Origin of the sequence: Rhodococcus sp. NPDC058505, from assembly GCF_042720095.1 — a bacterium.
Taxonomy (GTDB): domain Bacteria; phylum Actinomycetota; class Actinomycetes; order Mycobacteriales; family Mycobacteriaceae; genus Rhodococcus_G.
Map to the genome: position 1 here is coordinate 1 of NZ_JBHXNB010000025.1, position 56,243 is coordinate 56,243.

Below are 56,243 nucleotides of genomic sequence, written 5' to 3' on the forward strand. Positions count from 1 at the left end.
GACACGGGCTCGATGCTGATTGTGTGGCTTGTCGCCTCAGGCCTGGCCGAAGGCCTCGTTCGCGGCGTCGGCCGAGCCGGCGAAGAAGCTGACGGCGCCGGCGAGGTCGCTGACCGCGCTCGCGAGGTCGGCAACGAAGTCGAGGCCGGGGATGATCTCAGCGGAACCCATGAGTACTCCTAAAGTCTGGATGTAACGGTCGTACAACGCTCGGCCCCCCTCTAGGAGCCGACTCATTCGTACCGCAGGGCAATTTGTGATTGCAATGTGATCTACATCCGGAAACGTGGAGTTTCCCTGTGTGTTACATAGGGCCGCTCGGAAGGGGCGAGGTAACCGATGCGTGAACCGCAACAGGACCGCAGCAGGCTGACGCGGCAGCGGTTGCTCGAAGCAGCGATCGACTGCCTCGCAGAACAGGGCTGGGCCGCAACCACCGTCGGCGTGGTCGCCGCGCGAGCCGGCGTCTCGCGCGGGGCCGCACAGCATCACTTCCCGACCCGTGAGGACCTCATCACCGGCGCGCTGGAGTTCATGTTCGATTCCCGGATGCAGCAGGCGCGCGACGAGGCGGTGGACCTGCCCGTCGGTGCGGGACGGACCGCCGCGGTGGTCGGCCGCCTGGTCGACTACTACACCGGCACCCTCTTCAAGGCGGCGCTGCAGGTGTGGACGGCGGCGTCGTCGGACCCGGCCCTGCGCGAGCGGGTGCTGCCGCTGGAGGAACGGTTCGGCCGCACCGCGCACCGGGTCGCGGTCGACCAGCTCGGCGTCGACGGCTCCGACCCACGCGTCCGGTCGCTGGTGCAGGCGACCCTTGACCTCGCGCGCGGGCTCGGGCTCGCCGACATCCTGACCGACGATTCGGGTCGCAGGCGGGACATCGTCCGCAGCTGGTCCGAGCAACTCGACGCCGCGCTGGCGGATGCGTCCACGACGCGCACCCCGCGCCCGAGCTGACCGCGGCACGTCGACCCGCGCGATCGGCCCGAGCCCCATAGGATGTCCATTTCGAGGGGTTCGCGTGTGTGTGCGCCGCACCGGCGCCGGCGAGGCGGAGGACACGGACCGATGGACCAGCTGACTCCCACCGATGCGACGCACATCCTGGTCGAGACGGGTGCGCACGTCTCACGGATCGTCGACGCGTACATCTTCGACCCCGACGGGCTGCCCGCGGATCTCGATCTCGACGCGGTGCTGGCGTGGGTCGGGCCCCGGATCCGTCACTCGCCGATGTTTCGCAGCCGGATCCGGCGCTACCCGGCCGACGTCGACCTCCCCTACTGGCAGCCGGATCCCAACTTCGATCTGCGTGCCCACGTCGCGGTCGAGGCGGCCCCCGGTCCCGGCTGGCCCGCGGTGCGGGACCGGATCGCCGAACTCTGCCGGACCCGGGTTCCACTGGAGCGTCCGCCGTGGTCACTGCTGGTGATCACCGGCGTCACCGGGGTCGATGGCGTGCCCGACGGTGCCTGCGTCGTGGTGTTCAAGGTCCACCACGCGGTGGGCGACGGGGTGGAGGTCGTCGCGCTGGCCCGCGACCTGTTCGCCCCCGAGCCGCCCGCGCCGGGCGCGTTGCCCGCGGCGGTGTCGCCCGGGGGCGCCGCCGCGCGGGCGGTGCTGCGGCTGCCGGTGGTCGTGTTCCGGTTCGCCCGCGGCGGCGTGCGGGCCCAGATCCTGACGCGGGCTGCCCAGCGGGCGGCGGCGCGCGGCGAGGTGAGCGCGCCGCGCTGGCGGTGGCCGTCGACCCGATTTAACCGCAGGCCCGGTCCGGGATTCGCGTTCGACGCGGTCAGCGTCGACCTCGACGAGATCGACCGGATCCGCTCCCGACTGCCCGGCGTCACCGTCACCGAGGTCGTGTCCGAGGTGATCGGGGACGCGATGGTCACCTATCTGCGCGAGCACGGCGAGCAGCCGCCCGCGTCCCTCGGCGGCAAGGTGGCGTTGTCGATGCGGGGGACGCTCGCGAGCCGGTCCCGCAACAACTTCGTGGTGCTGTCGGTGGACCTGCACACCGACCTCGCGGACCGCGTCCGGAGGGTGGCCGCGACCCACGAGTCGATGACGGCGGAGAAGGTCAGGTTCCGGCATCCGGCGATCGCGGAACTGTCCGCGGTGCTCGACTCCGCTCCCGCGCCCTACGTGCGCAGGCTGCAGGCGGTGGGGTCCCGACTGCCGATCGGGGAGGGGGACACCGTCGCGCTCGGCAACACGATGATCTCCAACGTCCCGCGCCGGGCGGAGGGGGTGCGGTTCTTCGGGAGTCGGGTGATCGGCGGGTTCGGGATCCTCGGGATCGGCGCAGGCTCGTGCCTGAACCACTACATCGTGTCCACCGGTCGGACGCTGACGGTGACCTTCGCCGTCGACCCGGACCGGATGCCCGACATCGACCGGTACGCGGCGCTGCTGCGCGGCTCGTTCCGGGAACTGGCCGACGCGGCCGCCCGCGTGGAGACCCACCCGGTCGAGCCGCCGCTTTGACCTGTCGCGGCGGCGGCGGGTATCGTTGTGGGTCGTGCCTGGACGTATCGGGCCGATTTGTGTGCCTAGCGAGGCAATGCCGCGCGCGTAGCCGTGTCTCCCGAGACCGAGTTGCGAGCATCCGGCTGCCTGCGTGGGGGTATGCGACACGCCCGACCTCGTGGTCGAGGAACGGGTGAGGAGCAGCGTTTTCTTGCTCCAACTGCTGGATCCCTGAATACACAAACGCCAGGTTGCCTCCGGGTAAACGGCGAAGAAGAAGAAAGCCGGTATATGCCAACCATCAACCAGCTGGTCCGCAAGGGGCGGCGCGACAAGCCGTCGAAGCAGAAGACCGCTGCACTGAAGGGCAGCCCGCAGCGTCGTGGCGTGTGCACCCGCGTGTACACCACGACCCCGAAGAAGCCGAACTCCGCGCTGCGTAAGGTCGCCCGCGTGCGCCTGACCAGCTCCGTCGAGGTCACCGCGTACATCCCCGGTGAGGGTCACAACCTGCAGGAGCACTCGATGGTGCTCGTCCGCGGCGGTCGTGTGAAGGACCTCCCGGGTGTTCGCTACAAGATCATCCGCGGCTCGCTTGACACCCAGGGTGTCAAGAACCGCAAGCAGGCTCGTAGCCGCTACGGCGCGAAGAAGGAGAAGGGCTGATGCCTCGTAAGGGTCCCGCTCCCAAGCGGCCGCTCGTCGCGGATCCGGTCTACGGTTCGCCGCTGGTCACCCAGCTCGTCAACAAGATCCTGCTGGACGGCAAGAAGTCCACTGCGGAGCGCATCGTCTACGGTGCCCTCGAGCAGGCTCGGGAGAAGACCGGCACCGATCCGGTCGTCACCCTCAAGCGCGCGCTGGACAACGTCAAGCCCGCCCTCGAGGTCCGCAGCCGCCGCGTCGGTGGCGCCACCTACCAGGTGCCGGTCGAGGTTCGTCCGGGTCGGTCCACCACGCTGGCGCTGCGCTGGCTGGTGACCTTCTCCCGCGCGCGTCGCGAGAAGACGATGGTCGATCGCCTCGCCAACGAGCTCCTGGATGCCAGCAATGGCCTGGGTGCTGCCGTGAAGCGTCGCGAGGACACGCACAAGATGGCTGAAGCCAACAAGGCGTTCGCGCACTACCGCTGGTGATTCGACACCGGGCGGCACCTCAACGGGTGCCGCCCGGGCGTCGTCACTGCAGTGTCGGGTCCGATCAGGGCCGGCTGCGAATACAAGAAAACGTGGTCCGGTAGGGCCGACACGAGCTACGAGCGGGGAAGAATCCTGTGGCACAGGAAGTGCTGACCGACCTGAACAAGGTCCGCAACATCGGCATCATGGCGCACATCGACGCCGGCAAGACCACCACGACCGAGCGCATCCTCTTCTACACCGGTGTGAACTACAAGATCGGTGAGACCCACGACGGTGCGTCGACGACGGACTGGATGGAGCAGGAGAAGGAGCGTGGTATCACCATCACCTCCGCCGCCGTCACCTGCTTCTGGAACAAGAACCAGATCAACATCATCGACACCCCCGGCCACGTCGACTTCACGGTCGAGGTCGAGCGGTCGCTGCGCGTCCTCGACGGCGCCGTCGCGGTGTTCGACGGCAAGGAGGGCGTCGAGCCCCAGTCCGAGCAGGTCTGGCGCCAGGCTGCCAAGTACGACGTTCCGCGCATCTGCTTCGTCAACAAGATGGACAAGATGGGCGCGGACTTCTACTTCACCGTGCAGACCATCATCGACCGTCTCGGCGCGAAGCCGCTGGTCCTGCAGCTGCCGATCGGCGCCGAGGACGACTTCGACGGCGTCGTCGACCTCGTCGAGATGAAGGCCATCACCTGGCGCGGCGTTGTGCCGACCGGTACCGAGCCGACCATCGAGGAGATCCCCGCGGACCTGGCCGACAAGGCCGCCGAGTACCGCGAGAAGCTACTCGAGACGGTCGCCGAGTCCGACGAAGCGCTCATGGAGAAGTACTTCGGCGGCGAGGAGCTCACCGTCGAGGAGATCAAGGGCGCCATCCGCAAGATGACGGTCAACTCCGAGCTGTACCCGGTGCTGTGTGGTTCCGCGTTCAAGAACAAGGGCGTTCAGCCCATGCTCGACGCGGTCATCGACTACCTGCCGAACCCCCTCGACATCGGCGAGGTGCACGGGCACGCGCTGAACAACGAGGAGGAGGAGCTCACCCGCAAGCCGAGCAAGGAGGAGCCGTTCTCGGCTCTCGCCTTCAAGATTGCGGCGCACCCGTTCTTCGGCAAGCTGACCTTCGTTCGCGTCTACTCCGGCCGGATCGATCCGGGCGCCCAGGTGCTCAACGCCACCAAGGGCAAGAAGGAGCGCATCGGCAAGCTCTTCCAGATGCACGCCAACAAGGAGAACCCGGTCGACGAGGCCGTCGCGGGCCACATCTACGCGATGATCGGCCTGAAGGACACCACCACCGGTGACACCCTGTGCGATCAGGCCAACCCGATCGTGCTCGAGTCGATGAGCTTCCCGGACCCGGTCATCCAGGTCTCCATCGAGCCGAAGACCAAGTCCGATCAGGAGAAGCTGGGCACCGCGATCCAGAAGCTCGCCGAAGAGGATCCGACGTTCTCCGTCGAACTCGACGAGGAGACCGGCCAGACCGTCATTGGCGGCATGGGTGAGCTGCACCTCGACATCCTCGTCGACCGCATGCGTCGCGAGTTCAAGGTCGAGGCCAACGTCGGCAAGCCGCAGGTCGCGTACCGCGAGACCATCACCAAGACGGTCGAGAAGCACGAGTTCACCCACAAGAAGCAGACCGGTGGTTCCGGTCAGTTCGCGAAGGTGATCATCGCGCTCGAGCCGTACCTCGGCGAGGAGGGCGAGTCCTACGCCTTCGAGAACAAGGTCTCCGGTGGCCGCGTTCCGCGTGAGTACATCCCCTCCGTCGACCACGGTGCGCAGGACGCGATGCAGTACGGCGTGCTCGCCGGCTACCCGCTGGTGAACCTGAAGCTGACGCTGCTCGACGGCGCGTACCACGACGTCGACTCCTCGGAAATGGCCTTCAAGGTTGCCGGTTCGCAGGCGCTGAAGGAAGCCGCCCGCAAGGCAGGCCCGGTCATTCTCGAACCCATCATGGCTGTCGAGGTCACCACGCCCGAGGATTACATGGGCGACGTGATCGGCGACCTCAACTCCCGCCGTGGCCAGATCCAGGCCATGGAGGAACGCAGTGGTGCCCGTGTCGTCAAGGCGCTGGTTCCGCTCTCGGAGATGTTCGGCTACATCGGCGACCTGCGGTCGAAGACCCAGGGTCGCGCGAACTTCTCCATGGTGTTCGATTCCTACGCAGAGGTTCCCGCGAACGTCTCGAAGGAAATCATCGCCAAGGCGACCGGCGAGTAACCTCGGTCTCGTCGACCGCAGTACGACCAAAGTAATAACAACCGCACTGCTGCATACCGCAAGCACAATCAGTCCAGGAGGACACCAGTGGCGAAGGCGAAGTTCGAGCGGACCAAGCCGCACGTGAACATCGGCACCATCGGTCACGTCGACCACGGCAAGACCACCACCACGGCTGCGATCACCAAGGTGCTGGCCGACAAGTACCCGGACCTGAACGAGAGCTTCGCTTTCGATCAGATCGACAAGGCGCCTGAGGAGAAGGCTCGTGGTATCACGATCAACATCTCCCACGTCGAGTACCAGACGGAGAAGCGCCACTACGCTCACGTCGACGCTCCGGGTCACGCCGACTACATCAAGAACATGATCACCGGCGCTGCCCAGATGGACGGCGCGATCCTGGTCGTGGCCGCCACCGACGGCCCGATGCCGCAGACCCGCGAGCACGTGCTGCTCGCCCGCCAGGTCGGCGTGCCCTACATCCTCGTCGCCCTGAACAAGGCCGACATGGTCGACGACGAGGAAATCCTCGAGCTCGTCGAGATGGAGGTCCGCGAGCTGCTGGCAGGCCAGGAGTTCGACGAGAACGCTCCGGTCATCCCGATCTCGGCGCTCAAGGCGCTCGAGGGCGACGCCAAGTGGGTCAAGTCCATCGAGGACCTGATGGCTGCCGTCGACGAGTCCATCCCGGACCCGGTTCGTGAGACCGACAAGCCGTTCCTGATGCCGGTCGAGGACGTCTTCACGATCACCGGTCGTGGCACCGTCGTCACCGGCCGCATCGAGCGTGGCGTCGTCAACGTGAACGAGGAAGTCGAGATCGTCGGCATCCGCCCGGAGACCACCAAGACCACGGTCACCGGCATCGAGATGTTCCGCAAGCTGCTCGACCAGGGCCAGGCGGGCGACAACGTCGGCCTGCTCGTCCGTGGCATCAAGCGCGAGGACGTGGAGCGCGGCCAGGTCGTCATCAAGCCGGGCACCACCACCCCGCACACGGAGTTCGAGGGCCAGGCGTACATCCTGTCGAAGGACGAGGGCGGCCGCCACACCCCGTTCTTCAACAACTACCGCCCGCAGTTCTACTTCCGTACCACGGACGTGACGGGCGTCGTGACCCTGCCCGAGGGCACCGAGATGGTCATGCCCGGTGACAACACCGAGATGTCCGTCGTGCTGATCCAGCCGGTCGCCATGGACGAGGGCCTGCGCTTCGCGATCCGCGAGGGTGGCCGTACCGTCGGCGCCGGTCGCGTCACGAAGATTGTCAAGTAGGCACTGCCTACGGGATCGTCAAGTGATTTCACCCTTCACGGTGAACGCTTGCTGATCTGAGCAAGTACACGCCGAACGGCGTCCACCCCTCGGGGTGGGCGCCGTTCGGCGTTTCCGGGTATCGCGGCGCCGGGGTATCGCGGTCGTGGCGGGGGTCGCGATGGGGACCCTCCCCTCGATCCTCCCGAGTGAACGGAAGCGTTCAGTCGATGAGATCGAATGAATGTTCCGTTCGCTCGAGGGGGGACCGGGTCAGCGGTCGGTGGGGTCGAGGTGGAGCAGCACCTGCGTCGCGACCGGCGCGCCAGGCAGGGCGGCGGCCATCGACCGGGCCATCGCCTCCGCGCTGCGGGTGAAGTCGACGACGTCGACGGTCGGGTCGGCGACGACCGTCACCCGGAGCGTCGCGAGTCCGCGGTCGTCGACCGCGGTCGACCGGACGGTGCGCACCCCGTCGAGGGCGGCCAACTCGTCCGCCAACCCGACCGCGAGCGGGCCCAGGTCCACGGACAGGTCGGCTTCGGCCACCCCGCCGGGGAACACCGGCATCGTCTCCGGACGGCCCCGACGCAGGTTGACCACCAGCAGGACCAGCCCGCCGAGCAGCGCGATGACGGCGGTCGTGGCGAGCATGGTTGGCCACCACGACTCGTCCGGCACGGCCGCGAGTCGCGCCCGGTCGACGCGCCGCACCGCCGCGCGAGCCCAGTCGACATCGAATGCCCAGGCCAGGGTCAGCCCGCTGGCGGCGAGCAGCACACAGCCCGCGGCGAGCGCCACCAGTCTGTCGAGGACCGAGGTCCGGCGCCTCACGATCTCACCCGCCCGATCCGGACCCGCAGTTCACGCGGCGACGCGACCGCGTCGAGCGACGGTCCGACGGACTCCCGCACACACAGGTCAAGTTCGACGTCCGGCACCGCACCGTCCGGGGCGACGTGCACGGTGACCCGGCGACGGTCCACGATGGTCCGCACCGCGGCGACGCCGGCGACGGTCCCGGCGCGAGCGCTGCACATGCGCGCCACGTCCGTCGGGCGCAGCCACACCGTTCCACCCGCGCCCAGCGGAAGATGGGTCCGGGTCCGGGGCGTGAGCGACACGAAGACGAGCAGCGCCCCGAGGACGACGCCCAGCGCCGCCGCGGCGGCCATCCACGCCTGCCAGTGCAGATCCGCGACCCAGGACACCGAATTGCGCAGCCATGCGGCCGGGGCGATCACCTCCTTCGCGATGAGGAACTCCCGCCCGGCAACCACCGCCACCCCGATCAGCAGGACCGCGGCGATCACCGCAACGACCGCGGCGTCCGGGCGGGCCAACGGCTCCCTGGACGGCACCGGGGCGAGGAGGCCCGCGTGGTCGTCGGCCAGTTGGCGCGCGTCCACCCCGGTGTCGCGGTCGTCCGCGCCCCGCGGCACCGCCTCGGCGACCACGATGTGCAGGCGGTCGAGCATCAGCCCGGTCAGGGTCTCGACCCGCTCGGTGACCGCGTAGTGCACCTCCCGCGACAGCATCGCGACCGGACTCGGCCACGCCACCGCCAGGTACAGCGTCACCGCGACCGAGTCGCCCTCGGCGGTGACCTCGGCGCGGGGGAGGTCCCGCCCCGGCAACGTGAGCAGGCCGCCGGACCGGCGCACCACACCCGGCACCGACAGCGCGGCCGCGGCGGCGATCTTGGAGATCGCCCGGTCCTTGACGGTCAGTCGGCCCCGGACGCCACGTTCGAGTTCGAGGTCGGTCGGTGCCCGATCCGGCGTCGCCGGGGGACCGCCGTCAGCCACGACCGCGGCTCCGCAGCAACGCACCGAGATCGAAGTGGCCGTCGCGGTGCGCGCCGACCGCCATCCCCAGTGCGCCGAGCATCACCGCGAACACGAATCCGGCGAAACCGCCGAGGATTCCGGCGAGGGCGAGCAGCAGCCCCGCGATCAGGCCGACGACCGTGCTGTTCATCGCGAGGTCCCTTCCGTGGTGGCGGACGCGGTGTCGTCGGCGACGTCGGCGACGGTGACCGTGACCGGGACGCCGACCAGCGGCCCGACCGTCCGGTGCACGGCGGCCGCGACATCGACGACGTTGTGCGGGTAGGCGACGACGACGTGCACCTCGCACCCGGTGTCGGTGATCCGCACCCCCAGCAGTCGCCTGCCGGGCAGGTAGGTGGCGATCTCACCGAACCGGCCGCCGTGCAGTGCCGCCACGCCGGGAACCGTACACACCTGGGCGGCAACGAATTCCGCGTCGTCGACGTCGTTCACTGCACCCTCGGGCGACTGTCGGTGTCGCCGGTCGCATCCTCGTCGAACAGCACCACGTCGTAGACGGTGATGTTGACCTCGGTGACCTCCAGTCCGGTCATCTGCTCGACCGCGGCGATCACATTGCGCCGGATCCCGGCCGCCAGTTCGTGCAGCGCGACGCCGTACTCGGCGACGATGCCGATGTCGATCGCGGCCTGCTTCTCACCGACCTCCACCGCGACGCCCTGCCCGTGATTGACCCGGGCGCCGGGGATCCGGTCGCGCAGCGCGCCGACGACCCGCGCGGTGCCACCGCCAACATCGAACACGCCGCTGATTTCCCTGGTCGCGATTCCCGCGATCTTCGCGACCACCGCGTCCGCGATGATCGTGCGCCCCTGGGACCCGACCAGCTCGGTCGAGGCCGCGGTAGCAAAGCGCGGCTCGGCCCGCGGCGCGTGGGCAGGGGGATCGGTGCGCCCGGATTCGCTCATCACACGTCAACACTAGGACGTGCAGGCCGGATCTGTCCGCAGGCGATCCGGCTCGGATGGGCGCCCACCGCGCTGTGAGTCCGATCACCTACGGTGGAGCGCACTGCCCAGGGCAGGCGACATGGACGGAGGACGGGGTAGATGGGGGACACACGGGCGGCGGGCCCGGGCAGGCAACGGCGTCGGCGTGGCGGTGTCACGGCGCTGACGATGCTGACGGTGCTGTGCCTGGCACTGGCGATCGCCTGCGGCGCTCTGGTGTGGCAGCATCGCGGCGTCGCCGCGGACGAGACGGCGCGACGGCAGGCGATGGCGGCGGCGGAGCGGACCGCGATGAACCTTGCCACCGTCGATCACACCCATGCCCGCAGCGATGTCGACCGGGTGCTGGCCGGGGCCACCGGCGACTTCCGCGACCAGTTCGCCGAGAGTGCGGACTCGTTCGTGTCGGTCGTCGAGGACACCGAGGTCACCACCGTCGCGGACCGCGCCGATGCGGCCGTCGAGTCCTGGCAGGGTGATCACGGCACGGTGCTCGTGCAGGTCGCCTCGACGGTGACGAACCGGGCCGCACCGGAGCCGCAGTCCCGGGTGTGGCGGCTGCGGATGACGATGGACCGGGTCGGTGAGGGATACAAGACCGCACACCTGGAGTACGTCGCGTGAGGGGGCGGATGACCCGCGGGGTGTGGCTGCTCGCCGTCCTCGCCGTGATCCTCGCCGTGGCGGCGGTGGCCCTGTACGTCCGCCTCTACCGGGCGGATCAGCGGACCGGGGACGCGGTGCGGGCCGAGGTCGCGCAGGTTGCCGCCGACGGGGCGGCGGCGTTGCTGAGTTACACGCCCGAGACTGTCGCGGCCGACATGTACGCGGCGACGCAGCGACTGACCGGTGACTTCCGCGAGTACTACAGCCGCCTCACCGACGCCACGATCGTTCCCACCGCGCGGGCGGAGAAGATCACCACCACCGCGACCGCGGTCGATTCCGGGATCGGGTCGCTCAGCGCCGACCGGGCCGACGCGCTCGTGTTCCTGAAACAGGTCACCAGCACCGAGGCGACACCGGATCCCGTGACCGCGACGGTGGGTGCGCGGGTCAGCCTGACCAGCGTCGATGGGGAGTGGCTGATCTCGGGGCTGGAGATCTCCTGAGGACCTGGCACTACTGGAACGTGTTTCTGTTTGGTATGACTATGGGGACCGATGACGGTCGTGGAGAACGTGTCGAAGGGTGAGGACGCACCATGGGTGTCGGACGGATCGTGATCGTGGGGGCAGGACTGGCGGGTCTGCGGACCGCGGAGGAGCTGCGCCGGGCCGGCCACGAGGGGGCAATCACCCTGCTCGGTGAGGAGTCGCACCTGCCGTACGACCGCCCGCCGCTGTCCAAGGATGTGGTGCGCGGGGAGAACGACGACGTCACCCTCAAGCCGGCCGAGTACTACGACGAACTGGGCGTCGAGCTGCGGCTCGGGGCCCGCGCGGTGTCGGTCGACCCGTCCGCAAGGACGGTGACCCTCGAGGACGGCACCGGCGTCGACTACGACCGGTTGGTGATCGCGACCGGCCTGACCCCCCGGCGGATCCCCGGCCTTCCCGACCTGCAGGGCGTGCATGTGCTGCGGACCCTCGACGATTCCCTGGCGTTGCGCGCGGACCTGACCGCAGGCCGCACCGGTCTCGTCGTCGGTGCCGGATTCATTGGCTGCGAGGTCGCAGCCAGCATGCGCGCCCGCGGCCTGGACGTGGTGCTCGTCGAGCCGCAGCCGTCCCCCCTGGCATCCGTGCTCGGTGAGCAGGTCGGCGCGCTGGTGGCCCGGCTGCACACCGGTGAGGGCGTCGACGTTCGCACCGGGGTCGGGCTGGACTCGCTGCGCGGCGACACCCGGGTGACCGGCGCCGTGCTCGGGGACGGCACCGAGATCGCCGCCGACGTGGTCGTCGTCGGGATCGGTTCGCATCCGGTCACCGGCTGGCTGGAGGGGTCCGGGATCGACCTCGCCGACCGCACCGCCGGTGGCGGCGTCCTCGCCGACGAGGCTGGGCGCACCAGCGACCCGAACGTGTGGGTGGTCGGCGACGTCGCAGCGTGGCGGCACCCCGAGGGCGATCAGCGGCGCGTCGAGCACTGGAGCAATGTCGGCGAGCAGGCGAAGGTCCTCGCGCACACCCTCGTCACCGGCGCGGCCCCGGACGTCGCCGCCCAGGTGCCCTACTTCTGGAGCGACCAGTACGACGTCAAGATCCAGGCGCTCGGCGAGCCGTCCGGCACCGACACCGTGCACCTCGTCCGTGACGACGGCCGCAAGTTCCTCGCGTACTACGAACGGGACGGGCGGCTGGTCGCGGTGGTCGGCGGCGGGCTCGCGGGCGCCGTGATGAAGATGCGCGCGAAGGTCGCGGGCCGGGTCGCGATCGAGGACGTGCTCGCCGCGGCAACGGTCTGAGGATTTCGCAGCCGCCGCCCGCGCGGGCGGCTACCGTGAACTCATGGTGCACGGTCGACGTGCCCTCCCCGAGCTGACGGAGCTGACCGCGACGCACTGGACATCGGGTGCGTCCGGACGCCTGTCCGTGCAGCGCTGCCTGCGCTGCCTGCGCTGGTCGTTCCCGCCCGCTCCGTGCTGCCGCGGGTGCTGGGGCACCGACCTGGCATTCGAGCCGGTCTCGGGCAAGGGTGCGCTGCTGACCTGGGCGGTGGTCGTCGAGCCGGTCCGGGCCGTGCCCGCGCCGCCGTACCTGGTCGGTGTCGTCGACCTGGTGGAGGGGGTGCGCATCACCCTCGGCCTGCTCGGCGGCGGCCCGGACACCCCGCGGGTCGGCGCCCCGATGCGCCTGGTCTTTGAGCAGCTCGATGAGCGAATCTGGTTGCCACTGGCGGAGTTCGAGGACTCCGATGCGTTCGAGGACCGCATCGAGGCGGTGTCGTGAACGGGGCGATGCGGTGCGCGACATCCTGGTGACCGGGGCCGGCCGCGTCCGGGTCGGCGCAGGCGGGGTGGCCGGCGCGGCGGTCACCGCGGCCCTCGCCGCGCTCACCGATGCGGGTATGCCGCGCACCGAGGTCACGGGACTGCTTGCGATCGGCTGCGACGCGGTGGACGTCGCCGATGCGCTTGGGCTTGAATTGTTGTGGCGGGCACAGGAAAACGACACTTCCGTGGTCGGTGCCGGGTTGGTGCAGGCGGTGGACGCGGTGGCGGCTGGCCGGACCGGGACCGTGGTGTGCGTTGAGGCGCTCGCTCCGGACCCGGCGCGAGCGCGTGCCGTCGACCGGTTCGGACCAGCGGCGGCCGTCGCTGGCCGTGCGGGCTGGCACGCGCCGTACGGGGCGGACGGCGCACTCGTCGGGGTCGCACTCGCCGCCCGCGCCTACATCGAGCGCTACGGACTCACCCGCACCGAGTTGGCGCAGGTGGCGATGGTGGCCTCCGCGAACGTCGGTGGCGGGCTGCGCCTGCGTGACTACCTCGCCGCGCCGATGCTGGTGGACCCGCTGTGCCTGCACGACCGGGCCCGCCCGGCGGGGGGCGCGGCGGCGATCGTGTTGTCGACCCGCACCAGTGACGCATCGCCGCGGATCCGGGTCGACGGCGTCGGCGCCGCGTACGCGGCGGGCCCGCTACCGGAACAGGACGCCACCGACGGCGTCGCGGAGCGCGCGGCCGCGGCGATGTGGGCGGACCTGTCGGGCGCCCCCACCGACCCCGACGTCGCGCTGATCGGGGACGAATTCTCCGTGGCGGTGCTCTGGTGGCTGGAGGCCCTCGGCCGGTGCGACGCCGGTGCCGCCGGACGATTCGTCGCGACCGGCGCCGCGATCTCCCGGGGCGGCGTGCTGCCGGTGAACCCGCACGGCGGGCACCTCGGGACCGGTCGGCGACCCGACCTGGACCTGGTCGTCGAGGCCGTCGCGCAGCTGCGGGGCACCGCGGGCCGCGCCCAGGTGCGGGGCGGGCCCACGACCGCCGTCGTCGGGCTCGGTGGCCGCGCCGCGGCCGGGTGCCTGCTGCTGCGCAGGTGAGGGGGACCGGGATGACGCATCGGCGGGTGCGCGGACTACGTTGGTTCGGTGACCGTCGCGCTGATCGACTCCGGGCTCGGGCTGCTGCCCACCTCGGCCTGGCTGCGTCGGCTGCGCCCGGACCTCGACCTGCTGCTCTCCCTCGATCCCGACGGTGCGCCGTGGGGGCCGAAGCCCGCGCCGTGGGTGATCGACCGGGTGCTCGCCGCCGCCGACCAGGCCGTCGACCTCGGCGCACAGGTCGTGGTCCTGCCGTGCAACACGGCGAGCGTCACCGCGCTCGACGAGGTTCGCGCCCACCTCGGTGCCGCGGTCCCGGTGATCGGGACCGTCCCGGCGATCAAACCGGCCGCGGCCGCGTCCAGCTCGGTCGCGATCTGGGCGACCGCCGCGACGACGGCGAGCCGGTACCAGGCCGACCTGATCGCGCGGTTCGCGAACGGCAGCGACGTGGTCGGGGTCGCCTGCCACGGATTGGCCGATGCGATCGACGCAGGCGACCGGGACCGGATCCTCGCGGCCATCGACAGTGCCGCCGCCGCGACCCCGGTGGCCTGCGACGCCGTCGTCCTCGGCTGCACCCACTATCCGCTGGTCGCCGACGAGATCGCCGCGCGCCTGCCGTCGGGGGTGACGCTGTTCGACAGTGCGCAGGCCGTCGCCGCGCAGACGCTGCGCCGCATCGACGCCCTCGGCCGCGACCTCGGCGGCAGCGGCTCGGTGTCGGTGCTGCTCAGCGGTCGTCCCGGCGAGCTGCCCGCCGGCGCCCGCAGCTACGCCGCTGCCGCCCCACTCCTTCACCCGCACCCACACCCACACCCCGCCCCAACCCCCACCGACTGAACGGAAGCGTTCACTCGATCAGGTCGAATGAATGTGCCGTTCGCTCGGCTTGCGACGGGGCGCTCACCTCGCGACACCGCGCTCACGGGTGTGACAGCGCACCGAGCCCCGCCGTGACCACCCGGGCCACCGCCCGCAGGTCGTCGGCGCGTTCGTCGCGTTCCCGGAACCGGTCGAGGTGGGTCGCGGAGAACATCGCGGCGACCCACGCCGTCGCGCACGAGTCGAGCACCCGTGCGGGGGCGGTGAGGGGCGAGCTGAGCCGCAGGACCTCCACCGTCACGTCGTGCAGGTAGGTGCGCAACGCCCGCAGCTGCTCACGCACCAGCGGATGAGTGTCGGCCTCCCGCCAGACGATCTCGCGGATCGTGCGCCGACCCGTCAGGTCGAGCGCGGCGTCGAGGTTGACCAGCGCGACCTCGGGTTCACCGGTGACGGCGAGCCCGTCGATGTCGCCGATCGGGTCGGTGGGGAGGCGCTCGGCGATCAGCGTGGTGAGAATCGACTCCTTGGTGGGGAAGTAGTAGAAGATCAGGCCCTTGGGGACGCCGGCGCTGGTCGCGATCGCGGCGGTGGATGTGGCGTCGAATCCGCGCGCGGCGATGAGTTCTTCGGCGGCGTCGAGGATCCGCCGCCGAGTGTCACCGCCCGTGCCGGGGATGCGTCCCTGGCGCGGTACAGGCAAGTCGACCACCTCCGTCGCCGGGTCGGGGGATCCGGCCCGGCACGGTTGTCACGGTGTGTGGATTTTCGGACGGGTGGTCAGTGGTGCGGAGCGAGTCCGCCGCCGTGACCGGCATGCATCCGGGACCCTTCGGGAAGCGCTGCCAGCGCGGTCAGCACGGTGAGGACACCACCGACCCAGGATGTCCAGGCCGCGCCCGCCATGCCGGAGTAGCCGGTGACCCATGGTGCGATGAACATCAGGACACCGAGCACGCCCATCGCCCACACGACCATCTCGTTGGTGGGGGCCATCATGTTGGCGACGCCGGCGACGGCGACGAGCACACCGAGCACGATCATCGACCATCGGGCGGCGCTGTTCGTGTCGACCCAGATCGGTGAGAGTGCCACGACGACGCCGATCACCACGGCGGCCCAGTCCTGCCACCGCCTCATTGCTGCGTTCATGTCCAGCCTCCTCTGCCGGAGTTGTCGCGTATGCCGGGATTACCGGCATGCTTCCGGTATAGACCTGATCGACCGACCGATCAAGGGCCTCCCGGCCGCCGACGGCCGTAAGGTCGGCGGGGTGCACGAGGATGTGACGAGGGCGCTGGGCGCGATCGCCGACGCCGACGCCGCGGCGCAGCTGCGACGGTTCTTCAAGACCGGCCCCGGCGACTACGGGGAGGGGGACGTCTTCATCGGCGTCCGGGTCCCCGCGGTCCGCGCGGTCGTCAAGACCTTCGCGGACCTGCCATTGGCGGAGGTCGACGCGCTGCTCGACAGCCAGGTTCACGAGCACCGATTGGCGGGGCTGCTGATCGCGACCGGACGGTTCGAGCGGGCGAGCGCCGCCCGGACCAGGGACGACGACGAGCGGCAGCGGGTCGCCGAGCACTACCTCGCCGCGGTGCTGCGCGGCCGGGTGAACAACTGGGACCTCGTCGACGCGTCGGCGGAGCGGATCCTCGGTGGCTGGTTGTTCGACCGGCCCCGGGATCTGGTGTTCGAGCTCGGCGCGGACGAGGATCTGTGGCGGCGGCGGGTTGCGCTGCTGACCACCTTCGGCTTCATCCGGCGCGGTGACGCGTCGACGACCCTCGACCTGACCGCCCGGCTGCTCGGCGACCGCCGCGACCTCACCCAGAAGGCGCTGGGCTGGATGCTGCGCGAGGTCGGTGCGCGGGTGGACCGGCGGTTGCTGACCGACTTCCTCGACCGGCACGCCCCGGCGATGGGGGCGACGGCGCTGTCGTACGCCATCGAACACCTCGACGCCGACACCCGCGGGCACTACCGGCGGATGCGCCGCGGCGGGGCGGGCACGGATCCGTAGATCACCGTGCCCGCCCCGCCGCGGGAGGTGCTAGAACTCGATCTCGAGCCGGTCGGTGACCGGGCGGGCCTGGCAGCCGAGGATGTATCCGGCGGCGATGTCCTCGGGGTCGAGGATCTCGCTGTTCTCCATCTCCACCTCGCCCTTGAGGACGGTGCATGCGCAGGAGCCGCACTCGCCCTCCTGGCAGGAGTAGGGGACGTCCAGGCCCTTCGCGAGCATGATGTCGACCAGGGTCTGCTTGCGGGGCCAGCTCATCTCGTGGGTCTCGCCGTCGAGGGTGACCGCCACGGTCGCGGCGTCGGCGGCCTCCTCGGCGGTGACCTCCTCGACCTCGACGTCCTTGAAGGGGTCGCCCGCGAGGGAGTTGAACACCTCGGCGTGCACCTGGGTCCGCGGCACGCCCGCCTCGGCGAGCGCCTTGTGCACGGTGTCCATGAACGGGCCCGGCCCGCACATGAACGACTCGAAACCGGTGAACGGGGCCGCGAGGGTGGCGAACTGGTCGGGCGTCGGCAGGCCCTGCAGCGACTCGAGCCAGTGCACGACGGTCAGCCGGGTCGGGTACTGGGCGGCGAGGGCGCGCAGCTCGTCCCGGAAGATCACCGAGTTCTCGTCGCGGTTCGCGTAGATCAGGACGACCTTGCCGCTGCCCTGGCTCAGCGCCGACTTGAGGATCGAGATCACCGGGGTGATGCCGCTGCCCGCGCCCCAGAGCAGGAAGTCGTGGTCGAGGGACTTCGGGCTGAACACGCCGGACGGGGGCAGCACCTCGATGGTGTCGCCGACCGCGATGTTGTCGCACAGCCAGTTCGAGCCATAGCCGTCGAGGGTGCGCTTGACCGTGACCTTCGGGTCGCCGTCGGTGAACGGCGAGCTGGCCAGCGAGTAGCAGCGGGCGACCGAGCCGGTGCGATCGCTCGGGATGCGCAGGGTGAGGAACTGGCCCGGCTTGTACTCGAAGCGGCTGCGCTGCTCGTCCGGGACGGTGAACACCAGCGAACGTGCGTCTGCGGTTTCCTCGACGACGCCCGACACGGTGAGCACAACCGACCTGGAGCTGTGCGGCATGTCAACTGTGGTCATCGTGGTCGATCCTCTCGGGGCTCTGCGGATGCAGGGACGGCGGGGTGTGCGACTGGGCACATTCTGGAACGTGTTCTAGTTTTTAGCCTAGCAGACACCATCGAAGCAGCTGGATCGTAATTTGTGCCGCCCCATTCCCGATAATCGGGACCCGCTCAGGACGACGGCGAGTGTCCCTGCCGCTCCAGCTGCGCCTGCAGGCCGGAGATGATGGTCGCGACCCCGAACCGGTAGACGTCGCGGCCATGGATCTCGTCGAGGCGCCGGGTGGCGCGGGCGATCACCTCGGGCAGCCCCGTCCGGTCCGGGACCGGGGGATCCTGCGTGGAGACGCCGCTGCGGCCGAACAGGTAGGTGTGGATCGTCGCATACGCGCAGTAGACGCTGCGCTCGTCGAATCCGGCGTCGAACAGGATCTCCATGACCAGCGCGACCAGGTGACGCTGGGATCGCAGCATCCGCTCGAGCAGCACCTCCCCGAGCCCGGGATAGGTCGACAGGCGCTCGTCGATCTGGTCGATGAGGGTGCGCAGGCGTTCCGCCCAGTCCGGACCCGGTGGCGGGGCGGCGACGCCGTCGAGCGCGGCGGTCGCGACCAGCTCAAGCAATTCGTCCTTGTCGGAGACGTAGTAATAGGGCGCCATCGCGGACACGCCGAGCTCGCGGGACAGGCGCCGCATCGAGAGCTTGTCCAGCCCGTCCTGGTGGATCACGCGCAGGGCCGCCTCCACGATCTCCTGCTCGGACAGGTTGCCGTGTGTGGAGCCGGGTGTCCGTGAATCGGCGCCGGCGTTGCGACCGGACGGCCGACCCAAGATCACGGACTTCTCCGTCATCGTGTGCCTCATGACGATCGGTGGGACGGCTGGTGTCCATCCCGCGTCCAAGTTTAGGGCGTATCGGCGGTGCGGGGACCGGGTCGAGCGAAAAGGAGGTATCCGCGCGGTGCCCCCGATCAGACGACGGGCACCGCCGCCAGCCCTGCGCCCAGCGTTGCGCTGCCCGCGCGCAGCAGGTCGGGCAGCTCGAGGGACTCGTCGGTGAGCCACTGCTCGTACGCCGCGAGGGCGACCCCGAGGACGGTCCACCCGACGGTGCGCGGCAGGTGATCGGTCGCCTCCAGGCCGGTCCGTGCGGCGACATATTCCGCGATCACCGCGCGCCAGCCCGTGTACATGACCATCGAGTAGGCCTGCAGTGCGGGCACGTTGAGGATCACCTCCATGCGTTGGCGGTGAATCGGCGCCACGTCCGCTGGGAAGTCGTTGAACTCGAGCAACGCCCGGGTCAGGCCGTCGGCGAGGGGGACATCGCGCGGCAGGTTCGCCAGGTGGTCGCGCATCTCGGCCAGGTGGGTGTCGAAGTTGCCCCAGGGCACCGCGTTCTTGGAGGGGAAGTACCGGAAGAGGGTGCGCCGCGCGATCCCGGCCGCCTCCGCGATCTGGTCGACGCTGGTCTCGTCGAAGCCGTGCTCGGCGAACAAACCGATCGCGATGTTGCTGATCAGATCGGGGGTGGTGGACGGCCGACGGCCGATGCGTCCGGTCCCTGACCTGCGGGTACGCGTCAACTTCTACTCCCGCCTTTCTTTCTGCACTCGATGCCATTAATGTGGTGAGCCGAGTCACAGCGCTCCAGCTGCGACCGGAACAACCCTGACACAGGAGGCATGTCGATGTCCGACGCTCGCGAGTCCGCAGTCAACGAAACCGAGCTCGTCCAGGAGTCCCTGGTGGAAGAGGTGTCGATCGACGGCATGTGCGGCGTGTACTGATCGTGAATCTCGACACCGGGTGGCAGCTGCACCCGCAGGTGGCGCTTCGCCCCGAACCTTTCGGGGCGTTGCTCTACCACTTCGGGACCAGGAAGCTGTCCTTTCTCAAGAACGTGACCATCGTCGGCATCGTGAAGTCCCTGGCCGACCATCCCGACGCGCGCAGCGCGATCCGCGCCGCAGGCATCGAGGACGCCCGCATCGACATGTACGCCCGCGCCCTGGCAACCCTCGCGGAGTCGAAGATGATCGTCCCCGCTGCCGCGGCCCCCGCCGCCTGAACCGCCGCGCGTGAGCAGCCCCTCACGCCGCCGCCCCATCACTTCGTCTGACGAGGACCCGCGCCCATGACCTCTGTTTTGGAACCACCCGCACCCGCCCCGGTCGGCAGGCTGGTCGACCAGTTCGAACTCGGCCTCGATGCTCCGATCTGCCTGACCTGGGAGCTGACCTACGCGTGCAACCTGTCGTGCGTGCACTGCCTGTCCTCGTCCGGCCGCCGCGACCCGCGGGAGCTGTCCACCGAGCAGTGCAAGTCGATCATCGACGAGCTGCAGCGGATGCAGGTCTTCTACGTGAACATCGGCGGCGGTGAGCCAACCGTCCGCTCCGACTTCTGGGAACTGGTCGACTACGCGACCGCACACCAGGTCGGCGTGAAGTTCTCCACCAACGGCGTGAAGATCGACAAGAAGGTCGCGGCCCGCCTTGCCGCGTCCGACTATGTCGACGTGCAGATCTCCCTCGACGGCGCCACCGCGGAGGTCAACGACGCGGTCCGCGGTCCCGGCTCGTTCGCGATGGCGGTGCGGGCGCTGGAGAACCTGGCCGAGGCGGGGTTCAAGGACGCGAAGATCTCGGTGGTCGTCACCCGCCAGAATGTGAGCCAGCTCGACGAGTTCAAGGCACTCGCCGACACGTACGGTGCGACGCTGCGGATCACCCGCCTGCGCCCGTCCGGCCGCGGCGCGGACGTCTGGGACGAGCTGCACCCGACCCAGGCGCAGCAGCGTGAACTCTACGACTGGCTCGTCGCCAATGGCGAGGGCGTGCTGACCGGTGATTCGTTCTTCCACCTGTCCGCCTACGGTGACGCGCTGCCCGGACTGAACCTGTGCGGCGCGGGCCGGGTGGTGTGCCTGATCGACCCGATCGGTGACGTGTACGCCTGCCCGTTCGCGATCCACGACCAGTTCCTCGCCGGAAACATCGTGTCCGACGGCGGTTTCCAGCAGGTGTGGCAGCACTCCGAACTGTTCCAGGACCTCCGGTCACCGCAGACCGGCGGCGCCTGCTCGAAGTGCTCGCACTACGACGCCTGCCGCGGCGGTTGCATGGCGGCCAAGTTCTTCACCGGCCTGCCGATGGACGGCCCGGACCCCGAATGCGTTCAGGGATACGGTGAATCGGCCCTTGCTGCGGACCGTAGCGTCCCGAAGTCCAGCCAGGATCACTCCAGGACCGGGAAGCGCGCCGAGCGCCGCATCCCGCAGGCGCCGGTCCCGCTGACCCTGCTCACCACCCGGCCCCCGGCCAAGATCTGTGACGAAAACCCGCTCGCGGGAATGAAATAGAGGAATATTGATGGCAAAGAATGCCTGGTTCGAGACCGTTGCCGAGGCGCAGCGGCGGGCGAAGAAGCAGCTCCCGAAGCCGGTGTACATGGCGCTGGTCGCCGGTTCCGAGAAGGGCCTGACCACCAGCGACAACATCGACGCCTTCGGCGAGCTCGGGTTCGCTCCGCATGTCGCCGGCCTGTCGGACAAGCGCGAACTGTCCACCAGCGTGATGGGACAGCCGCTGTCGTTCCCGGTCATGATCTCCCCGACCGGTGTGCAGGCCGTGCACCCCGACGGTGAGGTCGCCGTTGCCAGGGCGGCCGCCGCGCGGGGCATCGCGATGGGCCTGTCCTCGTTCGCCAGCAAGTCCGTCGAGGAGGTGACGGCGGCGAACCCGCAGACCTTCTTCCAGATGTACTGGGTCGGCACCAGGGACGAACTGCTGCACCGGATGGAGCGCGCCAAGAAGGCGGGTGCCACCGGCCTGATCATGACGCTGGACTGGTCGTTCTCGATGGGCCGCGACTGGGGTTCCCCGTCGATCCCGGAGAAGATGGACTTCGCCGCGATGAAGGCGAACGCCCTGCAGGGCCTGCTGCACCCGAAGTGGCTGTCGCAGTTCGTCCGTTCCGGCGCCATCCCGGACCTGACCACCCCGAACCTCGCCCCGGCGGACGGCGGCCCCGCGCCGACGTTCTTCGGTGCCTACGGGGAGTGGATGGGGACCCCGCTGCCCACCTGGGAGGACGTCGCCTGGCTGCGTGAGCAGTGGGACGGTCCGTTCATGCTCAAGGGCGTCATGCGGGTCGACGACGCCAAGCGCGCCGTCGACGCGGGCTGCACCGCGATCTCCGTCTCGAACCACGGCGGCAACAACCTGGACGGCACCCCCGCCCCGATTCGGGCGCTGCCCGCGATCGCGGAGGCCGTCGGCGAGCAGCTCGAGGTGGTCCTCGACGGCGGCATCCGCCGCGGTTCCGACGTCGTCAAGGCCCTCGCCCTCGGCGCCCGGGCCGTGATGATCGGCCGCGCCTACCTGTGGGGCCTCGCCGCGAACGGGCAGGCCGGTGTCGAGAACGTTCTCGACATCCTGCGCGGTGGTGTCGACTCCGCCGTCCTCGGGCTCGGGCACTCCAGTGTCGCGGACCTGTCCCCAACGGACCTGGTCGTCCCCGACGGCTTCCGCCGCGACCTCGGGCTCTGACCTGACGGGCCCTGACCTGCCAACCGGATCAGGCCTGCTGACCTCGACGACCACCCTGGCCGGGCGCACCGCGTCCTCCAGGGTGGTCTTCGGTCCTCATGAGACGAACCTCGGTGTCGGGAGGGCGTTCTCGTCCCGGCACACGAACTACTACGAGGCGAGGGCGCGCGGCGGGTGCGGCCTGATCGTCACCGAGGTGGCGTCGGTGCGTGCCGACGACCACCCGTATGAGCGGGCACCACTGGCCGCGGAGTCCGAATCCGGCTGGCGTGACATCGTTACCGCCTGCCGCCCGCACGGAACCCTGGTCCTCGCCGGGCTCGGCCACGCCGGTCTGCAGGGGACGAGCGCATACTCGCAGTCGGTGCTGTGGGGTCCCTCCCCGGTCGCGGACGTGGTGACCCGGGAGCTGCCCGCCGAGATGGGAGACCGGGAGATCGGCGAGGTGATCACCGGTTTCGCGGCCGCCGCGGCGCGGGCGGTCGCGGCGGACGTGGACGGTGTCGAGCTGGACGCGGGTCCGGCGGCCCTGCTGCGCCAGTTCCTCTCGCCGCTCACCAACCTCAGGGGGGACGGCTACGGTGAGGATCGCGCGCGCCTGCTGCACGAGGTGATCGCGGCGGTCCGGTCCGTGCTCGGCGCTGGCCGGATCCTCGCCCTCCGGCTGAGCTGCGATGAACTGACGTCATGGGGCGGGATCACCCTCGACGACGCGGTCGACCAGGTGGGCGCGCTCGGTGAGTCGATCGACCTGCTCACCGTGGTGCGCGGCGGTCCGACCACCGCGACCCGGTACCGGCCGGACGCGCACACCCCGCCGATGTTCACCGTGGAACCGACCCGCCGCATCCGGGCGGCCACCACCGTTCCGATCGTCCTGCAGGGCAGCGTCATCGACGCCGCGGCCGCGGAGAGCGCGCTCGGCGACGGGGTCGCCGACCTGGTCGAGATGACCCGCGCGCAGATCGCCGACCCCGACCTGGTCGCTGCCGTCCGCGGCGGCCGGGCCCCTCGTCCGTGCGTGCTGTGCAACCAGACTTGCCTGGTGCGCGACCCCCGCAACCCGATCGTCACCTGCATCGGCAACCCCACCACCCCGGGTGAAGGGCACCCTCACGCCGTTGGACCGGGCGAGGGGCACCGTCACCCCGGGACGCGGGAGGTGCTGGTCGTCGGTGGTGGTCCGGCAGGCCTGGAGGCGGCTCGGGTGCTCGCCGCGGCCGGGAATCGGGTCCGGCTGGTCGAGCGCCGAGATCGGCTCGGCGGCATGGTTGCCCGCGCCGCGACCGGAAACCTGACGCGGCTGGCCACGGTCACCGACTGGCTCGCCCGCGAGTGCCACCGCCTCGGGGTCCGCATCGAACTGGGCCGCGAGATCACCGAATCCGATGTCACGGACGCCGATGCGACGGTGCTCGCCACCGGCAGTGTCGCCGCGCCGTGGCCGGTGCCGGGGGACGGCAGCGTGCCGGTGCGCACCGCACCGGACGTCCTGGACGCCGCGCACGCCGTCACCGGGGCGGTGCTGGTGTGGGATCCGATCGGTGGCCCGGTGGGGGTCGCGGTGGCCGAGCATCTCGCGGCAGGCGGCCACCCGGTCGCGATCGCGACCCCGGATCCGGTGATCGGCACCGGCCTCGGGCGCACCGGCGACCTCGCCGACGCCAACGGCAGGCTGCAGCGGTCCGCGGTGACCCGCCACCTGCGGAGCAGGATCGTCGATATCGTCGGTGGCGCAGTTGAACTCGAACAGGTGCACACGGGGGAGCGGAGCACGGTCCGGGCGGCGGTCATTGTCGACTGTGGGCACCGGGTCCCCGACGAGGCACTGGGCAGGCACCTCGAGCGGCGCGGCGCACAGTCGTGCGGCGACCGCGTCGCACCGCGCACCATCGCCGAGGCGGTCCGGGAGGGCCGCGGCGCCGCCGCGCGCCTGATGTCCGGGTGGGCGCGGTGAGCTTCCCGAGGCTGCTGGCGCCGCTGACCCTCGGCCCCCGGACGGTGCGCAACCGGGTGGTGTTCACCGCACACCTGACCAACGCCGCCGTCGATGGCCTGCCCACCGGGCAGCACGCCGACTACTACGCAGCCCGGGCGCGGGGCGGTGCCGGGCTGATCATCACCGAGGAGCAGTGCGTCCATCCGACCGACTGGCCGTACGAGAAGGTGATCCACGGTCACCGCCCTGAGGTGATCGCCGGATACCGCCGGATCACCGATGCCGTCCACGAGCACGGGGCGGTGATTCTCGCGCAGCTCAACCACAACGGTGGCCAGGGGTCGGGAATGTACTCCGGCCTTCCGCTGTTGGCGCCGAGCCCCGTCCCCGATCCACTGTTCCGCGAGGTCCCCCGACAGGTGGACGCCGCCGACCTCGCCGACCTCGTCGACGGCTATGCGCGTGTCGCAACCCACTGTCGTGCTGGCGGATTCGACGGCGTCGAGATTCAAGCGTCGCAGTCCTCGATCCTGCGCGCGTTCCTGTCCCCGCAGACGAACCTGCGTTCCGACGGCTACGGCGGGCCGCTCGCGCATCGGGCCCGACTGCTGCTCGAGGTGATCGCCGCGGTCCGGGCGGCGTTGGGACCGGACCTGGTCCTCGGCGTGCGACTGACCGGGGAGGAGTCGATCGCGAACGGCATCCATCTCGACGAGGCGGTCGCGGTGGCGACGATGATCGAGGCGACCGGCGCGGTGAACTATCTGAACACATCCATCGGGATGGCCACCGAGACGCTGCACCTGATCGAGGGGTCGATGGCGGTGCCGAACGGCTACGCCCTCTTCATTCCCAACGCGATTCGCCGCGCCGTGTCCCTCCCCGTCGTGGGGGTCGGGCGGTTCACCGGTCCCGCCCAGGCCGAGCAGGCCCTGACCGAGGGGCAGTGCGACCTGGTCGGTGTGGTGCGCGGCCAGATCGCGGACCCCGACTTCGCCGTGAAGGCGGCGACCGGGCACCCCGAGGACATTCGGGCGTGCCTGGGATGCAATCAGGAGTGCATCGGCAGGGTCGGGTTGAACCGGTGGCTCGGCTGCATCGAAAACCCGGCGGCGGGACGGGAATCGGTGCCGCTGCCGATGCCGCGGCGCCGCGGCCGCGCGGTGGTCGTGGTCGGGGGCGGACCCGCCGGGCTGCAGGCCGCCGCCACCGCCGCCCAGCGCGGCCATGCCGTCACCCTGTACGAACGCGCGCCCCGTCTCGGTGGGCAGGTGCGTACCGCAGCGGCGGCCGCGGGTCGAGCCGAGTTCGGGGAGTTGACAGCGAATCTGGAACGCGAGTGCCTGCGATCCGGCGTCACGATGCGCACCGGCGTTGCCGTCGACGCCGCGCTGGTGCTGGCGCTGGCCCCGGAGGTGGTGATCGTCGCGACGGGGGCCCGGCCGTCGCGTCCGGCGTGGTCGGGCGGCAGCGACCGGGTCGTCGACGTGCGGGACGTTCTCGATGGCGGCGTCCACCCGGCAGGCCGGGTCCTGGTGTTCGACGAGTTGGGATTCCATCAGGGCACGTCGGTCGCCGAGACACTCGCCGCTCGCGGTGCCGGGGTCACGATCGCGACTCCGGGGATGATTGTCGGACAGGACCTCGGACTGACCCTGGACATGGAGGGCTGGCAGCGCCGCGCGCACGCGGCGGGCGTCGTCGAACGAACCGACACCGTCCCGACCGGGATCGCCGACACCGGGACGGGGATCCGCGTGCACCTGCTCCATCACCCCACCGGTGTGGTGGAGCAGATCGAGTTTGACGCGGTCGTGTGCGCGGTGCACCAGCGTCCGGTGGACGAGTTGTGGAAAGAACTGTCCGGCAGCGGATTCGAGGTGTATCGGATCGGGGATGCGCTGTCGCCCCGTCGTGCCGACGCCGCGGTCCGGGAGGGGTATCGGGTTGCTCTCTCCCTCTGACCCGGCCGCCAGCACGCGGCGGTGTGCCGGGGGTGGAGGCGGCGGCAGGACGCGGCCTACCCTGGCAGGCATGCCCACCTCCCTGGCCGACGCCACCTGGCCCGAGATCGCGGACGGCAGGCCCGCGCTGGCGGTCCCGGTCGGGTCGCTCGAACAGCACGGCCCGCACCTTCCCCTCGACACCGACACCAGGATCGCGTCGGCGGTTGCCGGGGCATTGCCGGGCCTGCGGCTCGCACCCGCGATCGCGTACGGCGCCAGTGGCGAGCACGAGGGGTTCGCCGGGACCGTGTCGCTGGGTGCCGAGGTGCTGCGCACTCTGATCGTCGAATACGGACGGTCGGCGTGTCGCTGGTCGCCGCGCGTGTTGTTCGTCAACGGGCACGGCGGCAACGCACCCGCGCTCGCGGAGGCGGTGACGCTGCTCCGGTACGAGGGCCGCGACGCGGCCTGGCTGCCGTGCGCGGTACCGGGCGCCGACGCCCACGCAGGGCGAACCGAAACCGCACTGTTGCTGCATCTTTCGCCGGACGAGGTGCGGATGGACCGGGTCGAGGCGGGTGATCCACGGCCGATCGCGGAGCTGATGCCGCGGCTGCGGGCCGGCGGTGTCGCCGCCGTCAGCGCGAACGGGATTCTCGGCGATCCGACGGGTGCCGATGCCGTCGAGGGGGCACTGCTGTTCGATCAGATGTGCGGCCGCGCGGTCGCGGCGGCCGGGCGGTGGCAGCCGGATGAGCACGGGATGTTGCGGTGAGAGCAGATCCGAATACGATCGCCTGATGCGCCAAGCTCGACTACCCGATGGATTCGGTGTGCGACTCGATCCGACGGTGCGCACGTTCTCCGATGGACGGGTGCTGATTGGGGGGTCCCCCACCCGGATGCTCAAACTGGCTCCCACCGCGGCCGCGATGATCGGCGACGGCTACCTGAAGGTCGTCGATCCCCAGTCGGCGGAGGTCGCGCGGCACCTGCTCGACTCCGGGGTCGCGAACCCGCGGCCGATGAGCTCACCGCCCAACCACGACGTCACCGTCGTCGTCCCGGTCCGGGACAACATTGCCGGGCTCAACCGGCTCCTCCCCGCCCTGCGTGGGCTGAACGTCGTCGTCGTCGACGACGGATCCGCGGAGCCGGTGATCTCCCCCCCGGTGCAGGGCGGGCGCGGGGAGATCACTGTGGTGCGGCATTCCGAGGCGCGCGGACCGGCCGCCGCGCGGAACACCGGGATGGCCCTGGCCACAACGGGGTTCGTTGCGTTCCTGGACTCCGACGTGGTGCCCCGGACCGGCTGGCTCGAGGCGATGCTCGGCCACTTCAGCGACCCCGCGGTCGCGATGGTCGCGCCGCGGATCGTGGCACTCGAACCGGCGGGGGGAGCGTTGGCGCGCTACGAGCACGCACGCTCCTCGCTCGACCTTGGGCGCAAGGAGGGGCCGGTCCGGGCGGGGAGCGCGGTGTCGTACGTGCCGAGCGCGGCGATGCTGGTGCGCCGACGCGCGCTGGACGAGTGCGGTGGTTTCGACGAGTCGATGCGCGTCGCCGAGGATGTTGACCTCTGCTGGCGCCTGCACGACGCGGGCTGGCGGTTGCGGTACGAGCCGATCTCCCACGTCGCGCACGACCACCGGGTGTCGTTCCGGAAATGGTTCGGGCGCAAGATGTTCTACGGGACGGGTGCGGCACCGTTGGCGGCCCGTCATCATGGGCTGGTGCCGCCACTGGCGATGTCGTGGTGGACCCTCGTCGCCTGGGTGTTCGCGGCGACCGGAACCCGGTTCGGGGTGGTCGCCGCCGCGGTCACCCAGGCGGCGACGGTGGTCCGGCTGCGCCGGACCTTCGGGGAACTCGACAGGCCGACGCGGATCGCGACGGTGCTCGCGATCCAGGGGATGGCCGGCGGGGCGTGGCAGCTCGCGTCCGCGGTGTGCAGGCATTACTGGCCGGTCACGGTGCTCGCCGCCGTCTGTTCCCGGCGGGTCCGCCGGGCGGTGGTGGCCGTCGCGGTGGCGGAGGGGGCCGCCGACTGGTGGACGCACCGCGAACCGGAAGGGCTCGGTCCGGTTCGGCACATTGCCTACAAGCGTCTCGACGACCTTGCCTACGGGGCGGGGCTGTGGCGCGGTGCCGTCACCCACCGCAGCCTCGCCGCACTGAAGCCACGCCTGACCCGGTGACGAGCGGCGCATCCGGTGCCCGGAACTGTGCGTGATCTTCACCCCGATGGGGGTGAAAATCACGCACGGGCGGCGGAGCCGCTGGCGGCGGACGTGATCGTGGTTGGCGCCGGATCGGCGGGGTGCGTCGTTGCCGCGCGGCTCAGCGAGAATCCCGAGCGCACGGTGATCCTGATCGAGGCGGGACCGGGCGTCGTCGGGCCGGGCCCGCTCGGGGTGTTGCCGGTCGGGGCGCACAGCGACGTGGTCGGGAAATACCCGGCGCGGCTGCGGGACGGCGCGCCGGAGACGGTGCTGGCGAGGGGCCGGATGCTCGGCGGGTCCGGCGCCGTCAACGGCGGCTACTTCCTTCGCGGCACCGCAGCGGACTTCGAGCGGTGGCCGCCGTCGTGGTCGTACGCGTCGGTGTTGCCGTACTTTCGCCGGCTCGAGACCGATCCGTTCGGGGACCGGCGCTGGCACGGTGACACGGGTCCGGTTCCCGTCACCAGAACCGCTCCGGCCGAGCGGCACCCGATCAGTACGGCCTTCCTCGACGCCGCCGACCGGGCGGGCTTCGGCTACCGGGCGGACCTGAACGAACCCGACGCCGACGGCGCAGGCCCGGTGCCGCTCAACGCGCGCGCCGGTCTGCGGATCGGCACCGCGACCGCCTACCTGGCCCCGCACACCGGCCGACCGAACCTGCGGGTGCTCACCGACACCGCCGCCCGGCGGGTGGAGATGTCCGGGCACCGGGCCACCGGCGTCGAGGTCGAGTCGGGTGGCGTTCGCCGGGTGCTGCTGGCGTCGACGGTGGTGCTGTGCGCGGGTGCCGTCGGAACGCCGCACCTGCTAATGCATTCCGGAGTCGGCTCCGCACAACAACTTTCGGCGCACGACATCCCGGTGCGCGTCGATCTCCCCGGCGTCGGTCGGACGTTCGAGGACCACCCCGAGGTCACCGTCGGCTACCGCAGGACCGCCGCACTGCCGCACCGTGCGGACCGGGCGATCCTTGAGGTGGTCCTCGAGGCCGAGCTCGACGGGGAGCCGGTCGAGGTGCGGCCCTACACCGCCACGTTCGGCGAGGCGATCCCCGGCGTGGACGACCCGCTTGCCCGGATCGGGGTGGCGTTGATGCGCCCGCGCAGCCGCGGTGAGATCGTGCTGACGGCCGCCGACCCCGCCGCCCCGCCGCTGGTGCGGTACCGATACGTGGAGGCGGCCGCGGACCGGGCGGCGCTGCGCGCGGGAGTCTCGCTCGCCGAGGATCTGCTCCGCGGTCCGGCGTTCACCGGGCTGCTCGACCCACGAAGCCTGACCGATGCGTCCGCGACCTTCGGCACCTCGATGCACCTGTCGGGCAGCTGCTCGATCGGTCCGCCCGACGATCCGGACGCCGTCGTCGACGACCGCTGCCGGGTGCACGGCGTCGACGGGCTGTGGATCGCGGACGGCTCGGTGATGCCGTCCCTCCCGTCCCGCGGCCCGCACGCGACGACGGTGATGATCGGGGAACGGGTCGCGGAGTTCATCGCGCTGCTGGACGTCTGACCAGCAGATCCGGTGTCGGAGCGACGGCCGTGCCGGTGTGACTGGCATTACAGTAGTGGGACGACGCCGAGAGGAATCTCCTTGACCACTACCGCACGGGCCGGTGCCCGCGGCAACCCCTGGGTGGCCGTTCGGCCGGGTGACGATGTCGCTGAACTCGCCCGCACGGTCTCCGCCGCGCACCGCTCGTTCGTCGAGGGTGCCGACACCCGGACCGGTGGCCCCGGCGCCGGGGCGTCGGTCCGGCCGGTGGTGTTCGACTCGTGGGTGCGCAGCCGGGACCGGGGCGTGAACCCGCGGTCCGTCGGCGACGGAGACCCGCTGGGCGGGGTGGAACTCGGCGGCTACCGCGCCGCCCACCCGATGGCGTTGGTGCGGCCGGTGGTCCGCAGGCTGCTGGTCGAGGACGTCGCGGACACCGGGCTGCTGGTCGCGATCAGCGATGCCGCCGGGCGGCTGCTGTGGGTCGAGGGGGATTCCGGGGCGAAGGACCGCGCGGTCGCGATGCACTTCGTCGAGGGCGCGGACTGGAGCGAGGATCGCGTCGGCACCAACGCGCCGGGCACCGCCCTCGCGGTCGACCAGTGCGTGCAGATCTTCGGGGCCGAGCACTTCAGCGCCGCCGTCCACGACTGGAGCTGTTCGGCGGCCCCGGTGCACGACCCGACGAGTGGGCGGATCCTCGGCGCCATCGACATCACCGGCGGCCCCGAGGTGGCGCAGCCGCAGGTGCTTGCGTTGGTTCGGGCGACGGTCGCGGCGGCGGAGGCCGAGCTGCGGCTGCGCCTGCTGAACTCGCCACGGCTGCTCGGGGCGCAAGCGCCCGGCCTCGCGACGCCGGGTTCGGCAGCACCCCGGCTGGCGGTCCTCGGTTCCGGTCGACCGACACTGATCCGCGGCGGCGATCGTATTCCGTTGTCGCGCAGGCACGCGGAGATCCTGCTGCTCCTCGCGCAGCACGCCGAGGGGCTGTCCGGTGACCAGTTGTCGGTCCTGCTCGACGAGGCCGAACTCGACGCCGTCACGATCCGCGCCGAGATGTCGCGGCTGCGGAAGGTCTTCGGGGCCGACGGGCTCGGGTCCCGCCCGTATCGGTTGCTCGTCGATCTCGACACCGATGTCGACGAGGTACGCCGCGCCCTCGAGGCCGGTGATGCGGCCGCGGCGCTCGCCGCGTACCGCGGCCCGGTGCTGCCCGGGTCGGACGCGCCGGGCGTCGAGGAGATCCGCGAACAGGTCCGGGCCCGCATGCAGGCGGCGCTGTTGCGGTCCGGCGAGCAACCCCTGCTCGCGCGGTGGACGGCAACCCCGGACGGGCGCGGGGACTCGGCGGCCTGGGCGGCGTACCTGTCCTCGATCGATCCGCGGTCACCGATGTACGACCAGGTCAGGGCCAGGATCGCGATCCTCGACGAACAGCTGGGCGGGTGACGGCTCCCGACCGCAACCCCGTTGCAACCCCCCGGCTCATAGTGTTCCGCTCGTAGTGTTCCGGATCACACCGCGGGACCGACCGCAGCAGAGGAGTTCGACGATGACCGTGTACGCCCGCCCGGGTTCGCCCGACGCGCTCATGTCCTTCCAATCCCGCTACGAGAACTACATCGGCGGGCAGTGGGTGGCCCCCGTCAAGGGCCAGTACTTCGAGAACACCACCCCGATCACCGGTCAGCCGTTCTGTGAGATCGCCCGCGGCACCGCCGAGGACGTCGACCTGGCGCTCGACGCCGCCCACGCCGCCGCTCCCGCCTGGGGCAAGACCCCCGTCGCCGAGCGGGCCGTGATCCTGAACCGGATCGCCGACCGCATCGAGGAGAATCTCGAGTCGATCGCGCTCGCCGAATCCTGGGACAACGGCAAGCCGATCCGCGAGACGCTGAACGCCGACATTCCGCTCGCCGTCGACCACTTCCGCTACTTCGCTGGCGCCATCCGCGCGCAGGAGGGGTCGCTGTCGGAGATCAACGGTGACACGGTTGCCTACCACTTCCACGAGCCGCTCGGCGTGGTCGGGCAGATCATCCCGTGGAACTTCCCGATCCTGATGGCGACCTGGAAGTTGGCGCCCGCGCTGGCCGCGGGCAACGCCGTGGTGCTCAAGCCGGCCGAGCAGACCCCCGCGTCGATCCTCTACCTGTTCTCCCTCATCGGGGACCTGCTGCCGCCCGGTGTGGTCAACATCGTCAACGGGTTCGGCACCGAGGCGGGCAAGCCGCTCGCGTCCAGCCCGCGGATCAAGAAGATCGCCTTCACCGGCGAGACCACCACCGGCAGGCTGATCATGCAGTACGCCTCGCAGAACCTGATCCCGGTCACCCTCGAACTCGGCGGCAAGAGCCCGAACATCTTCTTTTCCGACGTGCTCGCCGCGAACGACGACTACCAGGACAAGGCCCTGGAGGGGTTCACGATGTTCGCCCTGAACCAGGGCGAGGTGTGCACCTGCCCGTCCCGGTCACTGATCCAGGAGGACATCTTCGACGAGTTCCTGGCGATGGCCGCGATCCGCACCAAGGCCGTCCGGCAGGGCGACCCGCTCGACACCGACACGATGATCGGCGCGCAGGCGTCCAACGACCAGTTCGAGAAGATCCTCTCGTACATCGAGATCGGGAAGTCCGAGGGGGCGAAGCTGATCACCGGCGGTGAGCGGGCCGAGCTCGGCGGCGACCTGTCCGGTGGCTACTACATCCAGCCGACCGTCTTCACCGGCAACAACAGGATGCGGATCTTCCAGGAGGAGATCTTCGGCCCGGTGGTGTCGGTGACCTCGTTCAAGGACTACGACGAGGCCATCTCGATCGCCAACGACACCCTGTACGGGCTCGGGGCCGGGGTGTGGTCCCGGGACGGTGGCGTCGCCTACCGCGCCGGTCGCGACATCCAGGCCGGTCGGGTGTGGACGAACACGTACCACCAGTACCCCGCGCACGCGGCGTTCGGCGGATACAAGCAGTCCGGCATCGGACGCGAGAACCACCACATGATGCTCGACCACTACCAGCAGACCAAGAACCTGTTGGTGAGCTACGCACCCAAGGCGCAGGGCTTCTTCTGATGCCCCGCTTCCTCCGGCTCCCTCGGCCGGCGGAATGACGCGGCGCCCGCCGATACCCCCTCGTCGGCGGGCGCCGACCCTCCGTTTCCGCACGGGCACAGCAGAAGTCCGCTCCCGGGACCCACCACACGAACGGACGGAACGCACCATGGTCGATACGACGAAGGCAGCGGCCGACCCGCCGCCGAGGATCGTCGCCACCGAGGCGGCCGCGGACCTGCTGCGCCTGCTGGTCGCCGCGCACGGCGGGGTGATGATGCACCAGTCCGGCGGGTGCTGCGACGGTTCCGCACCGATGTGCTATCCGGTCGGGGAGTTCATCGTGGGGGACCGGGACATTCTCGTCGGGCTGCTCGACCTTCGGCTGCGGGTGGGGGAGCGGGCGGTGGACCTGCCGGACGCTGCCGACGCGGTACCGGTGTGGATCTCCGGGCCGCAGTTCGAGCTGTGGAAGCACACCCAGTTGGTGATCGACGCGGTCCCCGGCCGGGGCTCCGGGTTCAGTCTCGAATCGCCCGAGGGGCTGCGTTTCCTCAGCCGCGGACGCGCCTTCGCCGCGGCGGAGCTCGGGATGCTTGCCGTCGCCGACCCGATCACCGGTCAGCAGTGGGAGGCCGGACGGCGACCCGGGCCCGCGGTCGTCCCGCAGATCGTCGCGGAGGCCGCCGACGCCTGCCCCGTCCAACGCCGTCCGTGACGGCTGGGCGGCGGGTCACCGTCGGACCATGCGCACCAGATCGCCGCCGGGTCCCTCCAGTTGCCGGGGCGGGCGCCACACCGCGCGCAGGATCCGGTCGAGGTGCAGCTCCGCCACCTCGACGACCTTGAGGTCCCCGGCCGCCACCTGGTCGGCGACAGCGAGGGTGCTCAGCACCGCGGGGCCGACGCCGCCGAGCACGCTCGTCCGGATCGCTGCCGCGCTGCCGAGTTCCAGAAGTGGTGCGGCGCGGTCGTATTCGTGTAGCGCGACGTCGAGGGTGGTGCGGGTGCCCGATCCGGGTTCCCGGACCACGAGGGGGGTTCGTGCGAGTTCGCCGATCGTGAGCGGCTTCCTGCGCCGGGCCAACGGATGTCCGGGGTCGACCACGACCACCAGTCGGTCGCGGGCGACCGCGACGGTGTGCAGTCCGCGGGGCACCGTTGGCGACTCGACGAAGCCGACATCGCAGGCGCCGCCGATGACGTCGTCGAACACCAGGGTGGAGTTGCGAACCTGCAGGTGCACCGTGACGTCCGGGTTCTGCTGCCGGAACCGGCCGAGCCAGCCGGGCAGCAGGTGTTCGGCCACCGTCATGCTCGCGCTGATCGTCAGTTCAGCGGCACGTCTCTCCCGCATGCCCGCCGCGACGTCGATCAGGTGCCTCGCGTCGGCGAGCACCTTCCTCGACCAGTGCGCGAGCACGGTGCCCTCCGCGGTCAGCGTGGAACCGGTCGGCCTGCGGAGCAGGAGCGGCGCGCCAACCTGCGCCTCGAGACGCTTCATCGCCCGGCTCGCGTTCGGTTGCGCGACGCCAGCTACTTTTGCTGCCGCGCTGAGGCTCCCGTGATCGTCGACGCCAACCAGCAGTTCCAGGACGTCCAGGTCGGGCCACCGCATCTGCATATCGGAAGTGTATGCCCAGAGTGGGCTCCCATATCGAAGTGATATGTAGCCATGGCGGATCGAGGGCTACCGGAACGACCTGGCGTGCGCCAGTGTTCATGGCATGTCCAGCGATGTCGGTGCACCCCCCACCCCGCCCGCCGTCCCCTCGGCGAAACCCCGGTCCCGCGCCGTTGGCACGGTCGTCGGCGTCGCGGTGTGCGCGTTCGGTGCCGCGCTCGCGATGGGCATCGGCCGGCTGATCCCCGCGGTCAGCCCCCTCCTCATCGCGATCGTGGCGGGTGCCCTGCTGGCGAACCTGGTGGCGCTGCCCGCCAGGATTCGTCCCGGCCTCGACTTCTCCGCGAAGCGACTCCTCCGGGTGGGGGTGGCCCTGCTCGGCCTGCAACTGATGTTCAGCGACGTGGCCGACCTTGGCTGGGGGGTGATCGCGGTCGTGGTGGCGGTCGTCGCCGCCGGCATCGCGGGCACGATGTGGGTGGGTGCGCTGCTCGGGTTGTCGTGGACGCAGCGGATCCTGATCGCGTGCGGCTTCTCGATCTGTGGTGCCGCGGCGGTCGCCGCGACCGACGGCGTCGTCAACGCGAAGGAGGAGGAACTGCTCACCGCGGTGGCGCTCGTTGCGGTCTTCGGGACCGTGATGATCCCGGCGATCCCCCTCCTCGCGCGGATGCTCGGGCTCACCGACCGGCAGTCCGGGATGTGGGCGGGCGCGTCGATCCACGAAGTCGCGCAGGTCGTCGCCGCGGGCGGCGTCATCGGCGGTGGCGCGCTCGCCGTCGCGACCGTCGTCAAGCTGGCCCGGGTCCTGATGCTCGCGCCGGTCATGGCGTATCTCGGAGCCCGGCAGCGTCGAATGGTCACCGGCGGTCGAATGGCGAGGGGCGAAGGAACGCAGCCGCCGCTGGTGCCGATGTTCGTCGTCGGCTTCCTCGCATGCGTGACACTGCGCTCGACCGGACTGCTCCCGCAGCAGGTCCTCGACATCGCCGGGCCGGTGCAGACCGCGCTGCTGGCCGCCGCGATGTTCGCGCTCGGCCTCGGCGTTCGGCTGAGCCTGCTCAGGTCGATGGGCCCGCGCCCGGTCGTTCTCGCCGCGCTGTCCACGGTGTGGGTCGCCGTCGTCGCGCTGATCGGTGTGCTGGTGGTGGCGTGACGACGGCTTCCTCACCGGGCTGTAGCCCCGGGGTCGGGTCGGGTAGCTGCCGCCGCCGCGCCGGGACGCGAGATGATGAAGCCCCACCGCCGCGGCGAACGCGCGGCGACACGACAGAGGAGATGCGCAATGGCCTTCGCAGGCAACGTGGATGAGCTGGCCCTACTGCAGTCGGTGCGGCTCAAGGGCGCGGTGACGCCGCCGGTGCTCGCCGTGCAGCTTGGGGTGGGGGAGTCCTCCGCGCAGGCAGCGCTCACCGCCCTGGTCGAGATGGGCCGGGCCGTCGCCGACGACGCAGGCTCGGTCACCCTCACCGCGGAGGGAGTCACCGAGCTCGACACCCAGCTCGACGCCGAACGGGTGTCGATCGACGAGTTCCTGTTCGCGGAGGTCGTCGAGCGGTTCGAGCCGCTGGACGCCGAGTTCTCCGACGCGAGCGGCGACCCCGACAAGCTCGCGGACCTGGACCGCCGCGCCGCCGACGTGTTCGACGACGTCTCCGCCTACGTGCCGCGGCTCGCGCGCTACCAGGAACTGCTCGCCGACACCGTCGCCGACGCTGGCGCGTACGCGGTCGTGTGGTCGGAGCTGCGCACGGAGATCCTCAGCGCAGCGGGCCGCTGACCTAGACCGTGTGACGCGGCTCACCCCTCCCCCCTTTCGGGGGTGGTTCGGGGGTGAGCCGCGTCACTACCTTTCTCGCAACCCCGGCGATCTGAGCCGGGGACCCCGCACCGCGAGAAGAGGGCCCATGACCACAGTCTCGTCCGACCCGGCACCCCCGGGAGTGTCCGCCGACCCGGCACCTCCTGCGAAGCCCGCGACCGCGCCCGCGACGCGGACGAGCGTGCGCCGGGTGGCGGTCGCCAGCTGCATCGGCACGACCATCGAGTTCTACGACTTCTTCATCTACGGGACGGCAGCGGCACTCGTCTTCCCGACCGTGTTCTTCCCCGCGCTCGGATCCACCGCGGGAACCGTGGCCTCGTTCGCCACCTTCGCGGTCGCGTTCGTCGCGCGGCCGGTCGGTGCCATGCTGTTCGGGCACTACGGTGACCGGATCGGGCGCAAGAAGACCCTGGTTTCCACCCTGCTGTTGATGGGCATCTCCACGCTGCTGATCGGCGTGCTGCCCAGCGCGGCGACGATCGGTGTCGCGGCCCCGGTGATTCTGGTGCTGCTGCGCTTCGCGCAGGGGTTCGCCGTCGGCGGCGAATGGGCGGGCGCGACCCTGCTCACCGCCGAGTACGCGCCGCCCGGCAAACGCGGCCTGTACGCGATGTTCCCGCAACTGGGCCCCGCAATCGCGTTCATCCTCTCGTCGGGGACGTTCCTCGCCACCGGTGCGGTGCTCGGCGACACCAACGAGGCGTTCCTGACCTGGGGCTGGCGGGTGCCGTTCCTCTTCTCGATCGTGCTCGTCGGCATTGGCCTGTACATGCGGCTCGCGATCGAGGAGACGCCGGTGTTCCGGGCCAACCAGGCCAACCAGGCCAACCGGGTCGACACATCGAGCGCCCGGCTACCGTTCGCCGACGCCTGGCGGCATCAGAGCAAGGAGATCCTGCTGTCCGCGGGCGCCCTTGCCACCCTGTTTGCGTTCTTCTACATGGGCACCGCGTTCCTCACCAGTTACGGCACAACGACCCTCGGCTTCTCGCGACCGTTCGTGCTGTCGGTCGGCATCGCATCGGCGGTCGTATTCGGCGCCGCCATCGTGGTGTCCGCCCTGTACTCCGATCGGATCGGCCGCCGCAGGGTGATCATGGCGTCCTGTGTCGCCGCGTTCGTCTGGGCGTTGGCGCTGTTCCCGATCCTCGACTCGGGCAGCCCGGCGGCGTTCGCGATCGGCATGTTCGGAACCCTCGCGATCTTCGGGATCGCCTATGGTCCGTGCGGAGCGCTGCTCCCGGAGATGTTCGCGACCCGCTACCGCTACACCGGCGCCGGGCTCGGCTACAACCTGGCGGGGGTGCTCGGCGGCGCGATCCCGCCGCTGCTCGCGGCGCCGCTCGCGGCCTCGTTCGGGGGCATCGCGATCGGTGTGCTGCTTGCCGCGCTGGCGGTGCTCAGTTTCGTCTGCACCCGTGCGCTGGTCGAGACCAAGGACCTGGCGCTGTAGGACGACGTCCGTCGGGTCGGATGTCCTGTTCTCGGACAGTTGCCGGCAGCCGATCCGACGGACTATGTCGTGGATCACACCCATGCGAGTAGTTTCGATTGCACCCCGTCCGGCGGCCTCGGTGGCCGGACGTGAAGGAGGACCAGCAATGACCGGGACCGTGTCGGATGCCGCAGCAGTGGACGGGTCGGGCTCACCCACGCTGCCCAGTTACGCGTCGGGAGTGTGGGACGCCCCGATGCTGGGGGACACCATCGGCGACAACCTGGACCGGACCGTCGCCGCCCACGGCGACCGGGACGCGCTCGTCGACCACGCCGGCGGTCGCCGCTGGACGTACACGCAGTTCGCCGCCGACGTGGACGCCATTGCGGCGGGTCTGCTGGACCGCGGGGTCGCGAAGGGTGACCGGGTGGGGATCTGGGCGCCGAACTGCCCGGAATGGGCGATCGTGCAGTACGCGACGGCAAAGGTCGGCGCGATCCTGGTCACCATCAACCCCGCCTACCGGGCGCACGAACTGCGGTACGTCCTCGAACAGGCGGGCATCGTGATGCTGATCTCCGCGGCCCAGTTCCGAACCTCCGACTACGCGGCGATGATCGAGGAGGTGCGGCCGTCTTGCCCCGCCCTCGACTCGGTGATCCTGCTCGGCAGTCCCGACTGGCTGGCGCTGCTCGACGAGGGCCGGGCGTCGCACGCCGCCGACCCGTCCACACTGCGGACGGCCCAGGCCGGGTTGTCCGCGGACGATCCCATCAACATTCAGTACACCTCGGGGACAACGGGTTTCCCGAAGGGTGCGACACTCAGTCACCACAACATCCTGAACAATGGCTACTTCGTCGGCGAGCTCTGCCACTACACCGAACTGGACCGAGTGTGCATCCCGGTGCCGTTCTATCACTGCTTCGGGATGGTGATGGGCAACCTCGCCTGCACCAGTCACGGTGCGGCGATGGTGATCCCGGCGCCCGCCTTCGACCCGGCGGCGACGCTCGCCGCGGTGCAGGCCGAGCGTTGCACGTCGCTGTACGGGGTGCCGACGATGTTCATCGCGGAACTCGCCGACCCCGGCTTCGCCGACTACAACCTATCCAGCCTGCGCACCGGCATCATGGCGGGCTCGCCGTGCCCGGTCGAGGTGATGAAGCAGGTGATGGAACGGATGGGCATGACCGAGGTATCCATCTGCTACGGGATGACCGAGACCTCGCCGGTGTCGCTGCAGACCCGCGCCGACGACACCGTCGACCAGCGGGTGTCCACGGTCGGCCGGGTCGGACCGCACCTCGAGGTGAAGATCGTCGACCCGGCAACGGGATTGACGGCGGCCCGGGGTGAGCCCGGTGAGCTGTGCACCCGCGGGTACTCGGTGATGCTCGGGTACTGGAACGACCCGGAGAAGAGTGCCGAGGCGATTGACAGTGCCCGGTGGATGCACACGGGCGACGTCGGGGTGATGGACCCCGACGGGTACGTCGCGATCACCGGACGGATCAAGGACATGGTGATCCGCGGCGGTGAGAACATCTATCCCCGCGAGATCGAGGAGTTTCTCTACACCCACCCCGACGTCCTCGACGCGCAGGTGATCGGGGTCCCGGACATCAAGTACGGCGAGGAACTGATGGTGTGGGTGCGGATGCGGGACGGCGCAACCCCCCTCGACGCGGACACCCTGCGCGCCTACTGCACCGGGCAGCTCGCGCACTACAAGATTCCGCGGTACGTCCACGTCGTCGACGAATTCCCGATGACCGTCACCGGCAAGGTGCGCAAGATCGAGATGCGGGAAATGTCCGTCCGCCTGATCGGGCGGACGTAGGGGCCCGGCATGGGTGGCGTCGGTGGGTGCGGTGGTCCGGTGATTCGCCCGGAGATCGCCCTGTCGTGGAAGCGATCGGAACTCAGTGGTGTCGACCCGGCAGGAAGCTTCGACGCGCGTCCGTCCGGGGACGTCGACCCGGCGTCACGGCTGCTGCGGGCGGCGCGTCCCGTCCTCGACGAGATCGGGGTGCAGATCGCGGGCACCGAACTGTGCGTGCTGCTTGCCGACCCGGGCTGCCGGATCGTGGCCCGGGTCTTCGACAATCCCGCCGTCGAGCGCCAGCTGGAACTGCTGGGGGTGACCGTCGGGTCCCGATTCGGTGAGGATCATGCCGGCACCAACGCGCTCGGCACACCGCTGGAGGTGCGCCGCGGCGTCGTGGTCAACGGGCCGGAGCACTACCTGGAGCAGTTCAAGAACCTCAGCTGCTACGGGCACCCCATCATCCACCCGGTGACCAGGAGGGTCGAGGGCATTCTCGACCTGACGTGTATCGGGCCGCAGGTGAATTCGCTGTTCGCGCCGTTCCTGCAACGCGCGGCGGGCGACATCGAGCACCGGCTGCTCGAGGGGGCCCGCGCCTCGCAGCGCAGGCTGGTCGACGCCTTCCAACGGGTCTCGCCGCAGCGGCAGGTCGCGGTCGCCGCGGTCGCCGACGACCTGCTGCTGTCCAACCACGCGGCGCAGGAGATGCTCGACGCCGCCGACCACGCCGCCCTGCGGGGACTGGCGGCGGACCTGAGACCGGATCAGTCCCGTACGGCCCGTGTCGAACTCGCGTCGGGGGAGGCGGTGTCGGTGCGGGTGGAGCGGATCGCCGGAGCCGACGGCGGGACGCTGTTTCAGGTGGAGCCGGTGCACCGTGACACGATCCCGGTGCCACGGACCGCGACACCGACGGCGGGCGGTCGTATTCGCTCCGAGCTGGAGCGGGCCCGCAGACGCGACGTTCCGGTGGCGATCCTGGGTGAACCGGGGTCGGGCCGCACCTCCGCCGCCCGCGACGTGCTCGGCTCCGGGGATGCGCGGTGGTTCGACGCGTCGCGGATCGCGGTGCAGGGCGCCGAGTCCTGGATCGCTGGCCTCGCCCGGTGCCTGCAGGCAGGCACACCGGTGGTGATCGAGCAGGTGCAGTTGCTGCCGGAGTCGGCGCACCCGCTGGTCGCGGACGCCCTCACCGGGACCGGGCCCCGGGTGGTCGTCACCGCCTGCCCCGACGCCGACCTGCCCCGCCCGGTGGCCGCCCTGATTGCGCGTTGTCCCGAACGGATCACACTGCCGCCGTTACGGAACCGCCGCGCCGAGGTGCCGGACATCGCCCGGTCGATGCTCGCCGGGATCGCGTCAGGGAGCCAGCTGACGGCCTCGGCGCTCGCCGCCCTCGGCGCGGCGCCGTGGCCGGGGAACCTCGCCGAGTTGAGGGTCGTGCTGACCGCGGCAGCGGACCGGATGCCGCGTTCCGGTGGCCGAATCACGTTGTCGGACCTGCCGGAGCAGTACCGGTCATCCGGCCGGGTATCCCGACTCGGTGGGCGCGAGCGCGCCGAGCGGCAGGCGATCGTCGACGCCCTCGCCGAGTGCAGCGGAAACAAGGTGCACGCGGCCGCCCAGCTCGGGATCAGCCGGAGCACCCTCTACACCCGGATGCGCGCCCTCGAGATCACCACCTGACGCGGGCGCCGACTGTCCGAAGCCCGGACAGTTGCGGGCCGTCCGGACAGGGAAATGTGGTTTGCGGCACATCGTTTCCGTCCGAACGGCCCGCACCGCGGGCAGCTCGACCCCCTCGCACCGAAGGAGCTCCGATGACCGCGATCGCCGACCACCCCCTCGCCGCCCGGGTACGGGACTTCCTCGCAGGCGGCCCGAAAAGGCTCCTGATCGGAGGAGAATGGATCGAGGCGGCCTCGGGCCGTACGTTCGCCACCAACGACCCGGCGACCGGGAATCCGCTCACCGAGGTCGCGCACGGGCAGGCCGAGGACGTCGACCGGGCGGTGCGGGCGGCCCGTCGGGCCTTCGATGAGGGCCCGTGGGCGTCCATGAAACCCAATGAGCGCGAACGGTTGATCTGGCGGGTGGGTGACATTCTCACCGAACGGGCCGAGGAGTTCGGGCAGCTCGAGGCCCTCGACAACGGCAAGTCCGCCGCGATCGCGACCGCCGTCGACATGGCATGGGCGGCCGACGTGTTCCGGTACTACGCCGGGTGGGCCACCAAGATCGAGGGCAGCACGGTCAACGTGTCGATGCCGTTCGCCCCCGACGCGCAGTTCCATGCGTACACCCTGCGGGAGCCGGTCGGGGTGTGTGGACTGATCGTGCCGTGGAACTTTCCGCTGCTGATGGCATCGTGGAAGTTGGCGCCCGCACTCGCCGCGGGCAACACGGTGATCCTCAAGCCTGCGGAGCAGACACCGCTGACGGCGCTGCTGCTCGGCGAGGTGTTCCAGGAGGCCGGGTTCCCGCCCGGTGTGGTGAACATCGTCAGCGGCTTCGGTGATGCGGGCGCGGCGCTGGCCGCGCACGACGATGTCGACAAGGTCGCGTTCACCGGGTCGACGGAGGTCGGCAAGAAGATCGTCGACGCGTCGAGAGGCAACCTGAAGAAGGTGACCCTCGAACTCGGTGGCAAGAGCCCGAACATCGTGTTTGCCGACGCGGACTTCGATGCGGCGGTGCAGGGTTCGCTGAACGCCTGGCTGTTCAACCACGGCCAGTGCTGCGTCGCAGGAACCCGACTGTTCGTGGAGGACACCATCTTCGAGGAGTTCACCCAGGCGGTCGCGGACGCGGCCAGTCGGGTGACGATCGGTCCCGGCCTCGACCCGACCACCCAACTCGGACCGCTGGTGTCGCAGGAACAGTTTGACAAGGTCACCGGCTACCTCGCGGCGGGCCTCGCGGACGGGGCCCGCGCGCTCACCGGCGGCAAGCGGTGGGGCGAGACCGGCTACTTCGTCGAACCCACCGTCTTCGTCGACGTCAAGCCCGAGTTCTCCATCGTCCGCGAGGAGATCTTCGGCCCCGTCGTCGCTGCGCTCCCGTTCAACGCCGAGGACGGGGTCGCGGCCGCGGCCAACGACTCGATCTACGGGCTCGCGGCGGGCATCTGGACCAGGGACATCTCCAGGGCACACCGCACCGCGCGGCAGATCAAGGCCGGCTCGGTGTGGATCAACCAGTACAACGGCTTCGACACCGCGATGCCGTTCGGCGGCTACAAGCAGTCCGGGTGGGGACGCGAACTCGGCGCCGCCGGACTCGACGCCTACACGACCACCAAGTCCGTCAACGTCGCACTGTGACAGTACGACCCGACCCTCCCGCCCCCGACCGGTTCGCTCGCAGAAGGAGAATCAGATGAAGACCACCGCAGCAGTCCTGCTCGAGGCGGGCAGGCCGTTCGAGATCATGGAACTCGATCTGGACGGTCCCGGCCCCGGTGAGGTGCTGATCAAGTACACCGCGGCGGGCCTGTGCCATTCGGACCTGCATCTCACCGACGGTGACCTGCCGCCGCGGTACCCGATCGTCGGCGGCCACGAGGGCTCCGGGATCGTCGAGGAGGTCGGTCCCGGCGTCACCAAGGTCAAGCCCGGCGATCACGTGGTGTGCAGCTTCATCCCGAACTGCGGTACCTGCCGCTACTGCTCGACCGGCCGCCAGAACCTGTGCGACATGGGCGCCACCATCCTCGAAGGGTCGATGCCGGACGGTTCGTTCCGATTCCACGGCAGGGGAATGGATTTCGGTGCCATGTGCATGCTCGGCACCTTCGCCGAGCGCGCCACCATCTCCCAGCATTCGGTGGTCAAGGTCGACGACTGGCTGCCGCTGGAGACGGCCGTCCTCGTCGGCTGCGGCGTCCCGTCCGGGTGGGGGACCGCGGTCAACGCCGGCAACCTGCGGGCCGGGGACACCGCCGTCGTCTACGGGGTCGGCGGTCTCGGCATCAACGCCATCCAGGGTGCGGTGAGCGCGGGGTGCAAGTACGTGGTCGCGGTGGATCCGGTACCGCTTAAGCGGGAGACCGCGCTGAAATTCGGTGCCACCCATGCCTTCCCGGACGCCGCCTCCGCCGCAGCGAAGGTGTCGGAGCTGACCTGGGGGCAGGGCGCGGACGCCGCCCTGATCCTGGTCGGCACGGTGGACGAGGAGGTCGTCGGCGCGGCGACCGCGGTGGTCGGCAAGGGCGGAACCGTCGTCATCACCGGCCTGGCGAACCCGGAGAAGCTGACCGTCCACGTGTCGGGCTGCGACCTGACCCTGAACCAGAAGACGATCAAGGGTTCGCTGTTCGGTTCGATGAATCCGCAGTACGACATCGTCAAGCTGCTGCGCCTCTACGACGCCGGGCAGTTGAAGCTCGACGAGCTCGTCACCACCAGGTACCGCCTCGAGGACGTCAACCAGGGCTACGAGGACCTGCGGAACGGCAAGAACATTCGCGGCGTGATCGTCCACGGTTCCTGACCCGGGCGGGCGGCGCCGCACGGCCGGTCATCGGTCGTGCGGCGCCGTGCGTGGGGCTGTTAGGTTGACGCCGTCAACCAGAATGCCCATTCGGAGGTGCGATGACGTCGGCAGCGCGAACCAGTCCAATCGACCTGCTCGGCACGGACGTGGCCGCATGGAATGCGTATCGGTCCAGCGACGACGGAGCGGTCGACCTGGGCGATGCGGACCTCGCAGGCGCGATGCTGGCCGGCGCGAACCTGGCGGGGGTCGACCTCACCGGCGCGGACCTGTCGGGGGCCGTCCTCGTCGACGCCACCCTGGCGGGCGCGCGTCTCGTCTCCGCGGACCTCGTCGGTGCCGACCTGACGCGAGCCGATCTCAGCGGCGTGCGGGCGCACGACGCCAACCTCACCGGCGCGTACCTCACCCGGTCCCGACTCCGGGACGCCGACCTGACGATGGCGTATCTGACGTCGACCTACCTCGGGCACGCCGACCTGGCCGGTGCCGACCTGTCCGACGCCTATCTGACCGGCGCCTACCTCGGCGATGCCGACCTGACCGGCGTCATCCTGACCGGCGCCTACCTGGGGAAGGTCAACCTGACCGGGGCGGTCCTCGACGCGACCGACCTGACGGGTGCGGACCTGACCGACGCCGTCCTGCCGGACGGCACCACCGCGGACTGACGCGTCGTCGGCGCCGTTGCGCGGCAATGGGGTTCCGCTCGGCGTTGGACTGTGCCACCATCGAGGGGTTACAGACTTCTCGTCCCGCTCGGTGTCCGAGAGGAGAATCGCAATGTTCTGGAACATCGTCGGCACCATCGTCTTCGGTGCCGTGATCGGCGTGCTCGCCCGCCTGATCATCCCCGGTAAGCAGGCGATGGGGTGGATCATCACCGTGGTGCTCGGCATCGCAGGCGCTCTCATCGGATATTGGGTGTGGGACGGGTTGCTCGGCCAGGGCGACACCGGCGGCGTCGACTGGATCCGCTGGGTCATCAGCATCGCGGCAGCGGCCGTCCTCGCCCTCGGCTACCAGGCGATCGCTCGGGGAATGGACCATTCCGGTCCCGCCAGGCACGCGTAGTCCTTGGGGGGTGCCGCCCGGCGTCGCCCCGCGCCCGGTCAACGAGATCCTGGTGCTTCGCGCGGCGTTCGCGGCGCGGCTACCGGGGTGAGTACATGATGACGGCGACGCCGGCGAGGCAGATCAGCGCGCCGAGAAGGTCCCAGCGGTCGGGCCGGAATCCGTCGAGGGCCATCGCCCACACCAGCGATCCCGCGACGAACACGCCCCCGTACGCGGCGAGGATCCGGCCGAAGTTCGCGTCCGGTTGCAGTGTCGCGACGAACCCGTAGACGCCGAGGGCGAGCACCCCGAGACCGGCAACCAGCCAGCCACGGTGTTCCCGCACGCCCTGCCACACCAACCAGGCGCCGCCGATCTCAAACACGGCTGCGATGGCGAACAGGGCAATGGACTTGGCGACGGTCATGTCAGCACGGTATCGGGGGCGTGCTGCCTGGCCGCGACCTACGGTGGGGGTGTGTCCGCGTTCGGCGTCGACGATGGCGCGTGGAAACGTCCGCGCGCCTGGCGGGTCACGCGGTCAGACGCCGGGGGCGAGCGCCGCCGTCGTCATCCGGCGCAGCACGTCGCGGGTGTGGCTGGGGGTGGTCCGCGCCGCGCTGTGCGGCGTCGAGTTGATCAGGCCGAACGTCGCGTGCGCCTTGGTGCGGGCCTCCGTCTCGGTCAGCGCGGGGTCGGTCTCGCGCAGCACCTGAACCCACAGTTCGACGTACCGCCGCTGGAACTGTCGTACCTGCCGCCGCGCCGCGTCGGGCAGCGAGGCGAGGTCGCGGTCCTGCACCCGGATCAGGTCGGATTCGCCGAGCGCGAAGTCCAGGTGGAATTCGACCAGGCCCGCGAGCGCGGCGTCCGGGTCCCGCGCCCCCTCGACCACGTCGGTGCCGCCGTCGAACAGGCGCGCGCTGATGTCGACGAGCAGTTCGACCAGCAGGGCCTCCTTGTTCGGGAAGTGCCGGTACACGGCGGGACCGCTGATCCCGACCGCGGACCCGAGGTCCTCCAGGCGGACGCCCGCGTAGCCGCGTTCGGCGATCAGCCGTGCGGCCGCGTGCAGCAGTTGACGGCGGCGGTCGGCCTTGGCCTGGCTCCGCCGCGTCGGGGCGGACACGTCGTCCGTCACGCCGTCACCTCCTGTACTTCCCTGGGTATGGACAACTCAGTTAAGCACGGTTATCTTGAATTCGGTTATTGACCGTTAACCGAATTGACCGGACAGGTGGCGGAATGGGCTTCGACGGGGATCTGAACAGGGCCGAACACGAGCGGCTGGTGACGGAATTGCGTGAGCGCGTTGCCGCCGCCGCGCTCGGCGGCAGCGAGCGGTCCCGGCAACGGCACGTCGACCGGGGCAAGCTGCTCCCGCGGGACCGGGTGAACACCCTGCTCGATCCGGGCAGTCCGTTCCTCGAGTTCTCGCCCCTCGCGGCGAACGGCCTCTACGACGACGAATGCCCCGGCGCGGGCATGATCGCGGGCATCGGCCGGGTTGCGGGCCGGGAATGCGTGATCGTCGCCAATGACGCGACCGTCAAGGGCGGCACCTACTACCCGATGACGGTCAAGAAGCATCTCCGCGCGCAGGAGATTGCGCTGCAGAATCACCTGCCGTGCATCTACCTCGTCGATTCCGGTGGCGCGTTCCTGCCGAGGCAGGACGAGGTGTTCCCGGACCGCGAGCACTTCGGCCGCATCTTCTACAACCAGGCCACGATGAGCGCCAGGGGGATTGCGCAGATCGCCTCGGTGATGGGGTCGTGCACCGCGGGCGGTGCGTACGTGCCCGCGATGAGCGACGAGGCCGTCATCGTCCGCAACCAGGGCACCATCTTCCTCGGTGGCCCGCCGCTGGTGAAGGCCGCGACCGGGGAGGTCGTCACCGCGGAGGAGCTCGGCGGCGGGGACCTGCACTCGAAGGTCTCCGGGGTCACCGACCACCTCGCCGCCGACGACCAGGATGCGCTGCGCATCGTGCGCAACATCGTCGCCACGCTCGGCCCGCGCGGCCCGCGGCCATGGGAGGTCGCCGCGACCGTGGACCCGGACGCCGATCAGAACGAGCTCTACGACGTGGTCCCCACCGACCCGCGCACCCCGTACGACGTGCACGAGGTGATCGGCCGGATCGTGGACGGCGCCGCCGAGACCGACCACCGCGACGGCACCAGCTTCCAGGAGTTCAAGGCCGAATACGGCAAGACACTGGTCACCGGTTTCGCGCGGATCCACGGCCACCCGGTCGGCATCGTCGCCAACAACGGCGTCCTGTTCGCCGAATCCGCCATGAAGGGCGCGCATTTCATCGAGTTGTGCGACAAGCGGTCCATCCCGCTGGTGTTCCTGCAGAACATCGCCGGCTTCATGGTCGGCCGCGACTACGAGGCGGGCGGCATCGCCAAGCACGGCGCGAAGATGGTCACCGCCGTCGCCTGTGCGCGGGTACCGAAGCTGACCGTCGTGATCGGCGGCTCCTACGGCGCGGGCAACTACTCGATGTGTGGGCGGGCGTACTCGCCCCGGTTCCTGTGGATGTGGCCGAACGCGCGGATCTCGGTGATGGGCGGCGAGCAGGCGGCGTCGGTGCTCGGCACCGTCGGCTCCGGCAGCGACCCGGACGCGATTCGTGCCCAGTACGAGGCGCAGGGCAACCCCTACTACTCGACCGCCCGGCTGTGGGACGACGGCATCATCGACCCGGCCGACACCAGAACTGTTCTCGGACTGGCCCTGTCGGTGTGTGCGAACGCGCCGATCGAGCCCGTCTCCTACGGCGTCTTCCGGATGTGAGCGACATGACTGTGAGCGAAATGATGACGACGGCACCATCTTCCGACACCGCGGGCGCGTTCCGCACCGTCCTTGTCGCCAACCGCGGCGAGATCGCGGTCCGGGTGATCCGCACCCTGCGCGCGATGGGGATTCGCTCGGTCGCCGTCTACAGCGACGCCGACATCGACGCCAGGCACGTCCACGAGGCGGATACCGCGGTGCGGCTCGGCCCGGCGCAGGCCAGGGAGAGCTACCTCGACATCGGGAAGGTGGTCGACGCGGCGCTGCGGACCGGCGCGCAGGCCGTGCACCCGGGCTACGGATTTCTCTCCGAGAACGCGGCATTCGCGGCGGCACTGGAGCAGGCGGGCATCGCGTTCCTCGGACCGTCCGCGCACGCCATCGAGGTGATGGGCGACAAGATCACCGCCAAGAACGCGGTCGCCGCGTTCGATGTGCCCGTGGTGCCGGGCATCGCGAGGCCGGGCCTGACCGACTCCGAACTGATCGACGCCGCCGGCGAGGTCGGCTACCCGGTGCTGGTGAAACCGTCCGCGGGCGGCGGCGGCAAGGGCATGCGGCTGGTGGAGGATCCCGCGGACCTGCCCGCGGCGCTGGCCAGTGCGCGCCGGGAGGCGGCGTCCGCGTTCGGCGACGACACCCTATTCCTGGAACGATTCGTGCTGCGGCCAAGGCACATCGAGGTGCAGGTCCTCGCCGACATCCACGGGAACGTGATCCACCTCGGTGAACGCGAGTGCAGCCTGCAGCGCCGACACCAGAAGGTCATCGAGGAGGCGCCGTCACCGCTGCTGGACGCCGCGACCCGGGCCCGGATCGGCGCTGCGGCGTGCAACACGGCCCGCAGCGTCGACTACGCGGGCGTCGGCACCGTCGAGTTCATCGTCTCCGCGGACCGTCCGGACGAGTTCTTCTTCATGGAGATGAACACCCGGCTGCAGGTCGAGCACCCGGTCACCGAGATGGTCACCGGCGTCGACCTGGTCGAATGGCAGCTGCGGGTCGCGGCAGGGGAGAAGCTGACACTCGGCCAGGACGCCGTCACGATGACCGGGCACGCGATCGAGGCCCGCGTCTACGCCGAGGACCCGGCCCGCGGCTTCCTGCCGACCGGCGGCACCGTCGTCGACCTCGTCGAGCCGAGCGGCCCCGGGGTGCGGGTGGATTCCGGCCTGCGGGTCGGCACGGTGGTCGGCAGCGACTACGACCCGATGCTCTCGAAGGTGATCGTGCACGGCCCGGACCGTGCGACGGCGCTGCGCGGCCTCGACCGTGCCCTCGCGCGGACCGCGATCCTCGGTGTCGTCACCAACATCGACTTCGCCCGGTTCCTGCTCGCCGACCCCGACGTGCGCGCGGGCAACCTCGACACCGGCCTGCTCGACCGCAGGGTCGACGACTACCTCCCCCCCGACGCCACCGACGATCAGGTCGTCGCGGCCGGCGTGTACCGCTGGTTGACCCGGTGGCCGCAGGGCCCGGCCGACCCGTGGTCGGTGCCGACCGGATGGCGGGTCGGCGGCGCAGCGCCCACCGGCATCCGGCTCGCCACCGCAACGCGCACCGAGCACGTGCGCATCACCGGTCGCCCCGACCTCGCCGAGGTGTCGCTTGAGGACGGTGAAACCCGTTCCCTGACCGCATCGTTGGACGGCGGACTGCTGCGTGTGGTGGTGGACGGGCGCAGTGCGACGTACCGGGCTGCCGCCAACGACGGACACCTGTGGCTGGCGTCGTCGTCGGGGGTCGTGATGGTCCGCGAGGTCGCGGAGGTCAACGTCCGCACTGGCGACGCGCACGCCGGGGAGGCGGAGCTGACCAGCCCGATGCCCGGGGCCGTGATCGCGGTCGGCGTCGACTCCGGGGCCGCGGTCACCGCGGGAACCACGATCGTCGTTGTCGAGGCAATGAAGATGGAACACGCACTGACCGCACCGATCGACGGAACCGTCGAGGTGTTTGCTGCCGCGGGCGACCAGGTGAAGGTCGATCAACTGCTGGCACGAGTGATCCCGAATGCATTGAACGAGAAGGGTTGACGAGCAATGACCGACTACCTCTCCACCGGGTCGCTGCCCGACGAGTACGAGCAGCTCGCCAAGACCGTCCGCGACTTCGCGCAGACCGTCGTCGCGCCGGTCGCCGCCGAGCACGACGCCAACCACACCTTCCCGTACGAGGTGATCGACGGGATGGCGGACCTCGGCCTGTTCGGTCTGCCGTTCCCCGAGGAGTACGGCGGCCAGGGCGGCGACTACTTCGCGCTGTGCCTGGCGCTTGAGGAACTCGGCAAGGTCGACCAGTCGGTCGCCATCACCCTCGAGGCCGGGGTGTCGCTCGGCGCGATGCCGGTGTACCGGTTCGGCAACGACGCCCAGAAGCAGGAGTGGTTGCCGCAGTTGACGAGTGGCCGCAGCCTGGCCGCGTTCGGGTTGACCGAGCCCGGCGCAGGGAGCGACGCCGGCGGCACCCGCACCACCGCCCGCGAGGACGGCGACAGCTGGGTGATCAACGGCAACAAGCAGTTCATCACCAACTCCGGAACGGACATCACGACCCTGGTCACCGTCACCGCGGTCACCGGGGTGAAGGACAATGGCAAGAAGGAGATCTCGACGATCCTGGTGCCCGCCAACACGCCGGGGTTCACCGCCGAACCCGCCTACAACAAGGTCGGCTGGAACGCCTCCGACACCCACCCGCTGTCCTTCGACGACGTGCGGGTCCCGCGAGCGAACCTGCTCGGCGAACGCGGTCGCGGCTACGCCAACTTCCTGCGGATCCTCGACGAGGGCCGGATCGCGATCGCGGCGTTGTCCGTCGGCGCCGCGCAGGGCTGCGTCGACGAGTCGGTGAAGTACGCGAAGGAGCGGGAGGCGTTCGGGCACCCGATCGGGGCCAACCAGGCGATCGCGTTCAAGATCGCCCGGATGGAGGCCCGCGCACACACCGCCCGCACCGCCTACTACGACGCGGCCGCGTTGATGCTGTCCGGCAAGCCGTTCAAGAAGCAGGCGTCGATCGCGAAGCTGGTCGCCAGCGAGGCCGCGATGGACAACGCCCGCGATGCGACGCAGATCTTCGGCGGCTACGGCTTCATGAACGAGTACACCGTCGCCCGGCACTACCGGGACAGCAAGATCCTCGAGATCGGCGAGGGCACCACCGAGGTGCAGCTGATGCTGATCGCGCGGGAGGCGGGGCTGTGAGCGGCGCGCAGCCGCGCCGGGTGGTCCAGCGCGGCCTGTGGTTCGAGGAGTTTGAGACCGGCGTCGTCTACGAGCACCGGCCCGGCCGGACCGTCACCGAGTCCGACAATGTCCTGTTCACCACGCTGACGATGAACACCCAGGCGCTGCACCTCGACGCCGCGTTCGCCGACGCGCTGCCGCCGTTCAACGCTCGACTGGTGAACTCGATGTTCACCCTGTCCACCCTCGTTGGCCTGTCGGTGGCGCAGCTGACGCAGGGCACCATCGTCGGCAACCTCGGGTTCTCCGAGGTCGCGTTCCCGATGCCGCTGTTCCACGGCGACACGATGTACGCGGAGACCGTGATCGTCGACAAGCGGGCGTCGAGGAGCAGGCCCGGTGAGGGCATCGTGACCTTCGCGCACACCGCCCGAAACCAGCACGGCGACGTCGTCGCCACCGCGGTCCGCACCACGATGGTCCGGATGCGCCCGGAGGGGGAGCAATGACGGAGTGGAGCCCCCCGGGGCCCGCCTGGCTGTTCTGCCCGGCCGACCGGCCGGAGCGGTTCGCGAAGGCCGCCGCCGCGGCGGACGTGGTGATCCTCGACCTCGAGGACGGCGTCGCGCCCGGTGACCGGGAGGCGGCCAGGCGTGCCCTGATCGACACCCCGCTCGACCCGCGGCGGACCGTCGTCCGGATCAACGCGCACGGCACCGACGACCAGCGGCTCGACCTGGAGGCGCTGCTATCGACGAACTATCCGCGGGTGATGCTCCCCAAGTGCGAGTCCGCGGACCAGGTGCGGTCGCTGGCGCCGAGGCAGGTGATCGCGCTGATCGAGTCCCCGCTCGGCGTGCTGACCGTCACCGAATCGGTGCAGGTCGCCAACGCGATCGGCGTGATGTGGGGCGCCGAGGACCTGGTCGCCGCGCTCGGCGGGAACTCCAGCCGCCGCGCCGACGGCACCTACCGGGACGTGGCACGGCACGCCAGGTCGGTGTCGCTGCTCGCCGCGAAGGCGCACGGCAGGCTCGCCCTCGATGCGGTGTACCTCGACATCGGTGATCTCACCGGCCTGCGGGCCGAGGCGGACGACGCCGTCGCGGTCGGGTTCGACGCCAAGGTGTCGATCCACCCGAGCCAGGTCCCGGTGGTGCGGCAGGCGTACGCGCCGACACGGGATGACCTCGACTGGGCGCGCAGGCTGCTCGCCGCTGCGGGTGCGGAGCGCGGCGTGTTCACCTTCGAGGGCAAGATGGTGGACGCCCCGGTGTTCCGGCACGCCGAGCGGATCGTGCGTCGGGCGGGTGATCAGGAGGTCGAGTGACGATGACGGGACCACACGCAGCGGGGGACCACTCGACGGGGCCGCAGTGGGTTCCGTCGGACGAGGACGTCGAGGGGGCACGCGTCACCGACTTCGCCTCGTGGGCGGAGGGACGATGGGGTGTCCGGTTGCCCGACTACCCGACCCTGTGGCGGTGGTCCGTCGACGACCTCGACGACTTCTGGCTCTCGGTGTGGGAGTACTTCGAGGTCCAGTCGCCGACGCAGCCCGGCCCGGCCCTCGTCGATGACACGATGCCCGGCGCCCGCTGGTTCCCGGACGTGCGGCTGAACTACACCCGGCAGGCGTTGCGGCACGAGACGCGGCGCAGGCCGGCGATCCGCTACTCCGGGGAGGGTGTCGCCGACACCTCGGTGTCCTGGGCGGAACTGCGGCGGCAGGTCGGTGCGCTGGCGGCCACGTTGAAGGCACACGGCGTCGGCCAGGGGGATCGGGTCGTCGGGTATCTGCCCAACATTCCGGAAGCGGTGATCGCGTTCCTCGCGACCGCGAGCCTGGGCGCGGTGTGGGCGGCGTGCGGTCAGGACTACTCCGCACCCGCCGCCCTGGCCCGGCTCGGGCAGCTGGACCCGGTCGCGTTGATCGTCGCGGACGGGTACCGGTTCGGCGGCACGGTGCACCGACGCGACGCCGAGGTCGCGGACCTCCGCGCCGGACTGCCGACGCTGCGCCTGACGGTCCGCACCCCGCACCTCGGCGGCGCGGCCGACGACGAGTCGGCGGAGCCCGCGGGCCCGCCGCCGCCGGGGGCCGTGCTGTGCTGGGCCGAGGCGACCGCCGGGGCGGCGCCGCTGGATCCGGTCGACGTCCCATTCGACCATCCGCTGTGGGTGGTGTTCTCCAGCGGCACCACCGGGCTGCCGAAGGGCATCGTGCACGGTCACGGTGGTGTGGTGCTCGAGCATCTGAAGTCATTGGCGCTGCAGAACGACATCGGCGCCGCCGACACCCTGTTCTGGTACACCAGCCCCAGCTGGATGATGTGGAACTTCCAGGTCGCGGCGCTGCTGGTCGGTGCGACCATCGTCTGTTACGACGGCAGCCCGTCGTACCCGGCGCCGGACGCGTTGTGGGAGTTGGCGTCCCGCACTCGTGCGACGATGCTCGGCACCAGTCCCGGCTATCTGCTCGGGTGCGCGAAGGCCGGTGTGGTGCCCCGGGACGCGCACGACCTGTCCGCGTTGCGGTCGGTGGGGATCACCGGCTCCGCGCTGCCGCCGTCGTCGTCGATGTGGCTGTCCGAGAACGTCGGCGAGACGGTGCCGGTGTTCTCGATCAGTGGTGGAACCGATGTGGTGACGGCGTTCGCCGGTGGCGTCCGGACGGTGCCGGTGTGGCCGGGTGAGCTGTCGGTGCCGTACCTCGGGGTCGCCCTCGACGCGTTCGACGAGAATGGGGGGTCGGTGCGGGGCGCGGTCGGGGAGCTGGTGGTGACCCGCCCGATGCCGTCGATGCCGGTGTCGTTCTGGAACGACGCCGACGGTGCGCGCTACCGGGACGCCTACTTCGCCGACTATCCGGGGGTGTGGCGGCACGGGGACTGGATCACGATCACCGACCGGGGCAGTGTCGTGGTACACGGACGTTCGGATTCCACATTGAACCGCAACGGTATTCGAATGGGCAGCGCCGACATCTATCAGGCCGTCGAGGGGCTGCCCGAGGTGGCGGAGGCGCTCGTACTCGGCGTCGAGGGGACCGACGGCGGATACTGGATGCCGCTGTTCGTCGTCCTCGCCGAGGGGGTGGAACTCGACGACGCGCTCCGCGAGCGGATCCGCGGCGCGGTGCGAGACCAGGTGTCGCCGCGGCACGTCCCCGACGAGGTCCTCGCCGCGCCCGGCATCCCGCACACCCGCACCGGGAAGAAGCTCGAGGTGCCGCTCAAGCGGATCCTGCAGGGCGGGGATCCGTCCCGGATCGTCGATCGCAGCGCCGTCGACGCACCCGACCTGATCGACTGGTACGCCGCCCGCAAGCGGTGACGCGACCGGACGGAAGGATCGGCCCCGGTAGGCGGGGTCGATCCTTCCCGATCAGGTGGTCCGGCCGAGCGCGCGGATCAGTGCGGCGTTGAGGGTGTCCGCGGGGGTCATCGGCAGGGTGTGGTGGGTGGCGCCGTCCAGGACCGTGACGTGGGCCCGCGGCATGGTCGTCGAGATCGTGGTCGCAAGTCGGCCGCTGCGGTGTGCCTTGCTGTCGGCCGCGAGGATCACGGTTGTGTCCACCGGGGACTCGGCGAGCGCGGCGCGGCGGGGCCGTTTCGGGACGATGGTCCTCGATGTCGGAAAGTGCTCGGCGCCGAGGGCGAGGAGGGTGAGCCAATCGTCGTCGATCGGCGCCGCGTCGGTCTCCCAGCGGATGAAGGCGCGTTCCCGGGTCTCGGTGGGGCGCAGCAGGATCGGTGCGGCGCGGGCGAGGTACCGGAAGCGGAATCCCGCGAAACACGACGTGGGGTCGAGCAGAACGAGGGTCGAGACCCGGTCCGGGCGGTGGAGCGCGAAGGCGAGTGCGATCATCGCGCCGTACGAATGCCCGACGAGGCGGAATGTGTCGAGGCCAAGTCCGGTGGTGACGGCGTGCAACCAGGACAGTAGGTCGTCGGCGGTGCGCATCGGGTCGCCGTGCGCGGTGCTGCATCCCGCGTCGCCGAGCAGGTCGAGCGCGTGGACCCGGTGGTTCTCGGCGAGAGCGGCCACGTTCGCGAACCACACCGTGGAGGTCGCGCCCGCACCGGGCAGCAACACGACGGGTGGGGCATCCGCGCGGCCACAGGAGTGCACCCGGGTGGTGCCGAACCGGGACTCCACGTCGGTGCTGGTCACCTCGACGGGCCACTTTCCGAGTACGCGGTCGTAGGCGCGCCGGAAGGCGGCGCCCTCGACGCTGGCGGTGAAGTCGGCGAACGTGCGCACGGCCACTCCTTAGATAGCTCGATGAATCGAGATACTTTGGTTGTCGAGATAGTAGGGTGTCGGCATCGAGTTGTCGACACCTGGAGTTGCGGATGGACACCGGCAGCAAGGCCGACGAGAACCCGGTGCGCGGTGAGGACCCGCTCGGCACCGTCCACCGACTGCGCGCGTTGATGGTCGAACTACACCTGATCGGTGCCGAGTTCGCGCGGGTGAACGGGTTGCACGCCACCGACGTCCGCGCCCTGATCTGCCTGCTCGATGCCCGCCGTGCCGGGCGGGCCGCGACCCCGACGTGGCTGCGCGAACAGCTGCACCTCAATTCGGCGTCGGTGACCGCACTGGTTGATCGGATGGAGCGGGCGGGGCTCGTGCGGAGGACCAGGGACGAGCGGGACCGGCGACGGGTCCGCGTCGACGTCACCCCGCATGCCGTGGAACTCGGCTGGTCGTTCTTCGGTCCGGTGATCGCCAACGCGACGGCCGTGATCGGTGGGTACAGCGTCGAGGACCGCGCGGTCGTCGACCGATTCCTTGCCGACATGACCCGAGCGGTCGAGGCACAGGCGGGCGGCGAGGAAGGCGGATAGCGTACGGCGCGGTTCGGAGGTGGCAAGGCCGCACCGCGGGGTTCGCGGCGGGCGCGCCGGTGGCGTCGTCGCTACGATCGGTGGCATGGCCCTTCTGTATG

57 protein-coding genes (1 of these 57 running past the window's edge) are annotated in these 56,243 nt (G+C 70.4%); 42 read left to right on the forward strand and 15 right to left on the reverse strand.

The window, feature by feature from the left end; all coding sequences use genetic code 11:
- Nucleotides 1–36: 36 nt before the first annotated feature.
- Nucleotides 37–171, reverse strand: coding sequence for a hypothetical protein (locus ACFWPA_RS16700; protein WP_378508152.1), 135 nt, complete (start codon nt 169–171; stop codon nt 37–39).
- A 168-nt stretch (nt 172–339) separates the two neighbouring features.
- On the opposite strand from ACFWPA_RS16700, the gene ACFWPA_RS16705 reads away from it, so the two are divergent.
- The 6 genes from ACFWPA_RS16705 to tuf all read left to right on the forward strand — a co-directional run bounded on the left by ACFWPA_RS16705 (nt 340) and on the right by tuf (nt 7,126).
- Nucleotides 340–960, forward strand: coding sequence for a TetR/AcrR family transcriptional regulator (locus tag ACFWPA_RS16705; RefSeq protein ID WP_378508151.1), 621 nt, complete (start codon nt 340–342; stop codon nt 958–960).
- A 111-nt stretch (nt 961–1,071) separates the two neighbouring features.
- Nucleotides 1,072–2,490: a wax ester/triacylglycerol synthase domain-containing protein gene (locus tag ACFWPA_RS16710; RefSeq protein WP_378508150.1), complete on the forward strand. Its 1,419-nt coding sequence runs from the start codon at nt 1,072–1,074 to the stop codon at nt 2,488–2,490.
- Nucleotides 2,491–2,763: 273 nt separating this feature from the next.
- Nucleotides 2,764–3,138: a 30S ribosomal protein S12 gene (gene rpsL, locus ACFWPA_RS16715; protein ID WP_345349761.1), complete on the forward strand. Its 375-nt coding sequence runs from the start codon at nt 2,764–2,766 to the stop codon at nt 3,136–3,138.
- Complete coding sequence (rpsG, locus tag ACFWPA_RS16720; RefSeq protein ID WP_378508149.1) at nt 3,138–3,608, forward strand: 30S ribosomal protein S7; 471 nt, start codon at nt 3,138–3,140, stop codon at nt 3,606–3,608. The genes rpsL and rpsG overlap by 1 nt, the downstream gene beginning before the upstream one ends.
- 137 nt (nt 3,609–3,745) lie before the next feature.
- Nucleotides 3,746–5,848 carry an elongation factor G gene (gene fusA / locus ACFWPA_RS16725; RefSeq protein WP_378508148.1) on the forward strand — a complete coding sequence of 701 codons (2,103 nt, stop codon included), beginning with the start codon at nt 3,746–3,748 and terminating at the stop codon, nt 5,846–5,848.
- 87 nt (nt 5,849–5,935) lie between these two features.
- Complete coding sequence (gene tuf, locus ACFWPA_RS16730; RefSeq protein ID WP_378508147.1) at nt 5,936–7,126, forward strand: elongation factor Tu; 1,191 nt, start codon at nt 5,936–5,938, stop codon at nt 7,124–7,126.
- Nucleotides 7,127–7,378: 252 nt separating this feature from the next.
- Here the strand turns inward: tuf and ACFWPA_RS16735 are convergent, their stop codons facing one another.
- The 5 genes from ACFWPA_RS16735 to ACFWPA_RS16755 are packed head-to-tail and all read right to left on the reverse strand — an operon-like array spanning nt 7,379 to nt 9,866.
- Complete coding sequence (locus ACFWPA_RS16735; protein ID WP_378508146.1) at nt 7,379–7,939, reverse strand: hypothetical protein; 561 nt, start codon at nt 7,937–7,939, stop codon at nt 7,379–7,381.
- Entirely contained in the window at nt 7,936–8,913 is a 978-nt protein-coding gene (locus ACFWPA_RS16740; RefSeq protein ID WP_378508145.1) for an Asp23/Gls24 family envelope stress response protein, read from the reverse strand. Before ACFWPA_RS16740 ends, ACFWPA_RS16735 begins: the two co-directional genes overlap by 4 nt.
- Entirely contained in the window at nt 8,906–9,085 is a 180-nt protein-coding gene (locus tag ACFWPA_RS16745) for a DUF2273 domain-containing protein (protein ID WP_378508144.1), read from the reverse strand. The genes ACFWPA_RS16740 and ACFWPA_RS16745 overlap by 8 nt, the downstream gene beginning before the upstream one ends.
- The gene (locus tag ACFWPA_RS16750; RefSeq protein WP_378508143.1) at nt 9,082–9,390 is read right to left on the reverse strand and encodes a hypothetical protein; all 309 of its coding nucleotides are present in this window, start codon (nt 9,388–9,390) and stop codon (nt 9,082–9,084) included. Before ACFWPA_RS16750 ends, ACFWPA_RS16745 begins: the two co-directional genes overlap by 4 nt.
- Nucleotides 9,387–9,866, reverse strand: a complete 480-nt coding sequence (locus ACFWPA_RS16755; protein WP_378508142.1) for an Asp23/Gls24 family envelope stress response protein — start codon at nt 9,864–9,866, stop codon at nt 9,387–9,389. Before ACFWPA_RS16755 ends, ACFWPA_RS16750 begins: the two co-directional genes overlap by 4 nt.
- A 141-nt stretch (nt 9,867–10,007) precedes the next feature.
- Here ACFWPA_RS16755 and ACFWPA_RS16760 point away from each other — a divergent pair, with 141 nt between their 5' ends.
- From ACFWPA_RS16760 to ACFWPA_RS16785, 6 genes are all read left to right on the forward strand, one after another.
- Nucleotides 10,008–10,532, forward strand: a complete 525-nt coding sequence (locus ACFWPA_RS16760; protein ID WP_378508141.1) for a hypothetical protein — start codon at nt 10,008–10,010, stop codon at nt 10,530–10,532.
- Entirely contained in the window at nt 10,529–11,020 is a 492-nt protein-coding gene (locus ACFWPA_RS16765) for a twin-arginine translocation pathway signal (RefSeq protein ID WP_378571045.1), read from the forward strand. Before ACFWPA_RS16760 ends, ACFWPA_RS16765 begins: the two co-directional genes overlap by 4 nt.
- 92 nt (nt 11,021–11,112) lie before the next feature.
- On the forward strand, nt 11,113–12,315 hold the full coding sequence (locus ACFWPA_RS16770) for an NAD(P)/FAD-dependent oxidoreductase (protein ID WP_378508139.1): 1,203 nt from the start codon (nt 11,113–11,115) through the stop codon (nt 12,313–12,315).
- A 43-nt stretch (nt 12,316–12,358) separates the two neighbouring features.
- Entirely contained in the window at nt 12,359–12,799 is a 441-nt protein-coding gene (locus tag ACFWPA_RS16775) for a Zn-ribbon domain-containing OB-fold protein (RefSeq protein ID WP_378508138.1), read from the forward strand.
- A gap of 13 nt (nt 12,800–12,812) precedes the next feature.
- Entirely contained in the window at nt 12,813–13,892 is a 1,080-nt protein-coding gene (locus ACFWPA_RS16780) for a hypothetical protein (protein WP_378571047.1), read from the forward strand.
- A gap of 48 nt (nt 13,893–13,940) precedes the next feature.
- Entirely contained in the window at nt 13,941–14,735 is a 795-nt protein-coding gene (locus ACFWPA_RS16785; RefSeq protein WP_378571049.1) for a glutamate racemase, read from the forward strand.
- 82 nt (nt 14,736–14,817) lie between these two features.
- Here ACFWPA_RS16785 and ACFWPA_RS16790 read toward each other — a convergent pair whose 3' ends face one another.
- Both ACFWPA_RS16790 and ACFWPA_RS16795 read right to left on the reverse strand, forming a co-directional pair.
- Nucleotides 14,818–15,420, reverse strand: a complete 603-nt coding sequence (locus tag ACFWPA_RS16790; RefSeq protein ID WP_378571051.1) for a TetR/AcrR family transcriptional regulator — start codon at nt 15,418–15,420, stop codon at nt 14,818–14,820.
- Nucleotides 15,421–15,497: 77 nt separating this feature from the next.
- Entirely contained in the window at nt 15,498–15,869 is a 372-nt protein-coding gene (locus ACFWPA_RS16795) for an SPW repeat protein (RefSeq protein WP_378571053.1), read from the reverse strand.
- Nucleotides 15,870–15,990: 121 nt separating this feature from the next.
- Here ACFWPA_RS16795 and ACFWPA_RS16800 point away from each other — a divergent pair, with 121 nt between their 5' ends.
- Nucleotides 15,991–16,740 carry a DNA alkylation repair protein gene (locus ACFWPA_RS16800; RefSeq protein WP_378571055.1) on the forward strand — a complete coding sequence of 250 codons (750 nt, stop codon included), beginning with the start codon at nt 15,991–15,993 and terminating at the stop codon, nt 16,738–16,740.
- Nucleotides 16,741–16,770: 30 nt separating this feature from the next.
- Here the strand turns inward: ACFWPA_RS16800 and ACFWPA_RS16805 are convergent, their stop codons facing one another.
- The 3 genes from ACFWPA_RS16805 to mftR all read right to left on the reverse strand — a co-directional run bounded on the left by ACFWPA_RS16805 (nt 16,771) and on the right by mftR (nt 19,396).
- Nucleotides 16,771–17,826, reverse strand: coding sequence for a 2Fe-2S iron-sulfur cluster-binding protein (locus ACFWPA_RS16805; protein ID WP_378571057.1), 1,056 nt, complete (start codon nt 17,824–17,826; stop codon nt 16,771–16,773).
- Nucleotides 17,827–17,981: 155 nt separating this feature from the next.
- Entirely contained in the window at nt 17,982–18,662 is a 681-nt protein-coding gene (mftR2, locus tag ACFWPA_RS16810; protein WP_378508131.1) for a mycofactocin system transcriptional regulator MftR2, read from the reverse strand.
- A 119-nt stretch (nt 18,663–18,781) separates the two neighbouring features.
- Entirely contained in the window at nt 18,782–19,396 is a 615-nt protein-coding gene (gene mftR, locus ACFWPA_RS16815; protein WP_378571059.1) for a mycofactocin system transcriptional regulator, read from the reverse strand.
- A gap of 105 nt (nt 19,397–19,501) precedes the next feature.
- Here mftR and mftA point away from each other — a divergent pair, with 105 nt between their 5' ends.
- The 12 genes from mftA (at nt 19,502) to ACFWPA_RS16875 (ending at nt 33,737) form a co-directional block, all read left to right on the forward strand.
- Nucleotides 19,502–19,600, forward strand: coding sequence for a mycofactocin precursor MftA (mftA, locus tag ACFWPA_RS16820; protein WP_378508129.1), 99 nt, complete (start codon nt 19,502–19,504; stop codon nt 19,598–19,600).
- Nucleotides 19,585–19,881, forward strand: coding sequence for a mycofactocin biosynthesis chaperone MftB (gene mftB, locus ACFWPA_RS16825; protein WP_378508128.1), 297 nt, complete (start codon nt 19,585–19,587; stop codon nt 19,879–19,881). The genes mftA and mftB overlap by 16 nt, the downstream gene beginning before the upstream one ends.
- 66 nt (nt 19,882–19,947) lie before the next feature.
- Nucleotides 19,948–21,174 carry a mycofactocin radical SAM maturase gene (gene mftC / locus ACFWPA_RS16830; protein WP_378508127.1) on the forward strand — a complete coding sequence of 409 codons (1,227 nt, stop codon included), beginning with the start codon at nt 19,948–19,950 and terminating at the stop codon, nt 21,172–21,174.
- A 10-nt stretch (nt 21,175–21,184) separates the two neighbouring features.
- Complete coding sequence (mftD, locus tag ACFWPA_RS16835) at nt 21,185–22,363, forward strand: pre-mycofactocin synthase MftD (protein ID WP_378571062.1); 1,179 nt, start codon at nt 21,185–21,187, stop codon at nt 22,361–22,363.
- A 16-nt stretch (nt 22,364–22,379) separates the two neighbouring features.
- Nucleotides 22,380–24,320 carry a mycofactocin system FadH/OYE family oxidoreductase 1 gene (locus ACFWPA_RS16840; protein ID WP_378571111.1) on the forward strand — a complete coding sequence of 647 codons (1,941 nt, stop codon included), beginning with the start codon at nt 22,380–22,382 and terminating at the stop codon, nt 24,318–24,320.
- Nucleotides 24,317–26,266, forward strand: coding sequence for a mycofactocin system FadH/OYE family oxidoreductase 2 (locus tag ACFWPA_RS16845; RefSeq protein ID WP_378571064.1), 1,950 nt, complete (start codon nt 24,317–24,319; stop codon nt 26,264–26,266). The genes ACFWPA_RS16840 and ACFWPA_RS16845 overlap by 4 nt, the downstream gene beginning before the upstream one ends.
- Nucleotides 26,267–26,336: 70 nt before the next feature.
- Nucleotides 26,337–27,023 carry a mycofactocin biosynthesis peptidyl-dipeptidase MftE gene (mftE, locus tag ACFWPA_RS16850; protein ID WP_378571067.1) on the forward strand — a complete coding sequence of 229 codons (687 nt, stop codon included), beginning with the start codon at nt 26,337–26,339 and terminating at the stop codon, nt 27,021–27,023.
- Between the two features lie 25 nt (nt 27,024–27,048).
- Nucleotides 27,049–28,446, forward strand: coding sequence for a mycofactocin biosynthesis glycosyltransferase MftF (gene mftF / locus ACFWPA_RS16855; protein ID WP_378571069.1), 1,398 nt, complete (start codon nt 27,049–27,051; stop codon nt 28,444–28,446).
- Between the two features lie 93 nt (nt 28,447–28,539).
- A complete protein-coding gene (gene mftG / locus ACFWPA_RS16860; protein ID WP_378571071.1) occupies nt 28,540–29,982 on the forward strand; it encodes a mycofactocin system GMC family oxidoreductase MftG in 1,443 nt (480 codons plus the stop codon).
- A gap of 81 nt (nt 29,983–30,063) precedes the next feature.
- Nucleotides 30,064–31,413: a transcriptional regulator gene (locus ACFWPA_RS16865; RefSeq protein WP_378571073.1), complete on the forward strand. Its 1,350-nt coding sequence runs from the start codon at nt 30,064–30,066 to the stop codon at nt 31,411–31,413.
- Between the two features lie 103 nt (nt 31,414–31,516).
- On the forward strand, nt 31,517–33,040 hold the full coding sequence (gene adh / locus ACFWPA_RS16870; RefSeq protein WP_378571075.1) for an aldehyde dehydrogenase: 1,524 nt from the start codon (nt 31,517–31,519) through the stop codon (nt 33,038–33,040).
- 148 nt (nt 33,041–33,188) lie between these two features.
- Nucleotides 33,189–33,737, forward strand: coding sequence for a DUF779 domain-containing protein (locus ACFWPA_RS16875; RefSeq protein WP_378571077.1), 549 nt, complete (start codon nt 33,189–33,191; stop codon nt 33,735–33,737).
- A gap of 15 nt (nt 33,738–33,752) precedes the next feature.
- On the opposite strand, the gene ACFWPA_RS16880 is transcribed toward ACFWPA_RS16875, so the two are convergent.
- Nucleotides 33,753–34,643 carry a LysR family transcriptional regulator gene (locus ACFWPA_RS16880; protein WP_378571079.1) on the reverse strand — a complete coding sequence of 297 codons (891 nt, stop codon included), beginning with the start codon at nt 34,641–34,643 and terminating at the stop codon, nt 33,753–33,755.
- Nucleotides 34,644–34,746: 103 nt separating this feature from the next.
- On the opposite strand from ACFWPA_RS16880, the gene ACFWPA_RS16885 reads away from it, so the two are divergent.
- The 9 genes from ACFWPA_RS16885 (at nt 34,747) to ACFWPA_RS16925 (ending at nt 45,305) form a co-directional block, all read left to right on the forward strand.
- Nucleotides 34,747–35,799, forward strand: coding sequence for a YeiH family protein (locus ACFWPA_RS16885; RefSeq protein WP_378571081.1), 1,053 nt, complete (start codon nt 34,747–34,749; stop codon nt 35,797–35,799).
- 129 nt (nt 35,800–35,928) lie between these two features.
- Nucleotides 35,929–36,423: a hypothetical protein gene (locus ACFWPA_RS16890; protein WP_378508116.1), complete on the forward strand. Its 495-nt coding sequence runs from the start codon at nt 35,929–35,931 to the stop codon at nt 36,421–36,423.
- A gap of 127 nt (nt 36,424–36,550) precedes the next feature.
- Nucleotides 36,551–37,921: an MFS transporter gene (locus ACFWPA_RS16895; protein WP_378571083.1), complete on the forward strand. Its 1,371-nt coding sequence runs from the start codon at nt 36,551–36,553 to the stop codon at nt 37,919–37,921.
- Nucleotides 37,922–38,069: 148 nt separating this feature from the next.
- Nucleotides 38,070–39,749, forward strand: a complete 1,680-nt coding sequence (locus ACFWPA_RS16900) for an AMP-binding protein (protein WP_378571085.1) — start codon at nt 38,070–38,072, stop codon at nt 39,747–39,749.
- A 9-nt stretch (nt 39,750–39,758) separates the two neighbouring features.
- Entirely contained in the window at nt 39,759–41,423 is a 1,665-nt protein-coding gene (locus ACFWPA_RS16905) for a sigma-54-dependent Fis family transcriptional regulator (RefSeq protein ID WP_378571087.1), read from the forward strand.
- A gap of 134 nt (nt 41,424–41,557) precedes the next feature.
- Entirely contained in the window at nt 41,558–43,060 is a 1,503-nt protein-coding gene (locus ACFWPA_RS16910) for an aldehyde dehydrogenase family protein (RefSeq protein WP_378571089.1), read from the forward strand.
- Between the two features lie 55 nt (nt 43,061–43,115).
- Nucleotides 43,116–44,228, forward strand: a complete 1,113-nt coding sequence (locus ACFWPA_RS16915) for an NDMA-dependent alcohol dehydrogenase (RefSeq protein WP_378508111.1) — start codon at nt 43,116–43,118, stop codon at nt 44,226–44,228.
- Nucleotides 44,229–44,329: 101 nt separating this feature from the next.
- Nucleotides 44,330–44,902 carry a pentapeptide repeat-containing protein gene (locus tag ACFWPA_RS16920; RefSeq protein WP_378571091.1) on the forward strand — a complete coding sequence of 191 codons (573 nt, stop codon included), beginning with the start codon at nt 44,330–44,332 and terminating at the stop codon, nt 44,900–44,902.
- 112 nt (nt 44,903–45,014) lie between these two features.
- The gene (locus tag ACFWPA_RS16925; protein ID WP_378571093.1) at nt 45,015–45,305 is read left to right on the forward strand and encodes a GlsB/YeaQ/YmgE family stress response membrane protein; all 291 of its coding nucleotides are present in this window, start codon (nt 45,015–45,017) and stop codon (nt 45,303–45,305) included.
- Nucleotides 45,306–45,384: 79 nt separating this feature from the next.
- Here the strand turns inward: ACFWPA_RS16925 and ACFWPA_RS16930 are convergent, their stop codons facing one another.
- Together ACFWPA_RS16930 and ACFWPA_RS16935 are read right to left on the reverse strand one after the other, a co-directional pair.
- Nucleotides 45,385–45,714, reverse strand: a complete 330-nt coding sequence (locus ACFWPA_RS16930; RefSeq protein ID WP_378508108.1) for a YnfA family protein — start codon at nt 45,712–45,714, stop codon at nt 45,385–45,387.
- A gap of 114 nt (nt 45,715–45,828) precedes the next feature.
- Nucleotides 45,829–46,428, reverse strand: coding sequence for a TetR/AcrR family transcriptional regulator (locus ACFWPA_RS16935; RefSeq protein WP_378571095.1), 600 nt, complete (start codon nt 46,426–46,428; stop codon nt 45,829–45,831).
- Between the two features lie 104 nt (nt 46,429–46,532).
- On the opposite strand from ACFWPA_RS16935, the gene ACFWPA_RS16940 reads away from it, so the two are divergent.
- From ACFWPA_RS16940 to ACFWPA_RS16965, 6 genes are read left to right on the forward strand one after another with little or no spacing between them, the layout of a single operon-like run.
- A complete protein-coding gene (locus tag ACFWPA_RS16940; RefSeq protein ID WP_378571097.1) occupies nt 46,533–48,092 on the forward strand; it encodes a carboxyl transferase domain-containing protein in 1,560 nt (519 codons plus the stop codon).
- Nucleotides 48,093–48,097: 5 nt separating this feature from the next.
- Nucleotides 48,098–50,134: a biotin carboxylase N-terminal domain-containing protein gene (locus ACFWPA_RS16945; RefSeq protein ID WP_378571099.1), complete on the forward strand. Its 2,037-nt coding sequence runs from the start codon at nt 48,098–48,100 to the stop codon at nt 50,132–50,134.
- 6 nt (nt 50,135–50,140) lie between these two features.
- The gene (locus ACFWPA_RS16950) at nt 50,141–51,304 is read left to right on the forward strand and encodes an acyl-CoA dehydrogenase family protein (RefSeq protein ID WP_378571101.1); all 1,164 of its coding nucleotides are present in this window, start codon (nt 50,141–50,143) and stop codon (nt 51,302–51,304) included.
- Complete coding sequence (locus tag ACFWPA_RS16955; RefSeq protein WP_378571104.1) at nt 51,301–51,795, forward strand: MaoC family dehydratase; 495 nt, start codon at nt 51,301–51,303, stop codon at nt 51,793–51,795. The genes ACFWPA_RS16950 and ACFWPA_RS16955 overlap by 4 nt, the downstream gene beginning before the upstream one ends.
- Nucleotides 51,792–52,616: an HpcH/HpaI aldolase/citrate lyase family protein gene (locus ACFWPA_RS16960; protein ID WP_378571106.1), complete on the forward strand. Its 825-nt coding sequence runs from the start codon at nt 51,792–51,794 to the stop codon at nt 52,614–52,616. Before ACFWPA_RS16955 ends, ACFWPA_RS16960 begins: the two co-directional genes overlap by 4 nt.
- Before the next feature lie 2 nt (nt 52,617–52,618).
- Nucleotides 52,619–54,622, forward strand: coding sequence for an acetoacetate--CoA ligase (locus tag ACFWPA_RS16965; RefSeq protein WP_378508101.1), 2,004 nt, complete (start codon nt 52,619–52,621; stop codon nt 54,620–54,622).
- A 51-nt stretch (nt 54,623–54,673) separates the two neighbouring features.
- Here ACFWPA_RS16965 and ACFWPA_RS16970 read toward each other — a convergent pair whose 3' ends face one another.
- Nucleotides 54,674–55,552 (reverse strand): alpha/beta fold hydrolase, encoded by an 879-nt coding sequence (locus tag ACFWPA_RS16970; protein ID WP_378508100.1) that lies wholly within the window; start codon nt 55,550–55,552, stop codon nt 54,674–54,676.
- Between the two features lie 92 nt (nt 55,553–55,644).
- Between ACFWPA_RS16970 and ACFWPA_RS16975 the strand changes: the two genes are divergently transcribed.
- Together ACFWPA_RS16975 and ACFWPA_RS16980 are read left to right on the forward strand one after the other, a co-directional pair.
- Nucleotides 55,645–56,142, forward strand: coding sequence for a MarR family transcriptional regulator (locus ACFWPA_RS16975; RefSeq protein WP_378508099.1), 498 nt, complete (start codon nt 55,645–55,647; stop codon nt 56,140–56,142).
- Between the two features lie 85 nt (nt 56,143–56,227).
- Nucleotides 56,228–56,243 carry the beginning of a hypothetical protein gene (locus ACFWPA_RS16980; protein ID WP_378508098.1) on the forward strand. 620 nt of this gene lie beyond the right edge of the window, so only the first 16 of its 636 coding nucleotides appear in the window; it begins with the start codon at nt 56,228–56,230; the stop codon falls past the right edge of the window.

What these genes read in the sequence shown, in the direction of transcription:
- ACFWPA_RS16700 (WP_378508152.1), bottom strand. Translation starts at nt 171, where the DNA reads ATGGGTTCCGCTGAGATCATCCCCGGCCTCGACTTCGTTGCCGACCTC.
- ACFWPA_RS16705 (WP_378508151.1), top strand. Translation starts at nt 340, where the DNA reads ATGCGTGAACCGCAACAGGACCGCAGCAGGCTGACGCGGCAGCGGTTG.
- ACFWPA_RS16710 (WP_378508150.1), top strand. Translation starts at nt 1,072, where the DNA reads ATGGACCAGCTGACTCCCACCGATGCGACGCACATCCTGGTCGAGACG.
- rpsL (WP_345349761.1), top strand. Translation starts at nt 2,764, where the DNA reads ATGCCAACCATCAACCAGCTGGTCCGCAAGGGGCGGCGCGACAAGCCG.
- rpsG (WP_378508149.1), top strand. Translation starts at nt 3,138, where the DNA reads ATGCCTCGTAAGGGTCCCGCTCCCAAGCGGCCGCTCGTCGCGGATCCG.
- ACFWPA_RS16745 (WP_378508144.1), bottom strand. Translation starts at nt 9,085, where the DNA reads ATGAACAGCACGGTCGTCGGCCTGATCGCGGGGCTGCTGCTCGCCCTC.
- ACFWPA_RS16755 (WP_378508142.1), bottom strand. Translation starts at nt 9,866, where the DNA reads ATGAGCGAATCCGGGCGCACCGATCCCCCTGCCCACGCGCCGCGGGCC.
- ACFWPA_RS16760 (WP_378508141.1), top strand. Translation starts at nt 10,008, where the DNA reads ATGGGGGACACACGGGCGGCGGGCCCGGGCAGGCAACGGCGTCGGCGT.
- ACFWPA_RS16770 (WP_378508139.1), top strand. Translation starts at nt 11,113, where the DNA reads ATGGGTGTCGGACGGATCGTGATCGTGGGGGCAGGACTGGCGGGTCTG.
- ACFWPA_RS16775 (WP_378508138.1), top strand. Translation starts at nt 12,359, where the DNA reads ATGGTGCACGGTCGACGTGCCCTCCCCGAGCTGACGGAGCTGACCGCG.
- ACFWPA_RS16795 (WP_378571053.1), bottom strand. Translation starts at nt 15,869, where the DNA reads ATGAACGCAGCAATGAGGCGGTGGCAGGACTGGGCCGCCGTGGTGATC.
- ACFWPA_RS16805 (WP_378571057.1), bottom strand. Translation starts at nt 17,826, where the DNA reads ATGACCACAGTTGACATGCCGCACAGCTCCAGGTCGGTTGTGCTCACC.
- mftR2 (WP_378508131.1), bottom strand. Translation starts at nt 18,662, where the DNA reads ATGACGGAGAAGTCCGTGATCTTGGGTCGGCCGTCCGGTCGCAACGCC.
- mftA (WP_378508129.1), top strand. Translation starts at nt 19,502, where the DNA reads ATGTCCGACGCTCGCGAGTCCGCAGTCAACGAAACCGAGCTCGTCCAG.
- mftC (WP_378508127.1), top strand. Translation starts at nt 19,948, where the DNA reads ATGACCTCTGTTTTGGAACCACCCGCACCCGCCCCGGTCGGCAGGCTG.
- mftD (WP_378571062.1), top strand. Translation starts at nt 21,185, where the DNA reads ATGGCAAAGAATGCCTGGTTCGAGACCGTTGCCGAGGCGCAGCGGCGG.
- mftE (WP_378571067.1), top strand. Translation starts at nt 26,337, where the DNA reads ATGCCCACCTCCCTGGCCGACGCCACCTGGCCCGAGATCGCGGACGGC.
- mftF (WP_378571069.1), top strand. Translation starts at nt 27,049, where the DNA reads ATGCGCCAAGCTCGACTACCCGATGGATTCGGTGTGCGACTCGATCCG.
- adh (WP_378571075.1), top strand. Translation starts at nt 31,517, where the DNA reads ATGACCGTGTACGCCCGCCCGGGTTCGCCCGACGCGCTCATGTCCTTC.
- ACFWPA_RS16875 (WP_378571077.1), top strand. Translation starts at nt 33,189, where the DNA reads ATGGTCGATACGACGAAGGCAGCGGCCGACCCGCCGCCGAGGATCGTC.
- ACFWPA_RS16880 (WP_378571079.1), bottom strand. Translation starts at nt 34,643, where the DNA reads ATGCAGATGCGGTGGCCCGACCTGGACGTCCTGGAACTGCTGGTTGGC.
- ACFWPA_RS16885 (WP_378571081.1), top strand. Translation starts at nt 34,747, where the DNA reads ATGTCCAGCGATGTCGGTGCACCCCCCACCCCGCCCGCCGTCCCCTCG.
- ACFWPA_RS16890 (WP_378508116.1), top strand. Translation starts at nt 35,929, where the DNA reads ATGGCCTTCGCAGGCAACGTGGATGAGCTGGCCCTACTGCAGTCGGTG.
- ACFWPA_RS16895 (WP_378571083.1), top strand. Translation starts at nt 36,551, where the DNA reads ATGACCACAGTCTCGTCCGACCCGGCACCCCCGGGAGTGTCCGCCGAC.
- ACFWPA_RS16900 (WP_378571085.1), top strand. Translation starts at nt 38,070, where the DNA reads ATGACCGGGACCGTGTCGGATGCCGCAGCAGTGGACGGGTCGGGCTCA.
- ACFWPA_RS16905 (WP_378571087.1), top strand. Translation starts at nt 39,759, where the DNA reads ATGGGTGGCGTCGGTGGGTGCGGTGGTCCGGTGATTCGCCCGGAGATC.
- ACFWPA_RS16910 (WP_378571089.1), top strand. Translation starts at nt 41,558, where the DNA reads ATGACCGCGATCGCCGACCACCCCCTCGCCGCCCGGGTACGGGACTTC.
- ACFWPA_RS16915 (WP_378508111.1), top strand. Translation starts at nt 43,116, where the DNA reads ATGAAGACCACCGCAGCAGTCCTGCTCGAGGCGGGCAGGCCGTTCGAG.
- ACFWPA_RS16920 (WP_378571091.1), top strand. Translation starts at nt 44,330, where the DNA reads ATGACGTCGGCAGCGCGAACCAGTCCAATCGACCTGCTCGGCACGGAC.
- ACFWPA_RS16925 (WP_378571093.1), top strand. Translation starts at nt 45,015, where the DNA reads ATGTTCTGGAACATCGTCGGCACCATCGTCTTCGGTGCCGTGATCGGC.
- ACFWPA_RS16930 (WP_378508108.1), bottom strand. Translation starts at nt 45,714, where the DNA reads ATGACCGTCGCCAAGTCCATTGCCCTGTTCGCCATCGCAGCCGTGTTT.
- ACFWPA_RS16940 (WP_378571097.1), top strand. Translation starts at nt 46,533, where the DNA reads ATGGGCTTCGACGGGGATCTGAACAGGGCCGAACACGAGCGGCTGGTG.
- ACFWPA_RS16945 (WP_378571099.1), top strand. Translation starts at nt 48,098, where the DNA reads ATGACTGTGAGCGAAATGATGACGACGGCACCATCTTCCGACACCGCG.
- ACFWPA_RS16950 (WP_378571101.1), top strand. Translation starts at nt 50,141, where the DNA reads ATGACCGACTACCTCTCCACCGGGTCGCTGCCCGACGAGTACGAGCAG.
- ACFWPA_RS16960 (WP_378571106.1), top strand. Translation starts at nt 51,792, where the DNA reads ATGACGGAGTGGAGCCCCCCGGGGCCCGCCTGGCTGTTCTGCCCGGCC.
- ACFWPA_RS16965 (WP_378508101.1), top strand. Translation starts at nt 52,619, where the DNA reads ATGACGGGACCACACGCAGCGGGGGACCACTCGACGGGGCCGCAGTGG.
- ACFWPA_RS16975 (WP_378508099.1), top strand. Translation starts at nt 55,645, where the DNA reads ATGGACACCGGCAGCAAGGCCGACGAGAACCCGGTGCGCGGTGAGGAC.